Origin of the sequence: Streptomyces sp. NPDC057963 (genome assembly GCF_042887155.1) — a bacterium.
Taxonomy (GTDB): domain Bacteria; phylum Actinomycetota; class Actinomycetes; order Streptomycetales; family Streptomycetaceae; genus Streptomyces.
The window spans coordinates 628,521-686,191 of sequence record NZ_JBHVPX010000002.1; the positions used below are offsets into that span (position 1 = coordinate 628,521).

The following is a 57,671-nucleotide window of genomic DNA, read 5'->3' on the forward strand; positions in this document are numbered from 1 at the left end:
GCTGGTGACCAGGCGGGAGTCGGCGCAGGTGATGAAGAGCTGGGAGGGGCGCTGACCCTCGCGGGCCAGTCGGGCCAGTTCCTCGCGCACCAGTGGAGCGGTGTTGCGCTGGAACGAACTCAGGCCACTGAACAGGCGGTTGCCGCCGGTCCGGCGCCGGGTTGCGGCGGGCGGGTCGATCGGGTCGGGGGCATTGTGGACTCCAGGGCCAGGGCCAGGGCCGAGACTGGGGGCAGGGCCGACGCCAGGGACGGAGTCGGAACCGTGGGCGTTCTTGGCACCGGGGGCTGGGCTCGATCCGCCGTCCGGAGTGGCGTCCGAGGCGGCCGCGGCAGGTGTGTTGGGTGTGGTGGTCAGGTTCGGTGGATCTGACGGGGATGCCGGCGGCAGGGCCGACGGCGATGCTGAACCCGAACCCGACGTTGGTGCCGGTGCCGGTGCCGGTGCAGACATGGACATGGACACGGGCGTGAACGTGGACATCGGCGTGACCGTGGATGCGGATGCGGAAGGCAAGCCGCTCCGTGACCGGGTGGCGGTTCGTTCGCCGGCACGGTCGGACGACAGCTTGTCCACGGCCACCGCAGCGAGCAGCGACTCCAGACTGGCCACCAGCATCACCGTGAACACGGCGGTGGCCAGGGCGAGTACGGGGCCGTGCGGCATCTCCGGCAGTGCGTGCGAGCGCCAGGATGGCAGATCGACCCGGGCGATCCCGGGCGCGGCGAGCGCGGCCATGGCCGTCGCTGTCACCACTGCGGCGAGGGCGGCCGGAATCCGCCGTACCACCCGGCCGATTCGACCGGGAATTCGTGGCCAGAGGACCAGGACGGCGATGGTCAGTACGCCGATCAGCGGGGCGGCCGGGCTCACGCGCTCCAACTGGTCGGGAAGAGCGAGAGTGTTGGCTACCGCTGAGCTCTGGGGCGAGCCGCCGAGCACGATGTGCAGCTGGGCGAGTGCGATGGCCACGCCGATTCCGGCGAGGGTGCCGTGCACGATGGCCGGGCTGACGGCGAGGGCGCTGCGCGCCGCCCGCAGCGATCCCAGCAGGATTTGCAGCAGCCCGGCGCCGATGGTGATGGCACAGGTGGTACGCCAGCCGTAGACCTGGATCAACTCGGCTGTGACCACGGTCAGTCCGGCAGACGGACCGCTGACCTGGAGGGGTGTGCCGCCGAGCAGTCCGGCGACGATGCCGCCGACAGCGGCGGAGATGAGGCCGGCCTCCAACGGGGCGTCCATGGCGACGGCCAGGCCGAGCGACATGGGGACGGCCAGCAGGAAGACCGTGATCGATGCGGACAGGTCGGCGCCCGCGATGCGGAATCGTCCGCCGCGCGGCGGCGGACTGTGTGGTCGTTTGATTCCCGAGGCGCGGGGTGGGTGCGAACTGCGGGATGGGCGGTCGTGACGAGTAGGCGCACAGGCAGGCATTTTCCCGACTCCTCCGGGGCAGCGCGGTCGCGGAACGTGGGGGACACGGCTGTGGGTCACGGCGTGCAGCGGCGGGATTTCTCAACTCTCAGTAAATAGATCGTAATGGAGAGTAAAGATTTGTGTCCAAGCTTGAGGTCAAATAGCCCGGTCAATCACCCATTCAAGTGAATAGACAGCTTTTCAGGCGGCCTGTCGCGCTGATTCCGGCAGCGCTGCATGCGACCTTGGCCGCGCTGTGTTGGCACCTCGACGCGAAGTTACCTGCAAGGAAGAGGGTGGGCGGATGCTGGCTGCCACGATGAGGGCGACGACGAGGGGCGCCGCGAAGGCGGCCGCTGTCGGACGGATCGCCCTGGGCGTCGTGGTCGTTGTGCTGACCGCCGCGTTGGCCGGCTGCTCCTCCGGTCCGGAATCAAGGGCCGGAACCGCTGGCCCCGGCGCCGCGAAGCGGGACGCCGGGGCGGAGAGGCGCGCCCATCGGGCCGCACCCAAGAACGTGTTCCGGCTCATCGGCGATGGTTCCACGGCCTTCACCGGTAGCCAGCCGAGGCAACCTGTGGCGCGGCGTCTGACGCCCGGCCAGAAGCCCCCGCAGTTCGTGGTGTTCTCGTGGGACGGCGCCGGGGAGGACGGTCAGCGGCTGTTCTCGCACTTCCGTGAGGTGGGCATGAAGTACCACGCGAACATGACGTACTTCCTCAGCGGCGTGTACATGCTTCCGGAGGCCAAACGGGAGCTCTACGACCCACCGAAGCACAACGCCGGCAGCTCCGACATCGGCTTCAACGACACCGAGGGAATTCGGAACACCATCGCCCAGGTACGCGGCGCCTGGGAGGACGGGGACGAGATCGGCACCCACTTCAACGGCCACTTCTGCGGACCCGAGGGCGGCGTCGGCACCTGGTCCGTCGACCAGTGGAAGAGCGAGATCGGCCAGGCCAAGTCCTTTGTGAAGAGCTGGAAGACCAACGATCCCGGCCTCAAGGACGAGAAGCCCCTTCCCTTCGACTACGACACGGAGCTCATCGGCGGCCGCACCCCTTGTCTGGAGGGGCGGAAGAACATGGTCACCGCGGCGCGGACGATGGGCTTCCGCTACGACTCCAGCGGAGTCGACAACCAGGTCTGGCCGAAGAGGAAGGACGGCATCTGGGACCTTTCGATGCAACTCGTTCCGGTGCCCGGACGAGACTTCGAGACCCTCTCGATGGACTACAACTTCATGTTCAACCAGTCCGGTGCGACACAGGGCGACCCAGACCGACACGAGTACTGGGGCAATCAGATGCGCGACGGCCTGACCCAGGCCTTCGACCGCGCATACGGCGGAAACCGCGCCCCGCTGATCATCGGGAACCACTTCGAGTCCTGGAACGGCGGCACGTACATGCGCGCCGTCGAGCAGATCATCGCGACGGTCTGCACCAAGAAGGGCGTCCGGTGCGTGTCCTTCCGGCAACTGGCCGACTGGCTCGACGCGCAGGACCCCGCAACGCTGGCGAAGCTCGGCACGCTCGACGTCGGCCAGGCCCCGGCGAAGGGCTGGGCGGAGTTCCTCGGCGAAGCCGGGGGCGGTCGGGCGGAAGGGGAAAGGGAAGGGGAAGGGGAAACGGAAGCGGATCGGACATCGGGGACCGGCAGGGCTCACGCCGGGTCCGGCGCAGATCGGGCCGGTCGTCGGCCCGAAAGCGGCGCTCCGTGAGGGGTGCCTGATGAGCATGCCCGAAGGCCGCGCCCCGGCGGCTGTGCGCGGCCGCCGACTGCGTGGCCGCCGCGCTGCGCGTTTTCCGGCTGCGGACCGGTCGTGCCGCCGCGAGCTGACGCTTGAGGCGCAACGGCGCAACGGCGCAATGGCACCCCGGCGCCCCGGCGGAATGAGTGCATCCTCCAGCTGGGGCGCCGACCGGTCAGGCGGGTCGAGTCGACTCATCAGGCGGGCTCAGTCGGCTGACAAGACAGGCTGAGTGGCTGACCGGTCGGGCTTCGACGGCTGATCAGGCAGGCTGAGCGGCGCCGTCCTGCGCGTACCGCTCGTCGAGTACGAAGGCGGGATCGACCTGGGCAGCCAGGTCGGCACCCGTCTTCTCATTGCCCCAGCTCTCCGCATTCTTCAGGTGGAAGTGCACCATCTGCCGCGTGTAGCGCTCCCAGTCCCGCTGCTCGTACGAATCCTCTGCTGCGTTCTGCAGCGCCTGCAGAGCCATCCGGTTGTCCGCCTCCAACAGCTCGAAGCGGGCGGGCCGGCCCTTCTCCATCGCTCGTACCCAGTCGGAGTGCCCGACGGTGACCAGCAGGTCGTCGCCCACCTCGGCGTGCAGGAACTCCATGTCGTCCTCGGCCTGAACCTTGTTGCCGATGACCTTCAGCGCGACCCCGAAGTCCCGTGCGTAGTCCTTGTACTGCCGGTAGACCGAGACCCCCTTCCGGGTCGGCTCGGCGACCAGGAACGTCATGTCGAAGCGGGTGAACATCCCGGAAGCGAAGGAGTCCGAACCCGCTGTCATGTCGACGACGACATAGTCGTCGGGGCCGTCGACGAGATGATTGAGGCAGAGCTCGACCGCACCGACCTTGGAGTGGTAGCAGGCCACGCCCAGGTCGGACTCGGTGAACGGCCCGGTGGCCATCAGGCGGATCTCCCCGTCGTCGAGCCGGACCGTGCGGGCGCACGCGTCATAGACCGGGTTGTCCTCACGCACCCGCAGCAGCCGCGAGCCCTCGCCCGGCGGGGTTGTCTTGATCATTGTTTCGACGGAGGCGATACGGGGATTGCTGCCGCGCAGATACTCCTTGATCAGGGGCAGCTGGGCCCCCATGGCGGGCAGTGCCGCAGCCTCCTGGTCATCGAGGCCGAGTGCGGCCCCGAGGTGCTGGTTGATGTCGGCGTCCACCGCGACGACATGGGCTTCATTGGCGGCAAGGTGGCGGATGAAGAGCGAGGACAACGTGGTCTTGCCGCTGCCGCCCTTCCCTACGAAAGCGATCTTCATGTTCACCTAGGGTAGCGGGGCGATCGCGTTCTGCTGTTGTGTTTCGTGAAGAAGGCCACTCCAGGGTGGTATCGGAGCAGGGGGCGCGTAGCCTCGCTACTTATGAGTACGACTGCCTCTGATCCGCTCGCCGCCCTGGGCGCCCTGCCCGGAGTCGCCGATGCGGTGGACTCCGTACGCAAGGCCGTCGACCGGGTCTACGGTCACCGTGTCATGCGGCGCCGCAGCAACGAGGTCACCGCCGAAGCGGCACTGCGAGGCGCCCGCGGCTCGGCGGCCCTGTCCGGGGCCGATTGGAATCTGGAGGAGGTGCGCCGTCGCACCGACTTCAGCGGTGGTGGTGAGGCGCATGTGATCGGAGCGGCCCTGAGGCTGACTGCCGAAGCGGGCCAACTGCTCTCCATCTGGCGGCAGTCGCCCTTGCGCGTCCTGGCGCGACTGCATCTGGTCGCGGCCGGCGGCGCGGAACCCGAGGACGCTGTCGGCCGGCCTCGGCTGGCAGGTGAACCCGTGGACGAACCGCTGATCGAAGCACCGCTGCCGGACGCCGACGAGATGGCCGGGCGGCTGGAAGGGCTCTCCGCGTTGATCCTTTCGGGCAGTTCGGCGCCGGCGTTGGTGACTGCGGCGGTCGTGCACGGTGAACTGCTGGCCCTGCGGCCCTTCGGTTCGCACAACGGCCTCGTCGCCCGGACCGCCGAGCGGATCGTGCTGATCGGAAGCGGGCTCGACCCCAAATCGATCTGTCCCGCCGAGGTGGGCCATGCCGAGCAGGGGCGGGCGGCGTACGTCGCGGCGTTCGAGGGCTATCTGGCGGGGACGCCGGAGGGGATGGCGGCCTGGATCGCACACTGTGGGCGTGCCGTCGAGCTGGGCGTCAGGGAATCGACGGCGGTGTGCGAGGCGCTCCAGCGCGGTGCCGCGTAACGAGGTGACGGGGGCGGCTGCGCGGTGTCGGGCGCGAGGGCTGAAGATCCTCACCGCGTAACTTCAGGACCGTAACTCCGGCGCGGCAGTGCCACGGGACCGGAGGCGACTCCGGCGAGACTTCGCCGGAACAACTGCACGGCCGGATAAAAGGGTTGCGGCGGTACCGTTCTCGGTACCGCCGCTGGCATGTCTACCCAGTTACCATGCGTCCTCGGTATGTGCCCATCAGGGCGGGGACTTTGCCCGCGCCCTGGTGCGGCTGGCCCGTAATCGACGGGTCGACGTCGCGTGGGTGCTCGGTTTTCATGCTCGGTCCGTGGGGCCTTCTCTGCGTTTCAGGTAATCCTCTCGGATGTCCTTGGTCTCGCGGGCCGTTGAGTCCTTTGTACTCCAGAGCCGGGGTGAGCGGTAGTGCTGACCACACTTCTTTACTTTTAGGTTCAATTACGGGTGAGTTGGACAATTCGTTTCAGTCGGTGAATTGGGGCGATCGGTCACCTTGCCCGGTCCCGCTGATCGGTCCAGGAGATGGGCCTCGGGATCGTTGCCCCCGGCTTCGCGCGTCAGGCGGAGGATGTGGTGGTGCGGCGGCGGGAGGTGTACCAGACGAGCCCCGCGGTGACGGCAGCCGCGCCAACCGCCGCCGCCGCGACCAACGCGGGGCGCGGTGGCATCGAGAACGCGGGCAGCCGCTGCTTGAGCCGGACCGGTCGGTCGAAGACGAGAATCGGCCACTCGCGGAGAGTCGCCTCGCGCCGCAGAGCGCGGTCCGGATTCACGGCGTGCGGGTGTCCTACGGATTCCAGCATCGGTACATCGGTCGCCGAATCGCTGTAGGCGTAGCAGCGCGAGAGGTCGTACCCCTCCGACACCGCGAGTTCCTTGATCGCCTCGGCCTTCGTCGGTCCGTACGCGTAGTACTCCACTTCGCCGGTGAAGCAGCCGTCGTCGCCGACGACCATTCGGGTGGCCACGACCCGGTCGGCGCCGAGCAGCTCGCCGATCGGTTCGACGACCTCGGCTCCCGAGGTCGAGACGATCACCACATCGCGTCCGGCGGTGTGGTGCTCCTCGATGAGCGTCGCCGCTTCGTCATAGATGATCGGGTCGATCAGATCGTGCAGGGTCTCGGCGACGATTTCCTTCACGTGCCGGACGTTCCAACCCTTGCAGAGCGCGGAGAGATATTCCCGCATCCGCTCCATCTGGTCGTGATCTGCACCCCCGGCAAGGAACACGAACTGCGCGTACGCAGTGCGCAGTACAGCGCGGCGGTTGATCAGTCCGCCTTGGTAGAAGGACTTGCTGAAGGTCAGCGTCGAAGACTTCGCAATGACCGTCTTGTCCAGGTCAAAGAAGGCTGCTGTGCGCGGCAAGAAGCGGTTTTCCACAAGGCAGAGCATAGAGGCCCACCATTCGGCGTAAACTCCGGCGCGTGGGTTTGCCTGAGAAGGCTCTCGGGTACACCATGGAAGTCACGGATCGTTCGCGACCGTGCTAACCCGGTCCGGCTCCTCCCCCCCCGAGTCGGCCGTGGGGACGACCCCCGCTCTCCCCCCCGGCGGGGGTCGTCGCATGTCCAGACGCGTTTCTGCTGTGCGGAATCAAACACTCTGCCTCCATTTCGGCCGCGACGGCCCGTTTCTCGTACCGCCTCTCATCAGCTTGGCCCGCCACGGTGCGTAGCGGAAGGGCTGCTCTCCGGAACTCGCCGGTATGGGTGACCAAGTTATTCACAACAGTGGAGTTGTCCACAGTTTTTCAGCAAGATCCACACGATTTTCCGAAGCGCTGCACGGTGATTCCAGCCGCGAAGTCCGCGGGATGTGGAATCGCCGATCTCGGAACGCTCCGAGATCATCGCGAGCCGCGATGAACGTGCAGTGAGAAGGGGGCGGAGATCGTGGCTGAATCCAGCGCACGGGATCGTCTGCCGACCGCCGAAGTGCGGCGGGGTGGACCGCTGATCGTGACCGAGGATGTGGAACTTCTCGACGATCTGCTGCGGCTGTGCGCAGCCGCGGGAGCGGAACCGGAAGTTCATCACGCGCTGCCCGAACGCAGAGGCGGCTGGGAGCAGGCTCCGATGGTTCTCGTGGGGGACGATGCCGCCCAGCGATGCCGCGGGGCGGTGCGCAGGCGCGGTGTGATGCTCGTCGGCCGGGAACAGGACGCCCCGGACGTGTGGCGCCGCGCCGTGGAGATCGGGGCTGAATATGTGCTGAGGCTGCCCGATTCGGAAGGCTGGCTCGTCGACCAGATCGCCAATGCGGCGGAAGGTGTGGGACGGCCGGCGCTCACCGTCGGGGTGATCGGCGGACGGGGTGGCTCCGGTGCGTCCACTCTCGCCTGTGCCCTTGCGGTGACTGCGGCAAGGACCGGGCGGCGGACCATGCTGATCGACGGCGACCCACTCGGTGGGGGCATCGACGTGCTGCTCGGCGGTGAACGGGCGGAGGGGATGAGGTGGCCGGATTTCGCCCATTCCAAAGGGCGGGTCGGCGGAGGCGCGCTGGAGGAGTCACTGCCTGCACTGCACGGGTTGCGGGTGCTCAGCTGGGGTCGTGACGACTGGGTGGTGATCCCGCCGCAGGCCATGCAGGCTGTGCTGGCCGCCGCGCGCAGGCTCGGCGGGGTGGTGGTCGTCGATCTGCCGCGGCGGGTCGACGAGCCGGTCGCGGAGGCACTCGCGCAACTGGACCTCGGGCTGTTGGTGGTCCCCGGGGAGCTTCGGGCGGTGGCGGCGGCGAAACGGGTGGCTTCGACGGCCGGGATGGTCTTGGGCGACCTGCGGGTGGTGACCCGAAGCCCGTACGCGGCGGGCCTCGACGAGCGGTGGGTGGCGCAGGCGCTCGGACTGCCGCTGGCCGGTGAACTCCCGTTCGACGCCGGGTTGTCGGCGGCCCAGGACGGCGGGGCACCGCCCGGCGGATGCGCGCGCGGTCCACTGGCGAGATTCTGCACGGCCTTCTGGGAGCGGGCGCTCGCCTCGGAGGGCGTGGGGGGACAAGCGGCCGGGGGTGTGTCATGACCGAGACGCTGCTCGACGCCGTACGGCAGCGGCTGGCACAGAGCGGCGCTGCACCGACCCCGGCCGGGGTCGCGGCCGCGCTGCGTGCCCAGGGGCGGCTGCTCGGCGATGCCGAAGTGCTCGGCGCGGCCGATGAGTTGCGCGGCGAGCTGGTCGGGACCGGGGTGCTGGAACCGCTGCTCGCCGACTCTGCGGTGACGGACGTGCTGGTCTGTGCGCCGGACCGGGTGTGGGTGGACCGGGGCGGCGGGCTCGAACTCACCGGGGTGACGTTCCCGGATGCCGGCGCGGTGCGCAGGCTGGCGCAGCGACTGGCGGCCGTGGCGGGACGGCGATTGGACGACGCCCGGCCGTGGGTGGACGCGCGGCTGCCGGACGGCACCCGTATGCATGCCGTGCTGCCGCCGGTGTCCGTCGGTTCGACGTGCCTGTCGCTGCGGGTGGTCCGGCCCAAGGCCTTCTCGCTGGCGGAGCTGGTCGCGGCGGGGACCGTGCCACCGGGCGGTGACCGGGTGCTGCGGGCCCTGGTGGAGGCCCGGGTCTCGTATCTGATCAGTGGGGGGACGGGGGCCGGAAAGACGACCCTTCTGTCGAGTCTGCTGGGTGCGGTCGGGGAGCGTGAGCGAATCGTGCTCGCCGAGGACTCGGCAGAGCTGCGGCCGGACCATCCGCATGTGGTGCGCCTGGAGTCACGCCCCGCCAACCAGGAGGGGGCGGGGAGGGTGACCCTTCGGGACCTGGTGCGGCAGGCGCTGCGGATGCGGCCCGACCGGCTTGTGGTCGGGGAGGTGCGGGGCGCCGAGGTCACCGAACTGCTGGCCGCGCTGAACACCGGACACGAGGGCGGCTGCGGGACGGTCCACGCCAATGCTGCCGAGCATGTTCCGGCCCGTCTTGAGGCGCTTGGCACGGCGGCGGGACTGGACCGGACAGCACTTCACAGCCAGTTGGCGGCGGCGCTGTCGGTGGTGGTCCATCTCGTGAGGGACCGGGCCGGGCAGCGGCGGATCGCCGCGGTGCAGGTGCTGGAGCGGGATGCGGCAGGGCTGGTGGTGACCGTGCCGGCGCTGCGCTGGGGCGCCGGCGGATTCGTGCGGGAGCGGGGTTGGGAGCGGCTGCAATCACTGATCGGGGGTGCGCTGTGAGCGGCGGAGCGACGGCGGGGCTGTCGACGGGCGCGAGGTGCGCGGCGGTCCTGTGCGTCGCGGCGGCGGCCTGGTTGGTGGTGGCGCATGACCAGGGGCGGCGGAGAGCTCGGGTGCTGTTCGCCGACGGAGTGGTGGAGTCGCCGCTGCGTGCGCGCTGGGAGCGGAGTCGGGTGTGGTTCCAGAGGTGGCTGCGTGAGCGGAGGGAGTGGCTCTGTCTGCCGGTGGCGTTGGTCGTCGCCCTGCTGGGGGAGTCCGTGCTTCCGGTACTGGCCGGAGTGATCGCCGTGCCGCTGGTGCGGCGGTGGCTGCAGAAACGGGCCCTGGTGCGGGAGCGGGAACGCCGTGCCGACGGGGTGGTGGCGCTGTGCGGCGCCGTCGTGGGTGAGCTGCGCGCCGGGCGCGAGCCGGGGCAGGCGCTGCTCGTCGCTGTCCGCGGGAGCGGGGTGATGGGGGCGGCGGAGGCCGGTGTTTCCGCTGCGGCGCGGTTCGGTGGCGATGTGCCGGGGGCGCTCGGACACGCGGCGCGGGAACCGGGTCTGGACGGGCTGGCCGGGGTGGCGGCCTGCTGGCGGGTGGCGGTGGACGGCGGGGCCGGGCTCGCGGCGGGACTGGACCGCCTGGAGGGTGCGCTGCGGGACGAGCGACGCAGACGGGAGGAGTTGCGGGCCCAACTGGCGGGCGCCTGGTCGACGGTGGCAGTGCTGGCACTGCTGCCGGTGCTGGGCCTGGGGCTGGGGGCGGCGCTCGGATCCGATCCGCTGAGGGTGCTGCTGCACACACCCGCCGGACTGGTCTGTCTGCTGGCGGGCGGGTTGCTGGAGGCAGCCGGGCTCTGCTGGGCCGGACGGATCGTACGGGCGGGGGAGGCGGCGTGAACGGGGTCACCGGCGAAGTTGCCCACCGGGTGGTGGCGATGTGGGCGGTTCTGGGCACGGTCCTGTATCCGGCTCTTGCCTTGGCAGGGCGGCGGAGAAGGCGGTCGGTACGCCGGCGGGGTGCGGTGCTGCTGGCGATCGGCCCGCAGGAGCGTCGGCGCAGACCAGCGGTTTCCGGCGCCAGGGCGAAGGAGTGGATCGCGCCGCTGGGGGCTGTGGCGACGGGCGTGGTTCTGATCGGTGGCCTGCCGGGGTGCGTGGCCGGGCTGGTGGGGGCGTACGGCGTTCGTCGGTGGCAGCAGGCCCGGCGCGGTCGCGAATCCGGGGTCGGCGGTGCGGACGCCGCGGAGACGGCTGAGGCCGTACGCCAGCTCCCGCTGGCTGCCGATCTCCTGGCGGCCTGCATCTCGGCCGGAGCCGGGCCCCGGGAGGCGGCGGAGGCGGTGGGGGAGTCACTGGGCGGACCGGTTGGCCTGCGTCTGGCACGGACGGCGGCGGAGATCCGGCTCGGTGGTGAACCTGCGGTGGCCTGGGGGCGGTTCGGGGAGATACCGGGCGCCGGTGCGCTGTCCCGCTGCCTCGACCGGGCGGGATCGACCGGAGCCCCGGCGGCGGAGCCGGTGGCCCGGCTGGCCGAGGCAATGCGGGCGGAGCGGGCGAGCGCGTCCGTGGCGCGCGCCCAGCGGGCAGGCGTGCTGATCACCGCGCCGGTCGGGCTCTGCTTTCTGCCCGCATTCCTGGCGGTCGGAGTGGCGCCTGTGGTGATCGGGCTGGCGACCGGCCTGCTCGACGCCGGCTGAAAGAAAAGCACTGAGAAGGATCTACCCAGTATTAATTACGCATTTTGCGGGGGTTGAAATGGTGCAGCGAATCAGGGGCTGGGCGCGGAAAATGGTGCGCCGAGTCCGGTCGGACAACGGAATGACGACGTCCGAATATGCGGTGGGGACGATCGCGGCCTGCGCGTTCGCGGCGGTGCTCTACAAGGTGGTGACCAGCCAGCCGGTCATGTCCGCGCTGCAGTCACTGCTGAAGGACGCTCTCGATGCGAAATTCTAGGAGACGTTCAGGGGCGTGCGTCGGACACCGCTCCGAGACTGCGGGCGCGGGCGGGGATCGGGGCGCTGTGACGGCGGAAGCGGCCATGGCGATTCCGGTACTGGCGGTGTTCGCCCTGGCCTTGGTCTGGGCGCTGATGGCCGCCTCCGCCCAGATCCGGTGTGTGGACGCGGCCAGGGCCGGGGCGAGGGCGGCGGCCCGGTCGGAACCGCAGCCGCAGGCGCTGGAAGCCGCCCGTTCGGCGGCACCCGGCGGGGCCGACATCAGGATGGAGCGGACAGCGGGGTTGTGGAGGGTACGGGTGGCGGCACCGACGCCCGGGTTCGGCCCGTTGGCCCTGACGCTCCATGCGGAGGCGGCGGCACTGGCCGAGGACACGGTGGGGGTGACGGAATGACCGGGAGGGGAAGGGGAGCCGTGAGGGCTGTGACCGGGCGGCTCTCCCCGCGTGGGTACCGCGGCCCCGGTGGCGGCCGGAATCGCGGTCGCGGCCTGAGCCGGAACCATGGCCGGGATCGGAGCCGGAACCGTGGCCGGGGGCGGAGCCGGAACCACGCGCGGGGCCGGGGCAGGGATCCGGACCGGGGCCCGGCGGACCGGGACAGGGGGCTGGCGACGGTGTGGGTGGCGATGACCACGGCCACCTTGTGCGCGGTGTTCGCAGTCGTGCTGGCGCTCGGACAGGTGGTGGTCGTTCGGCACCGGGCCGGCGGCGCGGCGGACCTGGCGGCTCTGGCCGCAGCCGACCGAGCCCTGCAGGGGGCCCAGGAGGCGTGCGGGGCGGCCGGGGAGGTGGCCGCGGCACAGGGAGCCGTGGTGGTCCGGTGCACGGTGCGCGGAGAGGTCGCCGATGTGACGGCCCGGGTGCGTCTCGGGCCGTACGAACCGGCGGTCAGGTCCCGGGCAGGCCCTCCGGTGGCCGCTCCCGGCTCGCCGGAGTCGTCGCCTCCGACGATTCCGGAGAGCTCGGCTCCTCGGGATCAGGCGGAGCGGATCGGAGGAGTTCGCTGAGGAGACGCACGGCGCCGCGTTTGTGCAGCGGATCGTTGCCGTTGCCGCACTTGGGGGACTGGATGCAGGAGGGGCAGCCCGCCTCGCATTCGCAGGACGCGATGGCCTGGCGGGTCGCGGTCAGCCATGTGCGGGCGGTGTGGAAGGCCCGCTCGGCGAATCCGGCACCGCCCGGATGGCCGTCGTACACGAAGACCGTCGGCAGCAGGGTGTCCGGGTGCAGCGGCACGGAGACGCCACCGATGTCCCAGCGGTCGCAGGTGGCGAAGAGCGGGAGCATCCCGATCGACGCGTGCTCGGCGGCGTGCAGGGCGCCGCCCAGGATCTCCGGGTTGATGCGGGCGGCGTCGAGCTGGTCCTGCGTGACCGTCCACCACACGGCGCGCGTACGCAGAGTGCGGGGCGGCAGATCCAGCTTGGTCTCGCCGAGCACCTCGCCGGTGATCAGTTTGCGACGCAGGAAGGAGACGACCTGGTTGGTGACTTCCACGGAGCCGTAGCAGAGACGTCCGTCACCCCAGGGGATCTCGGTGTCGGTCTCCAGGACGGCGATGGCGGTGGTGTCGCGCGCGGTCGTCGAGTACGGCGGGTCGGCCTCCTCGACCAGGGCCACCGAGTCCTCCAGATCCAGCTTCCGGACCAGATAGGTACGGCCCTGGTGGAGATGGACGGCGCCTTCATGGACGGCGGTGTGGGAAGCGGCTTCGTCGACGGTGCCCAGCAGCCGGCCGGTGCCCTCCTCGACGATCTGGACCGGACGGCCGCCCTCGCCCCGGATATCGGTGAGATCGGCGGCACGCTCCCGGCGGGTCCAGTGCCAGCCGGACGCCCGCCTGCGCAGCAGCTTCGCGGCCTCCAGCTGGGGCAGCAGTTCGGCCACGGCCGGACCGAAGAGCTCCAGATCGGGTTCGGTGAGTGGCAGCTCCGCAGCGGCGGCGCACAGGTGCGGAGCAAGGACGTACGGGTTGTCCGGGTCGAGGACCGTCGACTCCACGGGCTGCTGGAACAGCGCTTCGGGATGGTGGACGAGGAAGGTGTCCAGCGGGTCGTCGCGGGCGACCAGGACGGCCAGGGCGCCCCGGCCGGAGCGCCCGGCGCGGCCCGCCTGCTGCCACAGCGACGCCCTGGTGCCGGGGTAGCCCGCGATGACGACGGCGTCCAGGCCGGACACGTCGACGCCGAGTTCGAGGGCGGTGGTGGCGGCCAGCCCGAGCAGTCGACCGGAGTGCAGGGCGCGCTCCAGGGCGCGGCGCTCCTCGGGGAGATAACCCCCGCGGTAGGCGGCGACCCGGGCAGGCAGGGCGCGGTCCACCTCGGCGAGGCGCTCCTTGGCGATGACGGAGATCAGCTCGGCGCCGCGCCGGGAGCGCACGAAGGCGACCGAGCGGACGCCCTGGACGGTCAGATCGGTGAGGAGGTCGGCGGTCTCGGCGGTGGCGGTGCGGCGGACGGGCGCGCCCTTCTCGCCGTGCAGCTCGGTCAGGGGCGGCTCCCACAGGGCGAAGACCAGTTCGCCGCGGGGCGAGGCGTCGTCGGCGACCTCTTGGACCGAGAGACCGGTGAGGCGGCCCGCCGCGACGGACGGCTCCGCCGCGGTGGCCGAGGCGAGGAGGAAGACCGGGTGCGCCCCGTATCGGGCGCAGAGGCGGCGCAGCCGGCGCACCACCTGGGCGACGTGGGAGCCGAAGACACCCCGGTAGGTGTGGCACTCGTCGATGACGACATAGCGCAGGGCGCGCAGGAAGGAGGACCAGCGGGGGTGGGACGGGAGTATCCCGCGGTGCAGCATGTCGGGGTTGGTCAGGACGTAGTTGGCGTACTGGCGTACCCATTCGCGTTCCTCGACGGGAGTGTCGCCGTCGTAGACCGCGGGTCTGACGGCGTTGCCGAGCGGTGCCGCGAGTTCCTTCACCGCACGCCTCTGATCGGCGGCCAGGGCCTTGGTGGGGGCTAGATACAGGGCGGTCGCGCCCCGGCCGTTCGGGGCCTCGGAGCCGTCGAGCAGGGCGGTGAGCACCGGGGCGAGGTAGGCGAGCGACTTGCCGGACGCCGTGCCCGTGGCGATGATCACGGATTCGCCGTCCAGGGCATGCTCGGCGGCGGCCGCCTGGTGCGCCCACGGGTGGTCGATTCCGGCCTTCTGGATCGCGGCGATCACTTCTGGCCGGATGCGATCGGGCCAGATGGCATGGGTGCCCGCACGCGGGGGCAAGTGCTCCGTATGAGTGATGCGCGCGGACCGGCCCGCCACTGCGGCGAGCCGGTCGAGGACCATGGCGGGAGAGGGGCGGGAGTCCCTGTTCTCGGCTGGTCGACTGGGGCGGTGATTCTTGGCCATCGGCACCGAGTGTGTCACTGGCGTGACGGACAATGGTCCCAAGGCGTCGTGCATGGCTGCTCGTAAGTGATTGAATGCCATCGCGGCTGGCGATCCGTCCCCCGGCTCCGCCGGGGAGACCGAGGGGCGACCGCTCGATAGCAAGGTGCTGGAGGATCCGTGGACCTGTCCTTGTCGACTCGCAATGTGTCCGGCCCTGGTGGCGACCGTACGGTCGTCGAGGTCGGTGGCGAGATTGATGTGTATACCGCGCCCAAGCTGCGCGAGCAGTTGGTCGAGTTGGTGAATGACGGCAGCTACCACCTGGTTGTCGACATGGAAGGCGTCGACTTCCTCGACTCCACCGGCCTCGGCGTGCTCGTGGGCGGCCTGAAGCGTGTCCGGGCCCACGAGGGCTCGCTGCGCCTGGTCTGCAACCAGGAGCGCATTCTGAAGATCTTCCGGATCACTGGTCTGACCAAGGTGTTCCCGATTCACACCACGGTCGACGAGGCTGTGGCGGCCACCGACTGACGGCTGGGCCACGGTCCGGCCAGTGGCCGGTGCGCCGGCGCAGGTGGGCCCGAGCGGCCGGTTGCCGTAGTCAGGCAGTCGGCCGGGCAGCTGGCGCCGGCAGTCGGGAAGCCGAACGGCCGACGCTCCGGTTGCCGGGCAGCTGGTCGGTGTCCGGTCGGTTGCCGGTGAGCGGCGTCCGGTGGGTCAGCGGGCAGCAGATTGTCCGCCGATCGTTCGTATGCCGGTCGGCGGCCTGCCGGTCGGCCGTCGCCCGTTCGGGCGCCCGGAAATGGCCCGTCCGCCCGTCGGGAGTCCGTCTTCCGGTCGGTGGACGGACGTCAGTGGGCCGGCTGCCCGGCAGTCGACGACCGGATCGGCCGGTCGGCGGGTTCGTCGGTTCCGGAAGAAGTTCGGAAGAAGTTCGGGAACAGTCCGGATGAAGGCCGAATGAAGGCCGGAGAAAACCGAAGAGCACCGGAATGAAGAGCCGGGGTGTCGGGCAGTGTGCCCGGGGCCCCGGGATGCACACCCGTACGTCTGAGGGGGATCGCATGGCCACCGTTGAACTCCGCTTCAGCGCCCAACCCGAACACGTCAGGACGGCCCGCCTCGTGGCAGCCGCCGTGGCGCGCCGGGCCGGGGTCGATGAAGCCGTGCTCGACGAGGTCAGACTCGCCGTCGGTGAAGCCTGCAGCCGCGCGGTCGGGCTGCACCGCAGTCATGGCATCGCCGCTCCCGTCTCGGTCGTCCTCATCGAGGAGGAGAAGTCCTTCTCCATCGAGGTCGGCGACGAGGTGCCCGGACCGGGTGCCGAACCCGAACCCGAACCCGGTGAAACCGCCGGAGCCTCCACGACACGCGGCGCCACGCCCGGGATGGGGCTCGATGGGCCGGGTTCCGAGGCCGACGCCGATGGTGAGGACGAGATGGGTCTCGCGGTCATCAGCGGCCTCGTCGACGATATGGAAGTCAGATCGGGAGCCAACGGTGGAGTGATCCGCATGAGCTGGCCGAAGACGCCCGTGACCGTGCTGCCCTGAGGCGACGCAGGCGTCACGAACGGCCCGTCGGTCCCGATTCCTTCGGTCCCCGACAACCCGTCCCCGACCCCACCCCGACCCGTCCGCGACTCGCCCCGACCAATTTCTTGATCCGTCTTTTGGGCCCTGCTGAGCAGGGCCTTTTTTCATTTCTGTGTGATCATTGATCTACGGAAAATGTGTCTGCCCCATTACTGTATTCGGGTCGATCCATGGTCGCGATCATTTATCGATGCACCCGTGAAGGTCAATTACATTTACCGCGCACTGTTTTGATCGGCTTCTGCTCCTTACAATCCGTCCACGTCTTGAGCGCTGAGCGTCAAGGAGGACGTATGGCGGAGTTCTTCAACACCCCACTGGCAGGACTGACGCAAGATTCCGCACTTTCCACACCTTCCGGCCGACCTGTATCTCTCGCGGCCGCGGTGCTCACCGATGACAATCGCGTCATCGTGGCCGCTGTCGCGGTCATTGCCGTCGCCGCGCTGGTCGTCGCCCGGTTGCTGGTGCGTCAGGTGCTGGCGGCCGGTGAGGGCACCGACCGCATGAAGGAGATCGCGGCCGCCGTCCAGGAAGGCGCGAACGCCTATCTGGCCCGGCAGTTGCGTACCGTCGGCATCTTTGCCGTCGTGGTGTTCTTCCTGCTTCTGCTGCTTCCGGCCGAGAACTGGTCGCAGCGCGCGGGCCGTTCTTTGTTCTTCCTGGTGGGAGCGATTTTCTCGGCGACCACCGGGTACATCGGGATGCGGCTCGCCGTACGCAGCAATGTGCGTGTGGCCGCCGCCGCGCGCGAAGCGACTCCGGCGGAAGGCGAGCCCGAAAAAGATCTCACCGCCGTTTCGCACAAGGCGATGAAGATCGCTTTTCGTACGGGTGGCGTGGTCGGCATGATCACCGTGGGGCTCGGTCTGTTCGGGGCCTCCTGTGTCGTCCTCGCCTACGCCGCCGACGCTCCGAAGGTGTTGGAGGGCTTCGGCCTCGGGGCCGCGCTGATCGCCATGTTCATGAGGGTCGGCGGCGGTATCTTCACCAAGGCCGCGGACGTCGGCGCCGACCTCGTCGGCAAGGTGGAGCAGGGCATCCCGGAGGACGACCCGCGCAACGCCGCCACCATCGCCGACAACGTGGGCGACAACGTCGGCGACTGCGCGGGCATGGCCGCCGACCTCTTCGAGTCGTACGCCGTGACGCTCGTTGCCGCGCTCATCCTCGGCACGGCTGCCTTCGGTAATGCCGGGCTGGCCTTCCCGCTGATCGTTCCGGCGATCGGCGTGGTCACCGCGATGATCGGGATCTTCGCGGTCGCCCCGAGGCGCGCCGACCGCAGTGGCATGACCGCCATCAACCGCGGTTTCTTCATCTCCGCGGTGATCTCGCTCGTCCTGGTGGCCGTGGGCGTCTTCGTCTTCCTGCCGTCCTCGTACGCGGATCTGGACGGTGTCACCGACAGCGCCATCACCTCGCACGGCGGCAACCCGCGGGTCTTCGCCCTGGTCGCCGTCGCCATCGGCATCGTGCTGGCGGCGCTCATCCAGCAGCTGACCGGCTACTTCACCGAGACCGGCCGACGCCCCGTCAGGGACATCGGCAAGTCCTCGCTGACCGGCCCGGCCACCGTCGTACTCGCCGGTATCTCCATCGGTCTGGAGTCCGCCGTCTACACGGCGCTGCTGATCGGTCTGGCCGTCTACGGGGCGTTCCTGCTCGGCGGGACGTCGATCATGCTGGCGCTCTTCGCGGTGGCCCTGGCGGGGACCGGGCTGCTCACCACGGTGGGCGTCATCGTCGCCATGGACACCTTCGGCCCGGTCTCCGACAACGCGCAGGGCATCGCGGAGATGTCCGGTGACGTCACCGGCGCCGGTGCTCAGGTCCTCACCGACCTGGACGCCGTTGGCAACACCACCAAGGCCATCACCAAGGGCATCGCCATCGCCACCGCCGTACTGGCGGCGTCGGCGCTCTTCGGCTCGTACCGCGACGCGATCGCCACCGCCGTCGGCGACGTGGGGGCCAGGGCCGGGGAGATGACACTCAGCCTGGACATCTCGCAGCCCAACAATCTGGTGGGCCTGATCCTCGGTGCCGCGGTCGTCTTCCTCTTCTCCGGGCTCGCGATCAACGCGGTCTCTCGGTCCGCCGGATCCGTGGTCTACGAGGTGCGACGGCAGTTCAGCGAGCACCCCGGGATCATGGACTACAGCGAGAAGCCGGAGTACGGGCGCGTCGTCGACATCTGCACCAAGGACGCTCTGCGCGAACTCGCCACGCCCGGCCTGCTCGCCGTTCTGGCGCCGATCGCCGTCGGGTTCACGCTCGGCGTCGGGGCACTCGGTTCGTATCTCGCGGGCGCCATCGGTACCGGCACGTTGATGGCGGTCTTCCTCGCCAACTCCGGTGGTGCGTGGGACAACGCCAAGAAGCTCGTCGAGGACGGCCATCACGGCGGCAAGGGCAGCGAGGCCCATGCCGCGACCGTCATCGGTGACACGGTCGGCGACCCGTTCAAGGACACGGCGGGACCGGCGATCAACCCCCTGCTCAAGGTGATGAACCTGGTCGCGCTGCTCATCGCCCCGGCGGTGGTGCAGTTCAGCTACGGACAGGACGCCAGCGCCGGTGTGCGGGCGGTGGTCGCGGTGCTCGCCATCGCCGTCATCATCGGAGCCGTCTACGTCTCCAAACGGCGCGGAGTCGCCGTGGGGGACGAGGAGGGGACGGGTGGCGGAGCCAGTGGCGGGGCCGGTGACGGTGGCAGGCCCGCCGAGTCGCCCGGTGAGGCGGCCGTTTCGTGAAGCGGTGACGGGAAGGGCCGGCAGTAGGCGGGAAAGACGGAAGGAGGGCGGTGGTACGTAGCCGCCCTCGTCCAACGACCGGGCGGGCGACGCACTCTGATGGGTCGTCCGCCCGGTGCTCCGCCCGGTCCTCCGCCCGGTCGTCCGCCGGGGATACGCCGGTGGTGCGGTGGTGCGTGGATGGGCTGATGCGCGATAGGGCTGCTGGTGCAGCCGTCCGTGTGGGTGCTCGTGCAGGTGTTCACCTGTGCGGAGGGTTGCGGGGAGCCGTGCGGGTGAGTTGTATCTCCCTCGTTTCCCTTGGTGCAAATGGCTGCAAAAGGGAACCCATCGGACGCCCGGCACCCGGATGGGCGGCGCCCGACGTGTAAGTTCCGGGGCCGAGAGCCTTGGAAGGGACCGATCCGGTGAACAAGAAGCTTGCGGCCGCGCTGTCCGGCGGTGCGGTACTGGTATTGACGCTGTCGGGCTGCAGCAGCGACGACAAGAGCGACAAGGTGAACGGCTGGGCCAAGAAGGTCTGTGACCAGGTCCAGCCCCAACTGCAGAAGATCGCGAACGCCAACGCCGCCATCCAGCAGCAGACCGCGGACAACAGCAAGCCCGCCGACGTCCAGAAGACCGACTCGGCCGCCTTCCAGCAAATCTCGCAGGCGTACAAGGCACTGGGCGCGGCTGTCGATTCGGCGGGCCCGCCGCCGGTCGACGGCGGCGAGACCACGCAGAAGGAGGCCGTGAAGGAGCTCAACACCTCCTCCGCGGCGTACGCGAACCTGCAGAAGAAGGTCGACGCCCTCGACACGAAGGACCAGGCGAAGTTCGCCGACGGTCTCAAGGGCATCGCGGACGAGCTGAACAAGATCAGCACCGGCGGTGACAAGGCGCTGAAGAAGCTCCAGTCCGGCGAGGTCGGCACCGCGATGGCGAAGCAGAAGGGCTGTCAGAAGCCGACGGCCTCGGTGGCACCGGGCACCACTTCTCCGAAGCCGGGTCCCTCGTCGCCGTCGGACTCGCCCAGCAAGAAGTCGTGACCGAACGGCTGCGGCGGTTGCAGCCGACGCGGCGGTTGTAGTCGGTGCGGTGGCTGCGGCGATCGCCACCGTGCGCGCGGCCCGGCGGCCCCGGTGGACGCCGGGCCGCTGCCGTTGTCAGTGGGAGCGGCCACAATGAGTGGGTGAGTACGACCAGTCTCCCCGCGCCCGACCGTTCACCCCGGCTCCGCGAAGCCCTGCTCGCCGCCGCCTTCACCGCCGATGGGCTCCTCGACCTGCTCGGCGCCCCCGCCTACGCCGCGCTCGCCCGCAGCGAGACGGTCCCGGCGCTGCGGGCCACCCGGGGCGACTCCCCGCTCGACACGCTGGTGCGGCTCTTCCTGCTCCAGCACCCCGTCCCGTACGAGCGGGCCCGCGCCGCGCTCCCTCTGGCCGAGTGCGTCGAGGACGGCTGGGTGACCCGCACCGCCGACGAGGTGCGGGCGACGGTCGACGTGCGTCCGTACAGCGGGCCCGAGGGGCAGGACTGGTACATCGTCTCGGACCTGGGCTGCGCGGTCGGCGGCGCGGGCGGCATCGGTTCCCGCGAGGAGGGTGTGGTCCTCGGCGTCGGCGGGGCGTCCACGACGCTCGCCGGGATCACCGTCCGCACGCCTGTCGCCTCCGCGCTCGACGTCGGTACGGGCTCCGGCATCCAGGCGCTGCACGCCTCGCAGCACGCCACCCGGGTCACGGCCACCGACCTCAACCCGCGAGCGCTGGACTTCACCCGGTTGACGCTCGCCCTGTCCGGCGTCCCCGCGGCCGATCTGCGCCAGGGCTCCCTGTACGAGCCGGTCGGTACGGAGACGTACGACCTGATCGTCTCCAACCCGCCGTTCGTCATCTCGCCCGGTGCCCGTCTCACCTACCGCGACGGCGGAATGGGCGGCGACGATCTGTGCCGGACCCTGGTGCAGCAGGCGGGCGACCGGTTGAACGAAGGCGGATACGCCCATTTCCTCGCCAACTGGCAGCACATCGAGGGCGAGGAGTGGCAGAGCCGGCTGAGTTCCTGGGTGCCGCGCGGCTGCGACGCCTGGATCGTGCAGCGCGAGGTCCAGGACGTCACGCAGTACGTGGAGCTGTGGCTGCGCGACAGCGGCGACCACCGCACGGACCCCGCCGAGTACGCCGCGCGGTACGACGCCTGGCTGGACGAGTTCGAGGCCCGTAAGACCAAGGGGGTCGGCTTCGGCTGGATCACCCTGCGGAAGTCCGGCGCGGCCGCCGCGGGCAATCCGTCCGTCGTGATCGAGGAGTGGCCGCACGCGGTGGAGCAGCCGCTCGGAACGGCCGTCCAGGCCCATTTCGACCGTCAGGACTACCTCCGCGAACAGGATGACGCGGCGCTCCTGGCCGGGCATTTCACCCTTGCCGCCGAGGTCGTGCAGGAACAGGTCGGGCTCCCGGGCGCGGAGGACCCCGAGCACGTGGTGCTCCGTCAGAACCGCGGGATGCGGAGGGCGACGAAGGTCGACGCCGTCGGCGCCGGCTTCGCGGGTGTGTGCGACGGGACGCTGCCCGCGGGCCGGATCCTGGACGCGATCGCCCAGTTGATGAACGAGGACCCGGTGCTGCTGCGCGACCGCACCCCGCAGGCGATCCGACTGCTGGTGGAGGAGGGATTCCTGGAGCCGGCGCCGCCGGTGGGGCCGGTGGGCTGATCGCGTCGCCGTGATCCCGGGCGGGGTGGCCGTCGCAGCCGTTGCCGCCCCGCTGCTGCGCCGCTGTTCTGCTGCCGCTTCCTCTGATGGCGTCCGCCCGCGGGCTGCGTTCCGGTTCGGGCGCGTCCCGCTGTGCGTTTGCGTACTGCTGTGCGTATGTGTGTACCGCTGTGTGTCATGTTCGCGTACCGCTGTACGTAACGACCGGGCTCTGTGCGTTCTGTACGTTCTGTACGTCGCGATCGGGCTCGGCATCGGGCTCGTCATCGGTGTCTCGACACCCACTGCCGCCGGGTCCGCCGTGAGGGCTGCGGATTCCGGTTGGCGCACCGGGACAGTTCTGCTCCTGGGCATCGGCCCCGCTCTGTTCCCTGGGCATCGGCCCCGCGCTTCCGGATGTGTGAATCCGGCCATTCACCCGGGGTTCGCGTCCACGACGCCCTGGGGTGGCAGCCTCCCCAGGACCGATCCGGACTGGACCCGGACTGGACCAGATCGGACTGGACCGGCACGGATCGGACCGGCACGGAACCCGGCCGGGCGGGTACAAGGGAGGCGTACGGGCATGGAGAGCGGACCTGCGGTCTTCGCCGGAACGGCGTTCGCGCTGTTCGGCGCCGCGCTGCTGCTGTGGACGGGGGCGCGCGTGCTGCACCGTGCGCCGGTGGCACACGGTGTGAGCCCCATCGCTTCCGCCACTCTCGCCACTGTGTTCGGCGTACTTTTTCTCGTCCTCGGTGTGTGGTGCTTCACCCGCATCTGATCCACCTCCCACCGGACCCGGCCGGACCGCGGGGCCCGGCGGCCACGTCGGAGAACACGCCCGGAGCGCCCGGCCGCCCACCCGCCGGAGGACCGACTCCGCAGCGCCGCCACAGCACCCGGAAACCCGCAGGCAGCGGCCGTGCGCATGGGGGAGCGGGTAGTCCGGGCGGCAGGAATGGCGGAAGTCGGGTTACCGTTCGAGTGGCCGTTGCGGGCTTTTGCCGTTTGACACGGGGGCGGGTTGTACCGTCACACTCCGCAGCGACAGCACCGTCGGCAGCGTCATCGCGCCGCACGGATGCCCACTGAGTGTCGACCGGAGAGAAGAGCGAAGTTGTCCCCGACCAGCGAGACCGCACAGGGCGGCCGCCGACTCGTCATCGTCGAGTCGCCTGCCAAGGCGAAGACGATCAAGGGCTACCTCGGCCCCGGATACGTCGTCGAGGCGAGCGTCGGGCACATCCGCGACCTGCCGAACGGCGCCGCAGAGGTCCCTGACGAGTACACCGGCGAGGTCCGCCGGCTCGGCGTCGACGTCGAGCATGACTTCCAGCCCGTCTATGTCGTCAACGCGGACAAGAAGGCGCAGGTCAGGAAGCTCAAGCAGCTGCTGGCCGAGTCCGACGAACTCTTCCTCGCCACCGATGAGGACCGCGAGGGCGAAGCCATCGCGTGGCACCTGCAGGAAGTCCTGAAGCCCAAGGTCCCGGTCCACCGGATGGTCTTCCACGAGATCACCAAGGACGCGATCCGGGCCGCCGTCGCCAACCCGCGCGAGCTCAATCAGCGCATGGTCGACGCCCAGGAGACCCGCCGTATCCTCGACCGCCTCTATGGCTACGAGGTCTCGCCGGTCCTGTGGAAGAAGGTCATGCCGCGCCTGTCGGCCGGCCGCGTCCAGTCCGTGGCGACCCGCCTCGTCGTCGAGCGGGAGCGCGAGCGCATGGCCTTCCGTTCCGCCGAGTACTGGGACCTGACCGGTACCTTCGCCACCGGCCGCACAGGTGACGCCTCCGACCCCTCGACCCTCGCCGCCCGCCTCAGCGCGGTCGACGGCCGCCGTATCGCCCAGGGCCGTGACTTCGGTCCGGACGGCCGGCTGAAGTCCGGCTCCGGCCAGGTGCTGCACCTGGACGAGGCGAACGCCCGCGCCCTGGCCGCCGCGCTCGCCGACGCCACGTTCGCCGTACGGTCCGTCGAGTCGAAGCCGTACCGACGCTCCCCGTACGCCCCCTTCCGGACGACGACCCTCCAGCAGGAGGCGAGCCGGAAGCTGGGCTTCGGCGCCAAGGCCACCATGCAGGTCGCGCAGAAGCTGTACGAGAACGGCTTCATCACCTACATGCGTACCGACTCCACGACCCTCTCGGACACCGCGGTCTCCGCGGCGCGGGCGCAGGTCACGCAGCTCTACGGCGCCGACTACCTGCCGGACAAGCCGCGCACGTACGCCGGGAAGGTCAAGAACGCGCAGGAGGCGCACGAGGCGATCCGCCCCTCCGGCGACCGCTTCCGCACCCCTGCCGAGACGGGCCTCACCGGCGACCAGTTCCGGCTCTACGAGCTGATCTGGAAGCGGACGGTCGCCTCCCAGATGAAGGACGCGGTCGGCAACTCCGTCACCGTCAAGATCGGCGGCCGGGCGAGCGACGGCCGCGACGCCGAGTTCTCCGCGTCCGGCAAGACGATCACCTTCCACGGCTTCATGAAGGCGTACGTCGAAGGCGCCGACGACCCGAACGCCGAGCTCGACGACCGCGAGCGGCGCCTCCCGCAGGTCGCCGAGGGCGACGCGCTGTCCGCCGAGGAGATCTCGGTCGACGGCCACGCCACCAAGCCGCCGGCCCGCTACACCGAGGCCTCGCTGGTCAAGGAGCTCGAAGAGCGCGAGATCGGCCGCCCGTCGACGTACGCCTCGATCATCGGCACGATCCTGGACCGCGGCTACGTCTTCAAGAAGGGCACGGCGCTCGTGCCGTCCTTCCTCTCCTTCGCCGTGGTCAACCTGCTGGAGAAGCACTTCGGCCGGCTCGTCGACTACGACTTCACCGCGAAGATGGAGGACGATCTCGACCGCATCGCGCGGGGCGAGGCCCAGGCCGTGCCGTGGCTGAAGCGCTTCTACTTCGGCGCGGGTGCGGGCGACACGGCGGGAGCGGGCGCGGCCTCCGACGCGGGCAACGGCGACGGCGACCACCTCGGCGGTCTGAAGGAGCTCGTCACCGACCTCGGCGCGATCGACGCGCGGGAGATCTCCTCGTTCCCGGTCGGCAACGACATCAAGCTCCGCGTCGGCCGGTACGGCCCGTACATCGAGCGCGGCGAGAAGGATTCCGAGGGCCACCAGCGCGCGGACGTGCCGGAGGACCTGGCGCCCGACGAGCTGTCCGTCGAGTACGCGGAGGAGCTGCTGGCCAAGCCGAGCGGCGACTTCGAGCTCGGTGCGGACCCGGTCACCGGGCACCAGATCATCGCCAAGGACGGCCGCTACGGCCCGTACGTCACCGAGGTACTGCCCGAGGGCACCCCGAAGACCGGCAAGAACGCGGTGAAGCCGCGGACCGCCTCGCTCTTCAAGACCATGTCCCTGGACACGGTGACGCTGGCCGACGCGCTCAAGCTGATGTCGCTGCCGCGTGTCGTCGGCGAGGACGCCGAGGGCGTCGAGATCACCGCGCAGAACGGCCGCTACGGCCCGTACCTGAAGAAGGGCACGGACTCGCGTTCGCTGACCTCCGAGGACCAGCTCTTCGACATCACCCTCGAAGAAGCCCTCGCGATCTATGCCCAGCCCAAGCAGCGCGGCCGCGCCGCCGCGAAGCCGCCGCTGAAGGAACTGGGCACCGACCCGGTCAGCGGGGCTCCGGTCGTGGTCAAGGACGGGCGCTTCGGCCCGTACGTCACCGACGGCGAGACCAACGCGACGCTGCGGACCGACGACAGTGTCGAGACCATCACGCCGGAGCGCGGCTACGAGCTGCTCGCGGAGAAGCGCGCCAAGGGGCCCGCCAAGAAGAAGACGGCGAAGAAGGCCCCGGCCAAGAAGGCGCCCGCGAAGAAGACGGCTGCCAAGAAGACGACGGCGACGGCCAAGAAGACCGCGGCGAAGAAGACCGCTGCGAAGAAGACGACCACCGCCACCGCGAAGAAGGCGGCGACCGCCAAGAAGACGACTGCGGCGGCCAGGACGGCCGGGGCGTCCGTGGAGGACTGACCCGACTGACCCGTACGACCGATCGCCGGAGGGGCTGGTTCTTCCAGCCCCTCCGGCGTTCGTGCACCCGGAGGCGGGCGCGCGAGGGGCGGGTGGGGCGCCTGCGGCGGGCCTGTTCCCCCACGCGCTCCTTCCCGGGCCGGGGCTCGCTCCTTCGCGAACCCGGGGCTCCGTCCGGACCTCGCTCCTCCGCGAACTCGGGGCTCCGCCCGGACCTCGCTCCCCCCGAACCCGGGCTCCGCCCGGACCTCGCTCGTCAAACGCCGGAGGGGCTGGGGCGCCCCGAGCGCCTGTATGTTCGGGCGGGGCCTCCAGGGACCCCTCCGCTCCGGATAGGCTGGGCGGATGACGCGAGCCGAGCAGCCAACGGTCGTGAGCCCCACCTCCGACACACTTGCCGCAGACTCACGCGAGCGCGCCGTACGAGCCCTGTTGCGTGTTCCCCCGCTGAAGCGGTTGTGGAGCGCCCAGCTCGTCGGCAGTATCGGCGATGCACTCGCCCTTCTCGTGCTGGTGCTGATGTCGCTGCAAGCGGCGGTCCTCGAGGGCTCATTCGGGGCCGGGTACCGAGGGGCGGCGTTTGCCGTCGCCGCGGTGTTCGGTGCCCGGATCCTTGCCACCCTGCTCTTCGGAGCCGTACTCCTGGGGCCGCTGACGACGCTCACCGCGCCCGGAGGGCCGCTGGACCGGCGGTGGCTGATGATCGGGACGGACGGGCTGCGGCTCGCGCTGCTGGTCGTCGCGCCCCTGTGGATCGACTGGATGCCGGACCAGGCACTCATGATGATCCTCATCACCGTCTTCGTCGTCGGCGCCGCCGAACGCCTGTGGACGGTCGCCAAGGACGGCGCCGCCCCCGCGCTGCTGCCCGCCCCGCCCCCCGAGGGCGCCGCGGTCCGCCCGCTGCCCGACCGCCTCGACGCACTGCGCCGGCTTTCCCTCCGTACCGACTTCGCCGCCATTCCGGCCGCCGCGGCCGTCCTGCTGATCGCCACGCTCGTCGGCAATCTGCTGGGCTCTGGGCTGGAGTGGTTCTCGCTCCACCAGGCGGCCCTCGGCTCGTACGTCGCGGCCGGGCTCTTCTCGGCCTCGATCTCCACCCTGTACTTCCTGGAACTGCCCGGTACGCAGACGCCCCGTCCGCGCTCCCCGCTGGAGGGCCTGCGACGGCCGTCGACCGCCGGTGGACCCGACAAGGGCCGCACCGGAGCCGTACCGCTGATCGTCGGCGCCTCGGCCGCCGTCGCCGGAGCCATCGCGGCCGCCGCCGCCGTCGCCGTACTGCACGCCGCCGAGCTGGGCGGCGGGCCCGCCACCTTCGCCCTGCTGATCCTCGGCCTGACCGGCGCCACGGGTGTCGGCATCCGTACCGCGGGGAAGGTGCTGCCCGAGCTGTCGCGGCGCCGGCTGCTCGCGCTGGCCATCGCCGTCACCGGCATCGCGCTCCTCGCCATGGGCCTCGTGCCGGACACGGCGACCGTGCTGATGATCGCGGTGCTCGCCGGATACGCGGCCGGTGTCGCCGCCGGCACCGGTCATGTCCTGGTCGACCAGGAGACCGAGGAGTTCCGCCGGGCCAGGACCGCGGAACACCTCCAGGCCGTCGTACGGGTCCTCGTCGCGCTCGGCGCGCTCGCGGGCCCGCTGCTGGCCGCCGCGATCGGCACCCACCGGCTGACCTCCGGCGACTTCGTCTTCGCCCACGGCGGAGCGGCCTTCGCCCTGATGCTGATCGGCGCGCTGCTGCTGCCCGTCGCCGTGATCGTCCTCGCGAAGACGGACGACCGCTCCGGCGTGCCGCTGCGCCGCGACCTGCGCGAGGCGCTGCGCGGCGGCGACCCGGCCGTCGCCCCCGCCGCGACCGGTTTCTTCCTCGCCCTGGAGGGCGGCGACGGCGCCGGCAAGTCCACCCAGGTCGAGGCGCTCGCCGAGTGGATCCGTGCCAAGGGCCACGAGGTCGTCGTCACCCGCGAGCCGGGCGCGACCCCGGTCGGCAAGCGGCTGCGCTCGATCCTGCTCGACGTGTCGTCGGCCGGTCTCTCCCACCGGGCGGAGGCACTGCTGTACGCGGCCGACCGCGCCGAGCACGTCGACTCGGTCGTACGTCCGGCGCTGGAACGCGGCGCGATCGTCATCTCCGACCGTTACATCGACTCGTCCGTCGCCTACCAGGGCGCGGGCCGTGATCTCTCCCCGACCGAGATCGCCCGGATCTCGCGGTGGGCGACGAGCGGACTCGTACCGCATCTGACGGTCCTGCTGGACGTCGACCCGGAGACCGCGCGGGAACGGTTCACCGAAGCGCCCGACCGGCTGGAGTCCGAGCCGCCCGAGTTCCACGCCCGGGTGCGGTCCGGCTTCCTGACACTGGCCGCGGCCGACCCGACCCGCTACCTCGTGGTGGACGCGGGCCAGGATCCGGAAGCGATCAACACGGTCGTACGCCACCGGCTCGACCAGCTCCTTCCGCTCTCCGAGGCCGAGATCAAGGCCCAGGAGGAGGCGCGCAAGGCCGCCGAGGAGGAGGCCAGGCGAAAGGCCGAGGAAGAGGCGGCCCGCAAGGCCGAGGAGGAGCGGTTGGAGCGCGAGCGGCAGGCACAGCTCGCCAAGCTCCGCGCCGAGGAGGAGGAGCGCAAGCGCCAAGAGCTGGAGGAGGCGCGTCGGCGCGAGGCCGAGCGCCAGGCCGAGGAGGCGCGGCAGCGTGCCGAGGAAGCCCGCCGTCTGGCCGAGGAGGAGCGGACCAGGCGAGAGGCCGAGGAAGCGGCTCACGAGGCCGAGCAGGCCCGGCTGCGCAGGCAGGCCGAGGAGGAGGCCCGGCTGCGCAAGGAGGCCGAGGCGCGGCGGCTGGAGAAGCAGCGCAAGGCCGAAGAGGCACTGCTGCGGGCCGAGGAGGCCCGTCGGCAGGCCGAGGCCGAGGCGGCTGCCGCGGCGGAGTCGGCCCGGACGGAGGCGGCAGCGGCAGCGTCCGTACCGGACAACGAGATCACGGTGCCGACTCCGATCGTCAACCCGAACGATGTGACGCAGCCGGTGCCGTCGCCGGTCACTCCGTCCACGCCCTCGTCTTCGTCCGCGTCTTCGTCCGCACCTTCGGACGAGGCCGAGACGGCGATGATTCCGAAGATCCACGACCGTTCGGACCGTTCGGGTCGGCCTGAACGCCCTGGCACGGCGGACGCCGCGGGTGCCGCGGACGAGACGGCGGTTCTTCCTCCGGTACGGGACGAGCGGGACGCATACGACGCACGGGCCGCCCGGGAGGCCAATCCGGCGGACCGGGTTCCGAGGGGCATCTTCCGCGACGAGCGGCCGACGGGCTCCGCCCGGGAGAGCGAGAACGAGCGCACGCGCGAGCTTCCGCAGATCGGTGACCCGCACGCGGGTGCTCCGCGGCAGGCTCAGGGCCACTGGAACGGTCAGGAAGACGAGGAACGGCAGGATCGCCGGAACCGGCGTCCTCGTCCCGACTGGGCCGAGGAGACTCCGCTGGACGATCTGCCGACGCTGGCGGACGAGCTGCTGGGCGATCACGACGGGGAGGGCTCGGACTCCTCGGGCCGGGGACGCCGCCCGCGCCGCTGATCCGCGGCGGGCTGCCGGGCGGCTCCGCCCGGCAGCCGGACCGCGGTGGCGCCCGCCCGCCGTCCCTTCGCGCCGCTGTCCGGCCGTCCCGCTGTCCAGCTGTTGTCCCGCTGTCCGGCCGGGATTGTCAGACCCGTCCCTCACAATGGGAAGCCGGATCGGGGAGCCCGGTCGGGGAAACCGGGGCCGGAAAGTGGGCCAGGAAAACCGGTTCCGGGAAATGGGTCCGGGGCCGGGGAAGCCGGACCGACAAGCAGCGACACCACAACCGCGTGACCGCAGGGCACGACAGCCGCGCGGCCGCACACCACCGGAAGGGCGGTGACCCGTGACCGTATGGGACGACCTCGTCGGCCAGGACCGCGTGCAGGAGCAGCTCGGCGCCGCCGCCCGGGACGCCGATGCGCTGGTCACCGCCCACTCCGCGGGGGAACCGGTGGCTCCGGGTTCGAAGATGACCCATGCCTGGCTGTTCACCGGGCCGCCGGGCTCCGGCTGTTCCACCGCCGCCCGCGCCTTCGCCGCCGCGCTCCAGTGCACCAGTCCGGACCGCGCCCTGGGCGGCGCACCGGGCTGCGGCTTCTGCGACGGCTGTCACACCAGCCTCATCGGCACCCACGCCGACGTCGAGGTGGTCCGTACGGACCTCCTCTCCATCGGCGTGAAGGAGACCCGCGAGCTGGTCCGCCGCGCCCAGCTCTCGCCGGCCGTCGGCCGCTGGCAGGTCATCGTCCTGGAGGACGCCGACCGGCTCACCGAAGGCGCGGGAAACGTCCTGCTGAAGGCCGTCGAGGAGCCCGCGCCGCGCACGGTGTGGCTGCTCTGCGCGCCCTCCCTCGAAGACGTGCTGCCCACCATCCGCTCCCGCTGCCGCCACCTCACCCTGCGCACACCCCCGGTCGACGCGGTGGCCGATGTCCTGATCCGGCGCGACGGCATCGATCCGGAGCGCGCCGCGTCCGCCGCCCGCGCCACCCAGGGCCACATCGGCAGGGCCCGGCGCCTCGCCACCGACGAGCGGGCCCGCTCCCGTCGCGCCGCCGTGCTCAAGCTTCCGCTGCGGGTCGAGGACATCGGGGGCTGCCTCAAAGCCGCCCAGGAGCTGATCGACACCGCCACCGAAGACGCCAAGCAGGTCTCGGAGGAGGTCGACACCAAGGAGACGGAAGAGATGAAGGCGGCGCTCGGTGCCGCCGCCGGGGGACGGATGCCGCGCGGCACGGCGGGGGTGATGAAGGAGCTGGAGGACAGGCAGAAGCGCCGCAAGACCCGTACCCAGCGCGACAGCCTCGATCTCGCGCTCACCGACCTGACCGGCTTCTACCGCGACGTCCTGGCGATCCAGCTGGGCTCGCGGATCGCCATCGCCAACGCGGACGCGGAGGACGCCCTCGACCGCATCGCCCGCTCCTCCACGCCCGAGCGCACCCTGCGCCGGATAGAGGCGGTGATCGCCTGCCGCCGGGCGCTGGACCGCAATGTGGCGCCGCTGCTCGCGGTGGAGGCGATGACGATGGCGCTGCGCGCGGGCTGACACCGGGCGTTGCCACGCGCGACGACATCGGCCATCAGGCACCGTGCATCACCGCCACCTCATCGCGCATCACTGCTACCTCACCGCTACCTCATCATTTGTCATCGTTCGTCGCTGCTTTCACCCGTACGAGCGGGAAATCGGGTGAGCCGTCGCGCGGCGACTACGCTCCGGGGATGGACACCAGGCGCCCGCTCCGCATCCTTGCCACCGCGCTCGGCACTGCCGGCCTCCTCGTCTCCGGCTGCAGCAGTGGCAGTTCCACGGGCGCCTCACCGTCCGCCGCCTCCGTCCCGTCCGCCGCCTCCGTCCCCGCCGCGCTCAAGCCGTACTACGCACAGCGGCTGGACTGGCGGGACTGCGGAGTCGAGGGATTCCAGTGCACGACGATGAAGGCGCCCCTGGACTACGGGAAGCCGGACGGAGGCGACATCAAGCTGGCCGTCTCCCGCGCGAAGGCCACCGGGCCCGGCAAACGGATCGGCTCCCTCCTGGTGAATCCGGGCGGCCCCGGCGGTTCGGCCGTCGGCTATCTCCAGAACTACGCCGCCGTCGGCTACCCCGCCCAGGTCCGGGCCCGCTACGACATGGTCGCCATCGACCCGCGCGGAGTGGACCGCAGCGAGCCCGTCGAGTGCCTCACCGGTCCGCAGATGGATGCCTACACGCAGGTCGACCAGACACCGGACGACGCCGGAGAGGTCGCCAGGCTGAGCGGCGCCTACAAGGAGTTCGCGAGCGGCTGCGAGCAGCACTCCGGGAAGGTACTGCCGCATGTCTCGACCGTGGAGACGGCACGCGACATGGACATGCTGCGAGCCCTGCTCGGTGACGAGAAACTGCACTACGTCGGGGCGTCTTACGGCACCTACCTCGGTGCGACGTATGCCGATCTCTTCCCCGCCAGGGTCGGCCGCCTGGTCCTGGACGGGGCGATGGACCCGTCGCTCTCCGCCGTCGAGGTGAACCGTGACCAGACCGCGGGTTTCGAGACCGCGTTCCAGTCCTTCGCCGCCGACTGCGTGAAGAAGGCGGACTGCCCGCTCGGCACCACCTCCACCGCCGATGCGGCCGCCCGCCTGAAGCAGCTCTTCGCCCGCCTCGACGCCAAACCGATCCCCACCGGCGACTCCCGCAAACTCACGGAATCCCTCGGCACCACGGGAGTCATCGCTGCCATGTACGACGAGTCGTCCTGGCCGCAGCTCCGCGTCGCCCTCGCCGGGGCCGGGAAGGGCGACGGCTCCGGCCTGCTCTCGCTGGCGGACAGCTACTACGAACGCGAACCGAACGGCACGTACGCGAATCTGATGTTCGCCAACGCCGCCGTGAACTGCCTGGACCTGCCGCCCGCCTTCGCCGACGCCGATGCCGCCGCCCAGGCGGTTCCCACTTTCGAGAAGGCGTCCCCGGTCTTCGGCAGGACCTTCACCTGGGCCGCCCTGAACTGCGCCCACTGGCCGGTCCGGCCCACCGGTACCCCCCACCGCATCGAGGCGAAGGGCGCGGACCCGATCGTCGTGGTCGGCACCACCCGCGACCCGGCGACCCCGTACAAGTGGGCCGAGTCCCTGGCCGGGCAGCTCTCCTCCGGCACTCTCCTCACCTACCGGGGCGACGGCCACACGGCCTACGGCCGCGGCAGCCACTGCATCGACACGGCGATCAACACCTACCTCCTGGACGGCACCCCGCCGAGCGACGGCAAGCAGTGCTCCTGATCCCGCCGGGCCGCCACTGACTCGCCGCTGACCGCTGCTGACCTGCCGCCGACCGCTGCTGACCTGCGAAGACGGACCGAATCCGGGCTGGTGCGGAGCACCCCCGGAAACTGTGTAGACTTGGCGACGCTGCTGATCGCACCATGGTGTGACAGGGCGTGCCGCCTTAGCTCAGTTGGCCAGAGCAACGCACTCGTAATGCGTAGGTCTCGGGTTCGAATCCCGAAGGCGGCTCTGTAGAAGCCTCAGGACTCACTCGCCGTGACCTGGGGCTTTTGCTTTTCCTCGGCTGAGTGTGGCCGCACTGCCGCCCGATTTTCTGCGCCTGTGTTGCGACGGCTCAGTGACGGGAGCCACGTTCACGGGACTGGCGGGGCGCCAGTCGAATGCGGGCGCATCCTCCCCGCCCGATTCGATGGCGGGGGCAGGCGGACGGGGTGGAGCAGTTGGTGCGGGGAGAGGTGGGGATCCGTATGGGGTGAGGATCAAAAACCAAATGGCATGCTGCGGGTGAGTGCGGTGCCCGGTTGTTAGCTTCGCTCCATCAGATCGACGTGGGACGAGGGGAGTTCCGGGCATGCAGTACAAGATGCTGGTGTTGACGGTGCTGGTTTTGGCATCAGTGATCGTTGGGTTGCTGGCCGGAATTCTGCAGTTCGCGGGGGGCGGCCGGATCGTGGGAGCGGTCCAGGGCGGGGCCATGGCGTTCGGTGTCTCACTGACGCTGGGGCTCGGCGTCGTCAGCTCGATGAGGCTGCTGTGAGGGGACGCGAGGGACCGGTTCATCCGCTCGTGTTCAGGCGTGTGTGGCGTGCCATCGACGAGCTGGGCGAACTCACCGCGCCGTCGGCCGCCTACCGGCTCGCACTGCAAGTGATCTTCCTGCGTGCTGCCTGGGAGCCACGGCTGCTGACCAGGTCGCCGTGGGATTTTCTGACCCGGGCGGCAGCCGAGGCGCGCGGGAACGGCCGCTTCGGTGCGACGGAGTCGGTGCTGAGCGAAGTCTGGGCTACGGCCGGCGTCGAGACGTTCGTCCAGTTGGGGACTCGTAGTTCCATCCGTACACCCGGGCTGTCCGGCGAAGCCGATCTCCGGCTGGCAGCCCTGATCACCGCGGTGGCCGAGGTCGAGAGTGTGGAAGGCATGTTCGACGCATGCCTCGACCGCTACTCGCATCAGTTGGGCCGAGGCGGGGATTACTACACACCGCGGAGCGTCGCCGGACTCATGGCGGGTCTGGCCGCCCCGCGCGCCGACGAGAGTGTCCTCGACCCTGCCTGCGGGTCGGGCGGGCTCCTCGTCGAAGCGGCGCGGTCGGTACGCGCTGAAGGCTCTCCGAACGATGTTCCGCGAGTGTACGGCCGTGACATCGACGCCGGGGCCCGTCAGGTGTCGGCGATGAACAGCGTCCTCAACTCGCTGCGCGGGGACTTCGGAACGAGCCCCACCAACAGCCTGCTGGCCGGGCCCACGGGCCTGTCGCCCGATGTCGTTCTCGCCAACCCCCCCTTCAACATGAAGAACTGGGGCTACGAGGAGTTGCGCGGAGGCATCCGCTGGACCTTCGGCATGCCCCCCAAGGGCAACGCGAACTTTGCCTGGATCCAGCACATTCTGAGTGAACTCTCCCCGCAGGGACGGGCTGTTGTCCTGTTGGCGGAAGGCGCGACGGCCAAAGGCATGGGTGGAGTGGAGCAGGAGATCCGCCGACGCATGGTGGAGGCCGATGTGCTCGGGGGTGTGGTCGCGCTGCCTGCGCGGCTGTTTCCGCACACCCGCGTGGCCGCAAGCCTGTGGCTCCTCAGCAAGGACAAGAACCAGCACCCCGGCTGGGGAAGGACATCGCGTCGCGGTGAGGTCCTCTTCGTGGATGCGAGGCGGCTGGGAAGGCGTACGGACGGGGCACAACGTCACCTCACGGTGGAAGACGTGACGCGGATCTGCCGAACGTTTTCGGCGTGGCGTGGCGACCGAACGATTTCGGCGTGGCGTGGCGACCGCATCGCGGATGGAGCGGTTGCCGGGGGAGGAACTGACACGCCGGTCGAGGAACCCGAGTGGTGCAGGACCGTGCTGCGTGACGAGATCGCGGAGTGCGACTACGACCTGACGCCCAGCCGCTATGTCCGCTCGCGGTCCGAGACCTCGGTGGGTGCCAGAGGCCCGGCCAGGGACCGGAACCGGAGAGAAGAAATGCGGAGAGAGCTCTATGACCGTTTCGACGAAGCCGCGCACATCAACCGTCGGCTCCGTGCCGTTCTGGGGGGACCATGAGAAACGAAGCGGCTCCTCAGCGTGACGACGCCCGGCTCTCGTCGTCGATCGGGTCCGTGTATCCGCTGGGTGACCTACCGGGCGTTGCCTCGGTGACGTATGGCGTGGTGAGCCCCGGACCGCATGAACCGGGGGGTGTGGCCCTCTTGCGGGCCGGCGACATCACTGGAGGGGCCGTGGACCGGAGCAACCCCATGAGGATCTCCGCGGAGGTGCACAAACGCCATATCAGGACTGCGCTCACGCCGGGCGATCTCGTGGTCGTTCTGGTGGGCCGGATCGGTGACGCCGCGGTGGTCGGCGAGGAACTGGCGGGGTGGAACGCCGCGCGGTCGGTCGGCATCATCACTTTCACCGACGAGGGCCGCGCCCACGGGATCGGAAGGTGGCTCCTCTGGTGGTTGAGGATGCCCGAGGCCCGGGACTGGTGCGCGGCGCATTCGGCAGGTTCCGCACACTCGACGCTCAGCATTTCCACCCTGCGGCAGTTGAACGTGCCGTTGCCGCCCCCGGAGCCCCGTAACCGGCTCTTGCGCACCATGAACCTGGTCGAGCAGCGGATCGCGATCAACGCAAGGATCGCCGGGTGCGCCGTCGAACTCGCGGACCTGCACTTCACGAGAAGCGAGCAGGGCGGCGGGGGCCTTTCCAAGCGTGCGGTGTCCGACGTGGGCGATGTGATCAACGGAGTCCTGAGGGAGAAGTCCCCCGAGACCGCGGGCACGGAGGGTGTCGCCTGGGCGGCGCCGAGCGAAGTGCTGCAGAGTCCGCTTCCCCACGTCGACCGGACCAGCCAGCGCACGTGGACGCATCCCGATGCGGTGTGCGCACCTGGCGTGCTCCTGATCGCCCCGAGGCCCGACGAGGTGAAGACCGTCGTGTCCAGCATTCCGGTGGTTCCCGGCCGGGGTCTTCTCGCGCTTCGTACCGCCGACGAGGCGGACAGGATGTGGATGTTGCACGCGCTCAGGTCCAGGAGCCATGAGTTGGTGTCGACGGCGCAGGGGGCCCAGGCGCGTGAGATGCGCCTGAAGGCATTCTCCCGTTGGAACGTGCCATGGCCGGATTCCGCTGTGCGGCGGTCCTTCGCCCGGGTTGCGGGGCCGCTTCACGAACGGGCCTGTGCGGCGGTTTCGGAGAACCGGGCCCTTGAGGCCCTGATCGCCGCCGAGTTGGCCGAGGTCCTGCACGCCCCGTCGATCGGTTCGGCTTTGAAGGGAACAGGGGATCCGGCACATGCCACATCGTAAGAAGGCAGCGGCCGAAGCGGCCGCCGATCTCCTGTGGAAGGCCACGGACGCGCTGCGCGGAGCTGTGGACGCGGCGCAGTACAAGGAATTCGTGCTCGCCCTGCTCTGCCTGCGCTATGTGTCCCTCGCCTTCGAACAGCGGCGGCGGCAGATCACCGGGAGCCCTGATCTCGCGAACGTCCCCGAGAACCATCGGCAGTTGATTCTCGACGACCCGTACGAGTACGCCTCGGAAGGCGTCTACTGGGTTCCGCCGGTCGCGCGCTGGGACGCGATCGCCGAGCGTCTGCGCGACCCGGAGTGCGATGCCGGTGAGGTTCTCGACGAGGCCGTGCAAGCCGTGATGCGAGAGAGCCGGGACCTGTCCGGTGCCTTTCCGACGGTCTTCGCCATGCCCGGCGTCGACCTGGATCGCCCTCTGAGGAGACTGTTCGCGCTGCTCGGCGACGACCGTGTCGCCGGAGCGGGGAGCCGTCCGCCGCGTGACGTCATGGGCGGGCTGTACGAGTACTTCGTCGCACGGTTCGCCCGTGCCGAAGGCAGACGCGGTGGCGAGTTCCACACCCCGGCGAGTGTGGCGCGGTTGTTGGTCGGGATGGTGGCGCCGCGCGAGGGGCGGATCCACGACCCTTGCTGCGGTACAGGTGGACTGCTGATCCAGGTCCGGAAGTTCATCGAGACACACGGCGGTCGTCCTGGCCGGGATCTCCGGATCTGGGGTCAGGAGTTGAACCAGCGCACGTGGCGGCTGGCGAAGATGAATTTCACTGCTCACGGAATGGACCCGACAGCCGTGGGCGACAGCTGGTCCGACACCTTGGCGGAGGATCGGCTGCCCGACCTCAAGGCCGACTACGTTGTGGCCAATCCGCCGTTCCACATGGGCGGGTGGGCGCGGACCGAGCTCGACCCGCGGTGGAGGTTCGGGGTTCCGCCGCAGTCCAATGCCAACTACGCCTGGCTGCAGCATGTCATTTCCAAGCTGGGTGAGCGCGGTTGTGGCGGCGTCGTGCTGTCGAACGGCTCGATGACCTCGAATCAGCTGGGCGAGGGCAGTATCAGGGCAGCGTTGGTGGAGAGTGATCTGGTCGCTTGCATGGTGGCCCTGCCGGCCCAGTTGTTCACGCACACGCAGATTCCGGCGTGCGTCTGGTTGCTGGCCAAGGACAAGTCGTCGCAGGGGGCGGAGAGGCTGGTCGACCGCCGCCGAGAAGTGCTGTTCATCGACGCGCGCAACCTGGGCACGCTGGTCGGCCGTGCGGAGCGCGTGCTGGCGGAGGACGACCTCGCTGCCGTCATCGGGACGTATCACGCCTGGCGCGGCACAGCGGATGCCGCGTCGTACCGGGACGTGGAGGGATTCTGCCGATCCGTCGGGCTGGAGGAGATCCGCGCACTGAACCACGTGCTCACCCCCGGGCGCTATGTGGGCACGTCGGAAGCCAAGGAGGGCGAGGGCGACAGGGAGCCCATTCAGGACCGGATCGACCGGACTACCCGGGACTTCTACAGTCTCCTGGACGAAGCGGACCGGCTGGAGGCGGACATACGCGAGCAGCTGCGCGGCGTCCACCGGAACCCGTGGACGCCGCCCGCCAACTCCTGAGTAAGCGGTGGCCAGAGGAATCGGTGCGGCGCGGTCCGTCCGGGACCCACGTGCAAGGAAGCCCTCAGGAGCCCCGCGGGCCGAGGTTGCCGTGTTTGCTGCCGCATTCCGGCGGCGGAGTTCTGCGTTTGACACGCCACGCCCCGGTGGGAGGGTTGAAGTGGCGTGGAGTGCGGCCCCTCGTGCGACCGGTGAACCCGCGTGCAATCAAATGAACCCATTCCCTTATGCGGTCAATGAATCTTCCTTGTGTGCATTCCGGTGAAAGGTTTTTCGGGACAAGGCCCGTAGGGGCCTGGGCGGGACCGGAATGAGAAATCCGGAATGAGGAGTCCGGGATGAGGAATGTGGAGGCAATCCCATGAAGGCACTGGTGTATGACGGGCCGCGGTCGGTGAGCGTCAAGGACGTGCCGGACGCGAGGATCGAGCGGCCGACGGACGTGCTGGTCAAGGTCACCTCGACGAACATCTGCGGATCGGATCTGCACATGTACGAGGGGCGCACCGACATGGAGACGGGGCGCGTCCTGGGGCACGAGAACATGGGTGAGGTGATCGAGGTCGGTGACGGCGTGGACCGGGTGAGAGTGGGCGATCTGGTCTGCCTGCCGTTCAACATCAGCTGCGGGTTCTGCCGCAACTGCGACAACGGACTGACGGCGTTCTGTCTGACCACGCCGACGGACCCGAGGATGGCCGGCGCCGCGTACGGCTTCGCGGGAATGGGCCCGTACAACGGGGGGCAGGCCGAGTATCTGCGGGTTCCGTACGGGGATTCCAACTGCCTGGTGCTGCCGGAAGAAGCGTGGGAGAAGCAGACCGACTACGTGATGCTGTCCGATGTCTTTCCGACCGGCTGGCACTGCACCGAGCTCGCGGGGGTGCGTCCGGGCGAGACCGTCGTCATCTTCGGTGCCGGGCCGGTCGGCCTGATGGCCGCGCTGTCGGCGAATCTCAAGAGTGCCGCCAAGGTGATGGTCGTCGACCGTCATCCGGACCGGCTGCGGCTGGCCGAGCAGATCGGCGCCATCGCGATCGACGACTCCAAGGGTTCGCCGATCGACCAGATCAACGACCACACCAACGGTCTGGGCGCGGACTGCGGGTGTGAGTGCGTGGGCTACCAGGCGCACGACGCCCAGGGGCACGAGCAGCCGAACCTGACGCTGAACAACCTGGTGCAGTCGGTGAAGTTCACCGGCACCATCGGTGTGGTCGGCGTCTTCGTACCGCAGGACCCCGGCAGCCCGGACCAGCTCTACAAGGATGAAGGAGAGATCGCCTTCGACTACGGCATGTACTGGTTCAAGGGCCAGTCGATGGGCACCGGCCAGGCCAACGTCAAGGCCTACAACCGGCAGCTGTGCAACCTGATCCAGCTGGGCAAGGCCAAGCCGTCCTGGATCGTCTCGCACGAGCTCCCGCTCGCGGAAGCGGCACAGGGCTACGAGCACTACGACAACCGCGACGACGGCTGGACCAAGGTCGTCCTGCACCCCGACGGCGCGACCTGAACGGTCTGAACTCCCCGTTCGGCCCGGCCGGTCTGATTGGTCTGTGCGGTCTGTGCGGTCTGTGCGGTCCGTGCGGTCCGTGCGGTCTGTGCGGTCCGTGCCATCTGGTCGGTCTGTGCGGTCCGTTTGGTCTGGTCGGCACCGTCCGGCGCGTCCGACCTCTCCACCCGAGAAGCGGAACCGGCCGCCCCGCCCCCTGACCGGGGGCGGGGCGGCCGCGTGTTGCCCGTGACGCGGTCGCGGCACCAGCCCATGGCGGCCGTCACCCTCGGAATCCGCCCGGCGGGAACCGTACGGCTCGGTCCCCGCCGCGATCCTGCCGGGGCTCGTGGCGGCGAAGGTGAGCGGCCGCACGCCGGTTACGGGCCTGGGCCGGGCTTGGGCCGGGTCGAGCGGGGCGGGGAGCGAGTGGGCGGGCGGGCCGGGGCGGGAGCGGTGGGCCGGGGGATCAGGCCGTCAGCTCGGTGATCAGTGACACCGCCCGGGGGACGAGGGCCACCTCGTGCGGGCTCATCGTCGGGTTGGTCGTGCGGTGCGAGGCGGCTTCGGCGAGGTGGCGGGTGGGGATGCCGCCGGAGGTGGAGAGGTGCGGTATCAGGGCGTCCAGCAGGGCGCGGGCGCCCGCCGACGCGGGGGACCGGGGATCGACCGCGACCTGGGCGAGGATCAGGGACGACATGGCCCGGTCCGCGGCCGGCGCGCCCTCCCCGGTGTTGCTCCAGTCGATCACCACCGGGCCCCGGGGCGTCAGCATCACGTTGTCCGGGTGCAGGTCGAGATGGAGGATCCGGTCCTCGGGGCGCGGGGAGAGCCGGGCCGGGACGGTGTGCAGTTCGGCGAGGAGACCGGCCAGCAGGGCGCCCGCCTCGGCCGCGGAGAGGTCGCCGGACAGCAGGGCCCGCAGCATCGTCGGGCCGGTCAGACGTTGCAGCACCAGGTCGTGGCGGGGCGTCGCGGCGTCGCGGGGGCCGAGGCGGGGGACCGGGTAGCCGTGGGCGCTGAGATAGCACATGACCGCCCACTCAGGGGTGGCGTCCATGCCGTCGCGGTAGCGGCGCAGCACCCACTTCTCGTCGAGCGCGTACACATCGGCGGACCGTCCGGTCCCCAGTAGCTCACCTGTTCGCATGGGCCGAACCTATGCGTACGGCCCCATAACGCGAAGTGAGGGGGAGAACGGGATCTCCTGAGGATGACGTGTACGCGGCTACCTTGGCGGCAAGTCCCCTGAAGTCAAGGAGAGTTCCGTGGAGAGATCCGCCCTCCGCAGACGTGCCCTGGCCGTGTGTGCCGCCACCGTGGCCGTCGGTGTCCTCGCGCTGGCCGGCCTGACCGGCAGCGCGTCCGCCGATCCCGCTCCCCGCCTCGCCACCCCCACCACCGCAGCCGCCGACCGGCTCTCGCCCGGTCTGCTGGCGGCCATGCGCCGCGATCTCGGACTGACCGCGGCCGAGGCGCGCGACAGGATCGGCCGCGAGTCCCGGGCGGCAGCCGTCGTCGCCGGGCTGAAGCGCTCCCTCGGCGCGGACTTCGCGGGGGCCCGGCTGAGCGGCGACGACGCCGCCCTGACCGTCGCCACCACCGATGCCGCGGACGCCGCCCGGATCGGGCGGGCGGGTGCGCGGGCCGTCGTCGTCGCGCACAACCTGGCCGAACTCGACGCCGCCAAAGCCGCGTTGGACCGGGTGGCGCTGCGCAAGGCCCCCAAGGGCATACCCGCCTGGTACGTCGACGTGGCCACCAACCGCGTGGTCGTGCAGGCCGCCCGCGCCGCGACGGCCGATGCCTTCCTCGCCGCTGCGGCAGTGCCGAGCGAGGTGGTGACGGTACGTCAATCCAGCGAAGAGCCCCGTACGTTCACGGACCTGAGGGGTGGTGACGCGTACTACATGAACGGCTCGGGGCGCTGCTCCATCGGCTTCCCCGTGAAGCGCGGCAGCAGCCAGTCCGGTTTCGTCAGCGCCGGTCACTGCGGAACGCCCGGGGTCAGTACCAGCGGCTACAACCAGCAGGCCCAGGGCTCCTTCCAGGGCTCCACCTTCCCCGGCCGCGACTACTCCTGGGTCGCCACGAACGCCAACTGGACGCCGCGTGCGCTGGTGAACGGGTACGGCAACGGCGATGTGACGGTCGCCGGATCCACCGAGGCGCTGGAGGGAGCGTCGGTCTGCCGCTCCGGTTCGACGACCGGCTGGCACTGCGGCACGGTCCAGCAGCGCAACACCAGCGTCACCTACCAGGAGGGCACCGTCTCCGGGGTCACCCGCACCAATGTGTGCGCCGAACCGGGCGACTCCGGTGGTTCGTTCATCTCCGGCAGCCAGGCGCAGGGCGTCACCTCCGGCGGCTCCGGCAACTGCTCCCAGGGCGGTACGACGTACTTCCAGCCGGTGAACCCGGCGCTCCAGGCGTACGGGCTCACCCTGGTCACCAACGGCACCCCGACCGACCCGACGGACCCCCCGACCGATCCGGGCGGCAGCTGGGCGGCCGGTACGACGTACGCGGCGGGCGATGTCGTGACGTACGGCTCGGCCGGCTACCGCTGCCTCCAGGGGCATCTGGCGCAACCCGGCTGGACGCCGCCGAACGCGCCCGCACTCTGGCAGCAGCTCTAGCAGCTCTAGCAGCTCTAGCAGCTCTAGCAGCTATGGCGGCTTTAGCGGCTCTGGCAGACACATCGGCTCCACCAGTCCGGCGCCGCGCGCAGCGGACCGCCGCCGTTACCGCGCCCGCCCGGCTCACGCTCCGGCCTCCCGGCCGGGCGGTGCGCACCACCGCTCCCCGCCCTCTCTGTGTCATGCACGTGCCCCTTCCCCCGTCCTGAGGAATCAGCCATGACTCCAGAAGCGACCGAAGGCTCCGGCGACGACCGCCGGATCAGCCGCAAGACCCTTCTCAAGGCCGCCCTCGTCGTCGGCGCCGTCCCGCTGCTCGCCGGTGGCGGGGTCGCACTGGCCCGCGACGCCGGTTCCGGTGGTCGGCCGCTGGCCCCTACCCCGAACTGCGACGACGGCGACGGCCCGACCCACGAGCAGATCGAGGGGCCCTACTTCAAGCCCAACTCCCCGCTCCGCACGAGCCTGGTGACCTCCGGCACCCCGGGCGTCCGGCTGACCGTCAGCGGCTATGTCTTCGGGCGGGCCTGCAAACCCGTCTCCGGAGTGCTCCTCGACTTCTGGCAGGCCGACACCAACGGCGCGTACGACATGAACGGATTCGCCTTCCGCGGCCACCAGTTCACCGATCAGTCGGGCGCCTTCAGTCTGACCACGATCGTCCCGGGGCTGTACCCGGGCCGTACGCGGCACATCCACGTCAAGGCCCAGGCGCCCGGCTCGGGCATCCTGACCACCCAGCTGTACTTCCCGGACGAGCCGCGCAACAACACGGACAGCATCTTCGACCCGGCGCTCCTGATGAACGTCCGGGACGTCGGGTCGGCGAAGGAAGGGACCTTCGACTTCGTCCTCGACATCGCCCAGGGCCCCACGGATCCGACCGATCCGCCCACCGATCCGCCCACCGAACCCGGAGGCAGCTGGGCGGCCGGAACGCTCTACAACGCGGGGGACCGCGTCACGTACGGCGGGGTCGCGTACCGCTGTCTGCAGGCGCACTCGGCCATGGCCGGCTGGGAACCGCCGAACGTCCCCGCACTGTGGGAACGCGGGTAGCCACGCAGCACGGCGCAGGCGCACCACCGATGCGCGGGTGTGCCCCGGGCGTGCCGCGGGTGTGCCCGGGGCGTTCCCCTCGCGGGGTGTGCGCCGCGCTCGGCCCGGGTCGGAGGACACCTCCGGTCCGGGCCCTTCCCCGTCGTGGCGCCGGGACGCGAGGGTCCGCCGTCCGAGGGGCGGTTGCCGGGCCGCGGAGTAGCCTGGATGTGTACGGCTCCCGGTGAGCCGGTTCTGTCGGCCTGCGCATCGAAGGGGGCCGGTACGGCATGGACACTCTGGTCACTGTCGTGGTCGTCCTCGCGATGATCGCGATCGCAGCGTTCGTCATTCATCTGCTCAATGCCCGCCACCGGCATCAGCATCTGCGTCCGGCGCACTATGACCACGGGCTGGCCGGGTTCGGGGAAGGGCCGGCACCGGGACAGCCCTCGCGGCCTGCTCCGGGACCCGGTGAGGGCAAACGACGCACAGGCGGAGAGGCCGGCTCCGGAGGCTGACCAGCGCGTGGCGGAGGCGGCTACTTCGCGTCCGAGTAGCGCTCCACCACCGCCGTCGTGAACGGGAAACGCACCGGTGTCTCACCGAAGGCGGTCCGCCCGGCCAGATCGGCGGCCGCCCGGATCGCCTCCACGACCGCCTCGGCCTCCTCCTGCGGGCAGTGCACGATCACCTCGTCGTGCTGGAAGAAGACCAGTTCGGCCCGGAGACCGGCGGAGTCGATCGCCTGGCGGAGGGCGGCCAGGAGCAGCAGCGCCCAGTCCGCGGCGCTGCCCTGCACCACGAAGTTACGGGTGAAGCGGCCCCGCGCCCGTGCGTCCGACGATGCGTAACCGGGGGTGAACTCGCCGTCGCCGGCGGTCTGTTCGGCGCTCTCCTGCGGGATGCCGGCCTCGTCGTCGTCCCGGCTCCCGGCGGCGGGCGGACTGGTCCGCCCCAGCCACGTCCGTACGAGGCGCCCCTCCTCGCCCGCCTTCGCCGCGTCGTCGACATAGGCCACGGCCAGGGGAAACCTCCGGCGCAGGGCGGCCAGGTTCTTCAGTCCGTCGCCCGAGGTCTGGCCGTAGACCGCGCCCAGCAGGGCGAGCTTGGCGTGCTCCCGGTCGCCCCGGAAGGCCCGGTCCGACAGGGCCGTGTAGAGATCGCCGTCATGGCCCGCCACCTCCATCAGCCCGCGGTCGCGGGAGATCGCGGCCAGGACCCTGGGTTCCATCTGGTCGGCGTCCGCGACGACGAGGCGCCAGCCCTCGTCGGCGACGACCGCCCGCCGTATCACCTTGGGGATCTGCAGGGCCCCTCCGCCGTTGGTCGTCCAGCGGCCGCTGACCGTGCCGCCGGGCTGGTACTCGGGGCGGAAGCGGCCGTCGCGCACCCAGTCCTGGAGCCAGCTCCAGCCGTGCGCCGTCCAGATCCGGTACAGCTTCTTGTACCGGATGAGGGGTTCCACCGCCGGATGGTCCAGCTCCTCCAGCTCCCAGCGGCGGGTGGACTTCACCTTGATGCCGGCCTGCGCGAAGGCCTTCACCACGTCGGCGGCGAGGTCGGGGCGGACCCGTCTGCCGAAGGCGGCCGACACCTGGTCGGTCAGCTCGGCCAGCCTCCGGGGCTCGCCGCCGCCCGCGTAGCGCTCGCCGAGCAGTTCCTGGAGCACCTCCCGGTGCACATCCGCTCGCCAGGGGAGCCCGGACCGGTTCATCTCGGCGGCGACCAGCATGCCGGCCGATTCGGCGGCCGTCAGCAGGTGCATCCGCCCGGGGTGTGTGGTGGCGTCGTGGCGCCGGAGCTGCTCGGCGTACACCTGGAGCAGGTCGTCGAAGGGCAGGTCCGTGCCCTTCGACGGCTCGAAGAGGGAGGACTGCGAGCCGGGCTCGGCGGAACGGGGCGGAGGGTCGGACGGCACGGGAGCGTTGCGCAGGCGGGCGTGGGCGGCGGCTGCGGAGCGGGGCTCGCCGAGACGGCCCTCGTGGGCGAGGAGGAGGGATTCGGCGACCTCGATGTCGTAACAACGGGCCACGGGGACGCCGGCGGCCAGCAGGCGCGGGTAGATCTCCGCGGTGGACCGCCAGACCCAGCGTGTGACGTCCGGGCGGGAGCGGACGGCTTCCACGAGGTCGGGCTCGGTCAGGACCGGGGCGGCGGGCAGGCCGGTGGAGTCCAGCGGGGCGAGGAGGGCACCGCCGGTCTCTGTGGTGGCCAGAGCCCAACGTTCGGTCATGCCGTCGAGTCTGGCATCCGCCACTGACAGCAGGCGGGACGGAAGGGGCGGGTCGCGGGAAAGGGCAGGTCACGGGAAGGGCGAGGGCGGCGGAGGAGGCGGAAGGGGCGGGTCATGGGGGGCGGGAGCGAAGGGGCGAGGGCGGAAGGGCCGGTTCATGGGAAGGGGCGAGGGCGGAAGAGGGAGGGGGAGGGGCACAGGAAGCGGAGAGCCATGGGAAGGGCGAGGGCGCGGGAAGGCGAGAGCCGTGGGAAGGGGCGGGCGGTGCGGGGTGGGTCGCTGCTCGGGATGGGCCTCTGCGCGGGGTGTCACGCCTGTCCTCCCGGCTCCTGTCCGCCCCTCCCTGCCCCTCCCTGCCCCTTCCCGTGACCGGGGAATGCCGACTGACCGGGGAATGCCGACCCGGACGCGCTGCGTTCTCGAACGCCGGACGGGCTGGAGGCCGGAGTGTCAGGACTCGGAGTTGGTCGTCCAGGTGCCGAGGGAGATCTCGGCGGTGATGCCGGGGCCGAAACCGGCCATCAGACCGCGGTGACCGTCGAGGGCCGATGCCTCGTCGAACATCCGGCCAAGGGCGTCGAGCACCACCGCACTGGCGATGTTGCCGTACTCGGTGAGCGTGGCCCGGCTGAAGCGGAACGCTTCGGGCGGCACGTCGAGGAAGCGGCTCAGGTCGTCCAGGATGCGCGGGCCGCCCGCGTGGATGATGTAGAAGTCCAGCTTGCTGGCGTTCCACTGGTAGTCCTCCGCGACGGCGTTCAGGGCCGGGGCGAGGGGCTCCATGGTTCCGGGCACCCGCTTGTCGAGCTGGAAGTGGAACCCGGTGGAGCGGACCGCGTAGGAGATCCAGTCCTCGGTGTCCGGGATGATGAACGAGCCGTTGCGCTCCAGACGGACCCCGGTGCCACCCTTGCCCCGGAGCACGACGGCGGCTATGCCGTCGCCGAACAGGCCGTTGGACAGCAGGGACCCGACACCCAGGTCGGTGGGCTGGTAGCAGAGCGAGCAGAATTCGCAGGCGACGACCAGCACGTTGGCGTCGGGGTATGCCGTGCAGAAGTCGTGGGCCCGGTTGACGGCCGCGCCGCCCGCCGCGCAGCCGAGTTGGGCGATCGGCAGCTGCCGCGTCTCCGGCCGGAAGCCCATCTTGCCGATGAGCCACGCGGTCGGCGGAGGCATCATGAAGCCGGTGCAGGAGACGTAGATGATCAAGTCGATCTGCTGCGGCTCCAGTTCGGCCTCGTCGAGTGCCCGGCGTACCACCGCCGGCACGCGGGCCTTGGTGTGCTTCTCGTACGTGATGCTGCGGGCGTCGAAGCCCGGATGTTGCAGCACCTTGTCGATCGGTTGGATCAGGTGCCGTTTCTGCACCCCGGTGTGTTCGATCAAGCGAAGGACCAGGTCGATCTGCGGATGGTCGCCGTGCAACCGTTGAGCCAGCTCAAGGGTTTCCTCGTTGGTGATGATGTACTCGGGAACCTCGATTGCCGGCTTGCAGAGAACCGCCATGGAACTCCTCCTAGCGGACTTGGTCCACACGGCCGGGCCCGGAACGGTCACGGGGTGTCCGCCGACGCGGGAGTGGCCACTGCGGCTCCGTGCGCGCGGTGCCGCGCGAGACCGGGCTCTGGTGGATTCCCGCGCCGGGATCGATACCCCTGGTACGGGCGCGGACGGGCCGACCGTCGAAAGACTGAGCTCTAGCCGTTCGTGGGCGGATGCTGATCCGCCACGGCTGGGTGGCCGTCGGGATCACGTTACGGCAGACGGATCAGGGCCGCATGTCGAGCAGTCGCGACGGCGTACGACAGGGCGCCCTGCCGCCCGGAGACGGTTCCGGGTTGCCGGGCGCCCTGTCGCGACGCATCATCGATGACTGGCACAGTCCGCACGGTCTGTCGCGCAGGGGTGCGTCGCCCCCGGGTCATCCGGTGGTGGGTGTCACCAGGTGACGGGCAGTTCGAGGGGATAGCGCCAGATCGACGTCTTGTTCCAACGCACGTCCTCGGCCGGCGTCGCCAGCTTCAGCGCGGGGAAGCGTTCCAGCAGGGTCCCGATGGCCACCTGGAGCTCCGTGGCGGCGAGCGGGGCGCCGAGACAGTGGTGGCCGCCCCAGCCGAATGTCATGTGGGACGGAGCCTCGCGCTCCAGATCCAGCTCGTCGGGCCGGTCGAACTTCCGGCTGTCGCGATTGGCCGTCAGATAGGAGACGTGCACGATGTCCCCCGCCCGGATCATCACGCCGCTCAGCTCCACGTCCTCGGTGGCGACCCGGGGGATGCCGACGCCCTTGCGGAAGGGGATGAAACGCAGCAGCTCCTCCATGGCCTGCGGGAGCATCTCGGGGCGCCCGCGGAGCATGGCGAGCTCGTCCGGCCTGGTGAGCAGCGTGTAGGAGATGTTGCCGATCTCATACGTGGTGGTGTCCTGGCCGGTGATGAGCAGGACCATGGCCATCACGGTCAGTTCCTGGTCGTTGAGGATCTCGTCCCCGTCGCGCGCCGTGGCCAGGGCGCTGATCAGGTCGTCGCCCGGGTTCGCGCGCCGCTCGGCCGTCAACGTCTGGAAGTAGGCGCGGAGGTCGGCCTTGGCCCGTACCGCGTTGTCCCGGTTCTCGACGGTGGTGTCCATCATGGTCCGGGCATGGGCGCGCAGTTGCGCGCGGTCGGCCTCGGGGATGTCGAGGACCTCGCAGATGGTGGTCAGGGGCAGCGGTGCCGCCAGATGCTCGAAGAGGTCGGCGGGTGCGCCATGCTCCTCCATGCGGTCCAGCAGCTCGTCCACGACATGCTGGGTACGCACCTTCATGCGCTCCATGTGACGTGGCGCGAAGCCCTTGGAGATCAGGCTGCGCAGCCGGCTGCTGCCCGGCGGGTCCATCACGTTGATCGCTTCGTCCTGAACGATCGGCTCGGGGGTCATGCGCGGGAAATTCCGGCCGATGATGGCGCTCCGGCTGAAGCGCCGGTCAGTGGTCACCGTGCGTACGTCGTCGTAGCCGGTGACGAGCCACGCATCACCGTCGCCGTGCGGCAGCCGGATGCGGGAGACGGGTTCTTCGGTCATCAAGTGCCTGAGTACCGGGTCGAATTCGAGGGCCTCGGCATAGTCGAACGGGCAGTGTCGTGCGCCGGTGGATGGTTCCATGCGGAGCTCCAGAGGGGGATCTGACGGGCGGTTCGAGGGGCGGTTCGAGGGGCGTGCGGGCCGGACGGGACATGGGTGCCCGGTCACCCGCGCGGGCACGCGCCGCTCCGGGCCGATTGGTCCATATGCAGAACGGATTCGAGGGCCGGGGTCGCTGGACCGGCGCAATCGGTCCGGCGGCCCCGTGCGGCGGATGCGGCGCCACTGCCGGGGCCGTCGCCGGTTGCGGTGGCTCAGTTCACCGGCGTCGAGCGGCACCGCACCGCCCTCGGCAGGAGCGCCGCCCCCACCGCGACCACCGTGCACACCCCGGCCGCGCCGCCCACCAGCGGCCACTGCACCGACACCGCCACCGGTGCGGACAGCGACGCGCCGCGTACCGGCCGGACCCTCAACTCCTCGCCCGTCACGACCAGATCGGCCCGGGTGTGCGCGCGTACCTCGGCCGCCTTCGCCGCTGACACCGTCGTCGCGGAGCCGGCCACCGAACCCGCCAGTGTCACGGTGATCAGCTCCGGAGAGGCCACCGCGGCCGTGCGCCGCAGCGCCGCCGACGCGTTTGCGGTCACCAGCATTCCGGTCGCCCCCGGCAGCCGGACCAGCCGGGCCGGCGGGCGTACCAGCAGCGGCGCGAGCCACCGCGAAGGCGAAGGTCGACGAAATGACGAAGACGGCGACGAAGGCGGTGATGCCGCCCGCCGTGCCGAGCAGGGCGTTCACGGTGACCAGCCCCCTCGGCGTCCCGCTCCGTCGCCGGGTCGGCGCGGCGGCGGTCGTCCCCGGTGAGGACCAGGGCGCGGTCGCCGACGACCCGGCGCACCTCGGTGACGGGCGCGTCCACACCCACGGTGTTCGGGCCGCCCCGCGCACCGTTCCTGTCGTCCCGCGTCACCGGGCCAAGGGCCCGGAGGTCGCGCAGAAGTTCGATATCCACAGGGTGTGGATGGGCGAGCCTGCGGCTGACCCGGCCTGTGGACGGTCCGCGCCGCACCTCCACGGTCAGGGTGTCGTCGCCCATCACCACCACCGGCGATCCGGCGAACCGCTGCGGCGCCCGGTCCGGGGCGCCGAAGGCCGAGGCGAGGCCGAGCCCCATGACCGCGATCAGTCCCACGCCCAGCGCGAGCGCGACGAAGGTGCCGACGAGCGTGGTCCAGCGGGTGCGCAGAGAGGCCAGAGCGACAATCAGCACGACGCCACCCCCGCGCTGCCCGCGCTGCCCGTGCTGCCCGTGCTGCCCGCACTGCCCGCGCTGCCTGCGGTTCCTGCGCTGCCCGCGCTACCTGCGCTACCTGCGCTGCCTGCGCCGTCCGTGCCGTCCGTGCCGTCCGTGCCGTCCGTGCCGGGTTCGACACCCGTCTCCGCGCTCGTCCGGCGGGTCCCGGAGGTTCCTCCGGCGGGTTCCCTGTGTGCTTCCGTACCCCTCGGGCACCCCTCAGGACGTCCGGTACGCCCCGTCGCCATCCAGGCCGCGATCCGCTCGGCCGACAGCCCGGTCAGATCGTCCGCCACCCGCCCGTCGACCAGGAAGACCACTCGGTCCGCATACGCCGCGGCCACCGGGTCGTGGGTGACCATGACGACCGTCTGCCCCTCTCGGTCCACCAACTCCCGCAGCATCACCAGCACCCCCCGGCTCGTCGCGGTGTCCAGCGCCCCGGTCGGCTCGTCGCCGAAGAGCACCGCGGGCCGGGTGATCAGGGCCCGTGCCAGGGCCACCCGCTGCTGCTGGCCGCCGGACATCTCGGCGGGACGGTGCCCCGCCCGATCGGCCAGGCCGACCCGGGTCAGGGACTCACGTACCGCGGTACGGGACGGGCGGCGGCCCGCGAGCCGCAGCGGCAGGGCGACATTCTGGGCGGCGGTCAGCGAGGGGACCAGGTTGAACGCCTGGAAGACGAAGCCGATCCGGTCCCGGCGCAGCAGCGTCAGCCGCCGTTCGCTCAGCCCGGTCAGCTCCACCCCGCCCACCTCGACGGTGCCCGACGTCGGCCGGTCGAGCCCGGCCGCGCAGTGCAGCAGCGTGGACTTGCCGGAGCCGGACGGCCCCATGACGGCGGTGAAGGTGCCGGCGCGGACGGTGCGGTCGATGCCGCCGAGGGCGTCGACCGCACCGTAGGCACGGCGCACGGAGCGAAGCCGTACGGCGTCGGCGGCACTCGTGCTTGTCGCGGACGCGGCAGGCGCGACGGTTACAGCCGCTACGGCCGGTACGGCGGACGCGGCGGGCCCGGTGGAGGCGTGCGGGGAAGTCATGCCCTCGATCGAATCGTTTCCGCGCCTCGCGATCACGCCCACCGGGGCCCGTCCTCGGGGTGGGGCCCGCCCTACCCCGCCGCACCGTCCTGCCTACCCTGACCTCATGGAACCGGTGATCGACCAGGCATTCGCGGCAGCCCTCTACTCGGACGGAGACACCGGTCTCGACACCGGAGCCTCCCTCCTGGCCGCCGACCCGGCGGCCGACGCGGAACTGGTCCGGCGCGGTGAGGAGTTCGTCCGCCGGGCCTGGGAGCGCGGCTGGCAGCCCGCCGATGTCGTACGGATCGTCCGTCGTGATCTCGACGAGACCGCGGTCGCCCTCGCCGCCGGGCTGATCGCCTCGGAGACTGGGCGGTACGAGTCGTTGCCGCCCCGCTGGCGGTCGCAGCTCGACGCGTTCCCCGCCGCGCCGCCCCGGAACCGGCCGGACCGGTTCTCCTACGCCTCCGCCCTCCTCGGCCTGTACCGGCTGCTGCTCCGGCTGCCCGCCATCGAACCGGTCGGACCGCCCCCCGGCGCGTCCCCGCACGGGCTCCACCTGCCGCCCGCGCACGACGAACCCCGGATGCTGACCCGGATCCGCGCCCTGCTCGCCAAGGCGGAGGCGACCGGCTTCCCCGAGGAGGCGGAGGCCCTCACCACCAAGGCGCAGGAGCTGATGGCCCGGCACTCCATCGACGAGGCCCTGCTCGCCGCCCGCACCCACAGCAAGGAGGCGCCGGGCGCCTGCCGGATCGGGGTCGATGCCCCGTACGAGACGGCGAAGGCGATCCTGCTCGACGCGGTCGCCTCCGCGAACCGCTGCCGTGCGGTGTGGAACAGCGACCTGGCCTTCTCCACGGTGGTCGGCTTCGAGGCGGACCTGGAGGCCGTGGAACTGCTGTACACCTCCCTGTTGGTCCAGGGCGCGGTGGCGATGACGAAGTCGGAGGCGGGCCAGCGGGCCGGCGGACGCAAGCGGACCAAGACATTCCGGCAGTCGTTCCTGATGGCGTACGCCCAGCGCCTGGGCAGCCGGCTCGCCGCCGACACCGCCCGCGTCACCGCGGCCGCCGAAGCCGAGACGGAATCCGCAGCCGGCACCGGAGCCGGGGCGGGCGCGACGGTGCCCCGCCTGCTGCCGGTCCTCGCCGCCCGCGACATGGCCGTCACGGACACCGCCGAGCGGATGTTCCCCGAGACCACGACCACGCGCGTCCGGGGCGCCACCGACCTCGACGGCTGGACCCACGGAACGGCCGCCGCGGACCGGGCGAGGATGGGCGGGACCGGACCGGAGATCCGTGGCGGGAGCGGAAATCACCAGAAATCCGAAGAGAACCCAGCATAGAACTCCGAAGAGAACCCCGAGAAGAATCCCGAAGAGAACTCCGAAGGGAACCCAGAAGGGAACCCAGAAGAGAACCCCGGGAACCTTCCACATTCCGACAACTCGGGCTTATCGGTAATTCCGGCTAGGCTCTGGGCATGAGCTGGCTCCGGGCGCTGAAGGAGACGGCCCGCTCGGGGCTGAGGATCGAGCGGAGGCGTCTCGAACCGCTCATCGCGATCCGCGGTGCGGCCGGGCTCGCCCTCGTCCTCGGGATCAGCCTCGTGCTCTTCGGGCCCGTCGTCGCCGCGAGCTCCGCGTTCGGCGCGTTCCAGGCGGCCATCGCCACGTTCCAGCGCAGTTGGCGCCCCCGGCCCGTCCTCGCCCTGGTCTCCGGTGCGAGTCTCGCCGTATCGACGTTCCTCGGCTATCTCACCGGCTCCCGCATGCCGCTGTTCCTGGCCCTGCTGGTGCTCTGGACGTTCCTCGCGGGCCTGGCCTGGGCGGCCGGACCGACGGGCGGCATCATCGCGTCGTCCAACGTGGCGATCATGCTGGTGACGGTCACCCTGCCCACCTCCGTCGCGAACTCGGCCGTGCACGCGGCGATGATCCTGTTCGGCGGTGTGGTGCAGGCGGCGCTGATCGTGCTGTTCCCGGTGCGCAGATGGGGGGCCCAGCGCGACGCCCTCGCCGACGCCCTGGCCGCGGAGGCCGACTACGCCCGGCGGCTGCGCCACGATCCGCTCGCCGCCTTCGACCCGGTGCCGCTGATGACAGCCCGCAGCGCGGCCGCCGTCACCCCGCGCCAGGCCCGCCGCCGGCCACCCGAACTGCGTGGCTCCCGCGGCGTCGCCGAGCGGATCAGGCCGGTGCTGGCCTCGCTCGCGGACCCGGCGATGGGCGTTCCGTCCGAAGGGCCGGAGCGGGACCGGGTACGCGAACTGCTCGCCGCCGCCGGATCAGTGCTCGACTCGGCGGCCCGCGCGATCCGCAACGGCGACCCGGTGAAGCTCTCCCCCGCCACCGTCGCCGTGCTGAGGACCCCCGACACCGGCACCCTCCTCACCGGCCCGCCCGGCCGCGCCGCCGAGCGGCTCGGCGCACTGCTCTCCGACGTCATCGAGACGGCCGAGGGCGAGGGGACGAAGGAGGAGCAGGCCGAGGCCGAGGCGGCCGCGGAGGCCATCAAGGGCGCCGAGGAGGGGACGCCCGCCGCCACGCACCGCCGCCGGCCCACCCTCCTGCGACTGGTCCCCGTCGTCGCCGGGGTCATGCGCGCCGAACTGCGCCCCGCTTCACCGATCCTGCGGCACGCCGTCCGGGTCTCCGTCGTCGCCGCCGTCGGCTATCTCATCGGCACCGCGCTGCCCTTCGGCCACGGCTACTGGGCGCCCATGGCGGCGGTGATGGTGATGCGGCCGGAGTTCTCCCAGACGTACGGGCGCTCCGTGGCCCGCTTCGGCGGCACGATCGTCGGCGTCTCGCTCGCCACCGCGATCGTCCAGACCACCCACCCCGGCGTGACCCTCGCCGCGATGCTCTCCGTGCTCTGTGCCCTGCTGATGTATCTGCTGATGCGCACGGGGTACGTGGTCGGCCAGGCGTGCGTCTCCGCGTACGTCGTCTTCCTGCTCGGCATGGCGGGCGACAACTGGTCGCAGACCGTTCTCGAACGAGTCGTCCTCACCCTCGTCGGCGGCCTCCTCGCGATGATCTCCTACGCGGCCTACCCGGCCTGGGAGACCCCGAGGCTTCGCGGCAGGCTCGGCGACTGGCTGAAGGCGGACGGGCGGTACGCGGCCGCAGTCGTCGACCAGTACGCCGATCCGGCCGAACGCGGCCACGACGACGTCCGTTCCGCCCTGCTCGAAACCCGTGAGGCCCGCGTCGCCTGGCAGGAGGCGCTGGCCACCGCCCAGCACGAACCGGTGCGCAACCGCGGTCTCTCCCGCGCCGCCGCCGACGACACCCAGCATGCCCTCGCCCAGTTCGGCCGGGTGGCGATGCTGCTGGAGGCCCACCTCCCGTGTGCCGCCGCCACCCCTGTACCGGCCGCCGCGCGCCTGGCCGAGGCGTTGCGCCGGGCCACCGAACAGGGTGCGAAGGAGGTGCGGGAGCGCCGCGTACCGGACTGGGCGGAGGCGCGCGAGGCCCTGGCGCAGTGGGACGCGCGCCGGCGGACGGACGAAGGGGAGGCGGACCCGTTCGTACGGCACGGGTCGGGCCTCCTCCTCGAAGCCCTGGAGGAGTTCTCCCGGGGGCTGGACGGCACGCCGAAACCAAAGCCGAAGCCGGACCCGGACCCGAAGCCGAAGCCGAAGCCGGACCCGAAGCCGGACCCGGACCCGAGACCGAGACCGGATCCGGACCTCGACCCGAAGCGGAATCCGAACCCGAACCCGAACCTGCCCTAGGTTCACGAGGGTTGAGATGACGGAGACGGCCTGGGTCGGCCGTCAGGGAGTCGGCAGGTCCGGCAGGTCCGGCAGACCCGACGGGATCGCCCCCGGCGCGGTCTTGGCCAGGGTGTCCTTCGTCCCGCTGTCCCAGGACACGACGGCGGTCTTGCCGTCGTTGGACTCGACGGACCCCGTGGTGCGCCGGGTGTCGCCGTCGGCGCACTTCAGCGTCAGCGTCACCTTGCCCGTATCGTTCACCGTGCCCGTGCAGGCCTGCTGCTCGGTGACGAGCACGGCCTTGCCGGACGCGACGGACAGGACCACCGCCTTGCCGTCGGTCTTGCCGGCCCAACCGCCTTCCAGTGCCGCGCCGTCGGCCCCCGAGTCGCCGCCGCCGCTGTCGCCGCCGCCGCTGTCGCCGCCGCCGTCGTGGGCCCGGCCGGTCTTCCCGGCGTCCGTGCCGTTGCCCGGGTCGCTCTTCTCGCTGTCACTGCTGCAGCCGGTCAGTGCGACGGCGGTGACGAGTCCGGCGACGGCGACGGCGCCGGTGCGTATGACTTTGCGCATGCGCAATTCCCCCTTGTCGACGAAAGACCGCGCCAAGCTACCAGCGCGCACGGACCCGGATGGGGCGGCCGACTCGGGGTAGGGGCAGTCGAATGGAGCCGGACAGACAACCCGTACGGCTATCCCTGCGTCCAATGCTGTAATCGCAAAGCTGTAATCACGGGAACACCCCGCGTGCACGTGCATCGGCGCATGCATCTGCTCATGCAGGGAAATTTGAACAGAGCTATGATCCGAGACAGTTGACACTTGCACCTTGCAACTCGGGGAGCGTCCTGTGCACCACGTGTACAACGGCATGGCGGCCACAGAGCTTCGCGGAGTCGTCTGGCAGAAGAGCAGACACAGCAACTCCCAGGGATCCTGCGTGGAGTTCGCGAAACTGCCCGACGGTGATGTGGCGATGCGGAATTCGCGCCACCCCGACGGGCCGGCCCTGGTCTATACGCCGGCCGAGATAGAGGCGTTGCTGCTCGGCGTGAAGGACGGGGAGTTCGACCACCTCATAGCGGGCGGCTGATCACATCCAGCGGGCCGGCCGGCGTCCAACCCGCCTGCCCGGCCTCACCGGCAGACGTCCGACCAGCCTCACGGCCAGTCATTCGCCCGGCCTCACCGGCCGGCACCGACCGGCGCCCGTCCGGCCTCGCAGGCCGGCATCCGCCCGGTCCCACCGCCCGGCGTCCGTCCGGTTCCGCCCACCGGCGCTGCCCGGTCCCGCCGCCCGTACCCGCCCGGCCCGCAGCTCGCCACCGGCCGCGCGGATCGCTCGAATCACGCGGGCCGCGCGGATCGCGCGGGTCACACAGACCACACAGGCCGCGCGGGCCGCGCGGGCCGCGCGGATCACGCGCTGTCGGACAGCCGGAACAGGGCCCAGACCACCTTGCCGCGCGGTGCCGCCGCGCCGTTCGCGCCCTCCGGCCCCAGCACGGGGGAGGGATGCCAGCCCCAGGAGTCGCTGAAGGACTCCACCAGGAAGAGGCCGCGGCCCGACTCCGCGGAGTCGGCGGCCTCGGAGGCGATGGGGCTCTCCTGGCTGGGGTCGCGCACGGCGCACACCAGGCGCGAGCTCCAACGCATCAAGTGCAGCCGTACGGGTGATTCCTGGAGTTCCGGCACCGCGTCCGCGGGCAGGGCGTGCCGCAGGGCGTTGGTGACGAGTTCGGAGACGACCAGTGCGACGTCGTCGAAGCGCTCTTCCAGCCCCCATCCGCTCAGGGTCGTCCTGGTGAACCGCCGTGCCCCGCCCACGGCTTCGTACTGGGCGGGAAGAGTGCAGGTGGCCGACCCGGAGACGGCTGAGGGATCGATGGGGGGAAGCCCCTGCCGTAACGGCTCGAGCATCGTCGATCCATTCGTCCCCATGCGAGGCACTCCCGGGATTCGCGGCTGTATCGGTACTGCGGGTTACAGCGGCACAACACGAACGAGCACGCAGGTGCGCGAGGACCATGGTTCCGAATGCGCAGGGCAGATGCAAGGGCAGATGCACGTGCACGCGCCGGACCTGTCCGAACCCGTGCCGGTTCTTGGTCATTTCTTCCAGCGGGTATTTTCGTAGCTTTACGGGAGCCTTCTCATTTCCGTAATCGAATGAGTACGGGCTGAAGCGTTTTGGTGGCAGAATCCGGCACTTGGGGTTCAGGGGGAGCCCCGGTGTCCAGGAAGCGATGGGGAGGGCCGGACCAGTGGCGGCAGGCGAGTCGAGTGGATCTGTGGTGCGACGCATCCTGCTGGGCTCGCAGCTCAGGCGGCTGCGCGACTCGCGCGGGATCACGCGTGAGGCGGCCGGCTACTCCATCCGGGCTTCCGAATCGAAGATCAGCCGCATGGAGTTGGGACGGGTGAGCTTCAAGGCCAGGGACGTCGAGGACCTGCTCACGCTCTACGGAGTCACGGACGAGGCGGAGCGCGACGCCCTGCTCGGTCTGGCCCGCGAGGCCAATGTGGCGGGTTGGTGGCACAGTTACGGAGATGTACTGCCCGGTTGGTTCCAGACGTACATCGGTCTGGAGGGAGCGGCATCGCTCATCCGGGTGTACGAAGTCCAGTTCATCCACGGCCTGTTGCAGACCGAGGCCTACGCGCACGCGGTCGTCACCCGGGGCATGGGCGACGCGCCCGCCGCCGAGATCGACCGCCGTGTGGCGCTGCGGCTGGAGCGCCAGAAGGCTCTCGTGTCCGAACGGGCACCCCGTTTCCACGCCGTGCTGGACGAGGCGGCGCTGCGCCGGCCCTACGGCGACCGTGAAGTCATGCGCGGACAACTGCGGCATCTGATCGAGATGTCGGAGCAGCCCAACATCACTCTTCAAGTGATGCCCTTCAGTTTTGGCGGGCATGCCGGAGAGAGCGGATCTTTTACGATGCTCCGATTCCCGGAATCGGATCTGTCGGACATTGTCTATTTGGAGCAGCTGACAAGTGCGCTCTATCTGGACAAGGCTGAAGAAGTCGCTCAGTACGAAAGGGCCATGACGCGGCTGCACGAGGACAGCCCCGGCCCCGAGGAGAGCCGTGATCTGCTCCGTGGTCTGCTCCAACTGACTTGATTCATCAGTACGATGACGGTTCGACGGGAGTCTGCACCTGAGTTAAGGGATCGCATGTCCTTCTTCTACGAGCTGGCCGACCAGTACATCGACGGTGAGTGGCGGACCGGAACCGGCTCGTGGGACATCATCGATTTCAATCCCTACAACGGGGAGAAACTCGCCGCGATCACCATCGCGACCGCGCAGGAGGTCGATCTGGCCTATCGCGCCGCCGAA

At 70.5% G+C, this 57,671-nt stretch carries 44 protein-coding genes, 1 tRNA gene and 1 pseudogene (2 of these 46 cut by a window edge); 33 read left to right on the top strand and 13 right to left on the bottom strand.

The genetic code is table 11. The features are described from left to right. Positions 1 to 1,437 carry the 5' portion of a carbonic anhydrase gene (locus tag ACFVT1_RS06640; protein ID WP_389793124.1) on the bottom strand. Its footprint begins 744 nt before the window's first position, so only the first 1,437 of its 2,181 coding nucleotides appear in the window; it begins with the start codon at positions 1,435 to 1,437; its stop codon lies off the left edge, out of view. A gap of 286 nt (positions 1,438 to 1,723) precedes the next feature. On the opposite strand from ACFVT1_RS06640, the gene ACFVT1_RS06645 reads away from it, so the two are divergent. Then, positions 1,724 to 3,145, top strand: a complete 1,422-nt coding sequence (locus tag ACFVT1_RS06645) for a hypothetical protein (protein WP_389793126.1) — start codon at positions 1,724 to 1,726, stop codon at positions 3,143 to 3,145. Positions 3,146 to 3,437: 292 nt separating this feature from the next. On the opposite strand, the gene ACFVT1_RS06650 is transcribed toward ACFVT1_RS06645, so the two are convergent. Then, complete coding sequence (locus ACFVT1_RS06650; RefSeq protein WP_389793128.1) at positions 3,438 to 4,433, bottom strand: ATP-binding protein; 996 nt, start codon at positions 4,431 to 4,433, stop codon at positions 3,438 to 3,440. Between the two features lie 102 nt (positions 4,434 to 4,535). Between ACFVT1_RS06650 and ACFVT1_RS06655 the strand changes: the two genes are divergently transcribed. Then, positions 4,536 to 5,360, top strand: a complete 825-nt coding sequence (locus ACFVT1_RS06655) for an oxidoreductase (RefSeq protein ID WP_389793130.1) — start codon at positions 4,536 to 4,538, stop codon at positions 5,358 to 5,360. A gap of 566 nt (positions 5,361 to 5,926) precedes the next feature. Here the strand turns inward: ACFVT1_RS06655 and ACFVT1_RS06660 are convergent. Then, positions 5,927 to 6,766, bottom strand: coding sequence for an HAD family hydrolase (locus tag ACFVT1_RS06660; protein ID WP_389793131.1), 840 nt, complete (start codon positions 6,764 to 6,766; stop codon positions 5,927 to 5,929). 566 nt (positions 6,767 to 7,332) lie between these two features. Between ACFVT1_RS06660 and ssd the strand changes: the two genes are divergently transcribed. The 7 genes from ssd (at position 7,333) to ACFVT1_RS06695 (ending at position 12,487) form a co-directional block, all read left to right on the top strand. Next, complete coding sequence (gene ssd / locus ACFVT1_RS06665; protein ID WP_389793368.1) at positions 7,333 to 8,394, top strand: septum site-determining protein Ssd; 1,062 nt, start codon at positions 7,333 to 7,335, stop codon at positions 8,392 to 8,394. Further along, positions 8,391 to 9,539 carry a TadA family conjugal transfer-associated ATPase gene (locus tag ACFVT1_RS06670; protein ID WP_389793133.1) on the top strand — a complete coding sequence of 383 codons (1,149 nt, stop codon included), beginning with the start codon at positions 8,391 to 8,393 and terminating at the stop codon, positions 9,537 to 9,539. Before ssd ends, ACFVT1_RS06670 begins: the two co-directional genes overlap by 4 nt. Beyond that, the gene (locus ACFVT1_RS06675) at positions 9,500 to 10,417 is read left to right on the top strand and encodes a type II secretion system F family protein (RefSeq protein ID WP_389793136.1); all 918 of its coding nucleotides are present in this window, start codon (positions 9,500 to 9,502) and stop codon (positions 10,415 to 10,417) included. Before ACFVT1_RS06670 ends, ACFVT1_RS06675 begins: the two co-directional genes overlap by 40 nt. Beyond that, positions 10,414 to 11,217: a type II secretion system F family protein gene (locus tag ACFVT1_RS06680; RefSeq protein WP_389793138.1), complete on the top strand. Its 804-nt coding sequence runs from the start codon at positions 10,414 to 10,416 to the stop codon at positions 11,215 to 11,217. Before ACFVT1_RS06675 ends, ACFVT1_RS06680 begins: the two co-directional genes overlap by 4 nt. 58 nt (positions 11,218 to 11,275) lie before the next feature. Then, a complete protein-coding gene (locus ACFVT1_RS06685) occupies positions 11,276 to 11,476 on the top strand; it encodes a DUF4244 domain-containing protein (protein WP_362193390.1) in 201 nt (66 codons plus the stop codon). A gap of 67 nt (positions 11,477 to 11,543) precedes the next feature. Continuing rightward, on the top strand, positions 11,544 to 11,873 hold the full coding sequence (locus ACFVT1_RS06690; RefSeq protein ID WP_389793140.1) for a TadE family type IV pilus minor pilin: 330 nt from the start codon (positions 11,544 to 11,546) through the stop codon (positions 11,871 to 11,873). Then, positions 11,870 to 12,487 carry an Rv3654c family TadE-like protein gene (locus ACFVT1_RS06695; RefSeq protein ID WP_389793142.1) on the top strand — a complete coding sequence of 206 codons (618 nt, stop codon included), beginning with the start codon at positions 11,870 to 11,872 and terminating at the stop codon, positions 12,485 to 12,487. Before ACFVT1_RS06690 ends, ACFVT1_RS06695 begins: the two co-directional genes overlap by 4 nt. Here the strand turns inward: ACFVT1_RS06695 and ACFVT1_RS06700 are convergent. Beyond that, positions 12,369 to 14,906: a DEAD/DEAH box helicase gene (locus tag ACFVT1_RS06700; protein ID WP_389793143.1), complete on the bottom strand. Its 2,538-nt coding sequence runs from the start codon at positions 14,904 to 14,906 to the stop codon at positions 12,369 to 12,371. The genes ACFVT1_RS06695 and ACFVT1_RS06700 overlap by 119 nt on opposite strands. A gap of 78 nt (positions 14,907 to 14,984) precedes the next feature. On the opposite strand from ACFVT1_RS06700, the gene ACFVT1_RS06705 reads away from it, so the two are divergent. From ACFVT1_RS06705 to ACFVT1_RS06780, 16 genes are all read left to right on the top strand, one after another. Further along, a complete protein-coding gene (locus ACFVT1_RS06705) occupies positions 14,985 to 15,338 on the top strand; it encodes an STAS domain-containing protein (protein WP_003967428.1) in 354 nt (117 codons plus the stop codon). Positions 15,339 to 15,871: 533 nt separating this feature from the next. Beyond that, a complete protein-coding gene (locus tag ACFVT1_RS06710) occupies positions 15,872 to 16,360 on the top strand; it encodes an ATP-binding protein (protein ID WP_389793145.1) in 489 nt (162 codons plus the stop codon). Positions 16,361 to 16,695: 335 nt separating this feature from the next. Beyond that, positions 16,696 to 19,158: a sodium-translocating pyrophosphatase gene (locus ACFVT1_RS06715; protein WP_389793147.1), complete on the top strand. Its 2,463-nt coding sequence runs from the start codon at positions 16,696 to 16,698 to the stop codon at positions 19,156 to 19,158. Between the two features lie 407 nt (positions 19,159 to 19,565). Then, positions 19,566 to 20,189: a small secreted protein gene (locus ACFVT1_RS06720; protein ID WP_389793149.1), complete on the top strand. Its 624-nt coding sequence runs from the start codon at positions 19,566 to 19,568 to the stop codon at positions 20,187 to 20,189. Between the two features lie 143 nt (positions 20,190 to 20,332). Continuing rightward, positions 20,333 to 21,856, top strand: coding sequence for a methyltransferase (locus ACFVT1_RS06725; RefSeq protein WP_389793152.1), 1,524 nt, complete (start codon positions 20,333 to 20,335; stop codon positions 21,854 to 21,856). A 565-nt stretch (positions 21,857 to 22,421) separates the two neighbouring features. Then, positions 22,422 to 22,619 (top strand): hypothetical protein, encoded by a 198-nt coding sequence (locus ACFVT1_RS06730; RefSeq protein ID WP_389793154.1) that lies wholly within the window; start codon positions 22,422 to 22,424, stop codon positions 22,617 to 22,619. A 336-nt stretch (positions 22,620 to 22,955) separates the two neighbouring features. Beyond that, positions 22,956 to 25,835, top strand: coding sequence for a type I DNA topoisomerase (gene topA / locus ACFVT1_RS06735; RefSeq protein WP_389793156.1), 2,880 nt, complete (start codon positions 22,956 to 22,958; stop codon positions 25,833 to 25,835). Positions 25,836 to 26,180: 345 nt separating this feature from the next. After that, positions 26,181 to 29,417, top strand: coding sequence for a dTMP kinase (gene tmk / locus ACFVT1_RS06740; RefSeq protein ID WP_389793158.1), 3,237 nt, complete (start codon positions 26,181 to 26,183; stop codon positions 29,415 to 29,417). A gap of 328 nt (positions 29,418 to 29,745) precedes the next feature. Further along, entirely contained in the window at positions 29,746 to 30,951 is a 1,206-nt protein-coding gene (locus tag ACFVT1_RS06745; protein ID WP_389793160.1) for a DNA polymerase III subunit delta', read from the top strand. 176 nt (positions 30,952 to 31,127) lie between these two features. Next, positions 31,128 to 32,672: an alpha/beta hydrolase gene (locus tag ACFVT1_RS06750; RefSeq protein WP_389793162.1), complete on the top strand. Its 1,545-nt coding sequence runs from the start codon at positions 31,128 to 31,130 to the stop codon at positions 32,670 to 32,672. 160 nt (positions 32,673 to 32,832) lie between these two features. Next, positions 32,833 to 32,906: transfer RNA gene (locus ACFVT1_RS06755), tRNA-Thr, on the top strand. A 343-nt stretch (positions 32,907 to 33,249) separates the two neighbouring features. Continuing rightward, positions 33,250 to 33,435 carry a hypothetical protein gene (locus tag ACFVT1_RS06760; protein WP_362193423.1) on the top strand — a complete coding sequence of 62 codons (186 nt, stop codon included), beginning with the start codon at positions 33,250 to 33,252 and terminating at the stop codon, positions 33,433 to 33,435. A 110-nt stretch (positions 33,436 to 33,545) separates the two neighbouring features. Further along, the gene (locus ACFVT1_RS06765) at positions 33,546 to 34,946 is read left to right on the top strand and encodes an N-6 DNA methylase (protein WP_389793165.1); all 1,401 of its coding nucleotides are present in this window, start codon (positions 33,546 to 33,548) and stop codon (positions 34,944 to 34,946) included. Positions 34,947 to 35,140: 194 nt separating this feature from the next. Continuing rightward, on the top strand, positions 35,141 to 36,196 hold the full coding sequence (locus ACFVT1_RS06770; RefSeq protein WP_389793167.1) for a hypothetical protein: 1,056 nt from the start codon (positions 35,141 to 35,143) through the stop codon (positions 36,194 to 36,196). Next, a complete protein-coding gene (locus ACFVT1_RS06775; RefSeq protein ID WP_389793170.1) occupies positions 36,183 to 37,802 on the top strand; it encodes an N-6 DNA methylase in 1,620 nt (539 codons plus the stop codon). The genes ACFVT1_RS06770 and ACFVT1_RS06775 overlap by 14 nt, the downstream gene beginning before the upstream one ends. Before the next feature lie 361 nt (positions 37,803 to 38,163). After that, a complete protein-coding gene (locus ACFVT1_RS06780; protein ID WP_389793171.1) occupies positions 38,164 to 39,318 on the top strand; it encodes a glutathione-independent formaldehyde dehydrogenase in 1,155 nt (384 codons plus the stop codon). 448 nt (positions 39,319 to 39,766) lie between these two features. On the opposite strand, the gene ACFVT1_RS06785 is transcribed toward ACFVT1_RS06780, so the two are convergent. Next, positions 39,767 to 40,447, bottom strand: a complete 681-nt coding sequence (locus ACFVT1_RS06785) for a phosphotransferase (RefSeq protein WP_389793173.1) — start codon at positions 40,445 to 40,447, stop codon at positions 39,767 to 39,769. Positions 40,448 to 40,565: 118 nt separating this feature from the next. Between ACFVT1_RS06785 and ACFVT1_RS06790 the strand changes: the two genes are divergently transcribed. The 3 genes from ACFVT1_RS06790 (at position 40,566) to ACFVT1_RS06800 (ending at position 43,495) form a co-directional block, all read left to right on the top strand. Further along, complete coding sequence (locus ACFVT1_RS06790) at positions 40,566 to 41,936, top strand: alpha-lytic protease prodomain-containing protein (RefSeq protein WP_389793175.1); 1,371 nt, start codon at positions 40,566 to 40,568, stop codon at positions 41,934 to 41,936. Positions 41,937 to 42,155: 219 nt separating this feature from the next. Further along, positions 42,156 to 42,995 (top strand): carbohydrate-binding protein, encoded by an 840-nt coding sequence (locus ACFVT1_RS06795; RefSeq protein ID WP_389793177.1) that lies wholly within the window; start codon positions 42,156 to 42,158, stop codon positions 42,993 to 42,995. Positions 42,996 to 43,264: 269 nt separating this feature from the next. Then, complete coding sequence (locus ACFVT1_RS06800; protein ID WP_389793179.1) at positions 43,265 to 43,495, top strand: hypothetical protein; 231 nt, start codon at positions 43,265 to 43,267, stop codon at positions 43,493 to 43,495. A gap of 20 nt (positions 43,496 to 43,515) precedes the next feature. On the opposite strand, the gene ACFVT1_RS06805 is transcribed toward ACFVT1_RS06800, so the two are convergent. The 6 genes and pseudogenes from ACFVT1_RS06805 to ACFVT1_RS06830 form a co-directional block, all read right to left on the bottom strand. Continuing rightward, positions 43,516 to 45,210 carry a bifunctional 3'-5' exonuclease/DNA polymerase gene (locus tag ACFVT1_RS06805; protein WP_389793181.1) on the bottom strand — a complete coding sequence of 565 codons (1,695 nt, stop codon included), beginning with the start codon at positions 45,208 to 45,210 and terminating at the stop codon, positions 43,516 to 43,518. 450 nt (positions 45,211 to 45,660) lie between these two features. Then, the gene (locus ACFVT1_RS06810; protein ID WP_389793183.1) at positions 45,661 to 46,719 is read right to left on the bottom strand and encodes a type III polyketide synthase; all 1,059 of its coding nucleotides are present in this window, start codon (positions 46,717 to 46,719) and stop codon (positions 45,661 to 45,663) included. A gap of 432 nt (positions 46,720 to 47,151) precedes the next feature. Next, on the bottom strand, positions 47,152 to 48,357 hold the full coding sequence (locus ACFVT1_RS06815) for a cytochrome P450 (protein WP_389793185.1): 1,206 nt from the start codon (positions 48,355 to 48,357) through the stop codon (positions 47,152 to 47,154). 233 nt (positions 48,358 to 48,590) lie between these two features. Beyond that, positions 48,591 to 48,926, bottom strand: coding sequence for a hypothetical protein (locus ACFVT1_RS06820; protein ID WP_389793187.1), 336 nt, complete (start codon positions 48,924 to 48,926; stop codon positions 48,591 to 48,593). After that, positions 48,923 to 49,549 (bottom strand): hypothetical protein, encoded by a 627-nt coding sequence (locus ACFVT1_RS06825; RefSeq protein ID WP_389793189.1) that lies wholly within the window; start codon positions 49,547 to 49,549, stop codon positions 48,923 to 48,925. The genes ACFVT1_RS06820 and ACFVT1_RS06825 overlap by 4 nt, the downstream gene beginning before the upstream one ends. Positions 49,550 to 49,773: 224 nt before the next feature. After that, a pseudogene (locus ACFVT1_RS06830) lies at positions 49,774 to 50,487 on the bottom strand (ABC transporter ATP-binding protein); the annotation flags it as partial. 232 nt (positions 50,488 to 50,719) lie between these two features. Between ACFVT1_RS06830 and ACFVT1_RS06835 the strand changes: the two are divergent. Both ACFVT1_RS06835 and ACFVT1_RS06840 read left to right on the top strand, forming a co-directional pair. Continuing rightward, on the top strand, positions 50,720 to 51,949 hold the full coding sequence (locus tag ACFVT1_RS06835; protein WP_389793191.1) for a DUF2786 domain-containing protein: 1,230 nt from the start codon (positions 50,720 to 50,722) through the stop codon (positions 51,947 to 51,949). Positions 51,950 to 52,086: 137 nt separating this feature from the next. Next, a complete protein-coding gene (locus tag ACFVT1_RS06840) occupies positions 52,087 to 54,345 on the top strand; it encodes an FUSC family protein (protein WP_389793193.1) in 2,259 nt (752 codons plus the stop codon). 42 nt (positions 54,346 to 54,387) lie between these two features. Here the strand turns inward: ACFVT1_RS06840 and ACFVT1_RS06845 are convergent, their stop codons facing one another. Next, positions 54,388 to 54,897: a hypothetical protein gene (locus ACFVT1_RS06845; protein ID WP_389793195.1), complete on the bottom strand. Its 510-nt coding sequence runs from the start codon at positions 54,895 to 54,897 to the stop codon at positions 54,388 to 54,390. A 277-nt stretch (positions 54,898 to 55,174) separates the two neighbouring features. Between ACFVT1_RS06845 and ACFVT1_RS06850 the strand changes: the two genes are divergently transcribed. Continuing rightward, positions 55,175 to 55,417, top strand: coding sequence for a DUF397 domain-containing protein (locus ACFVT1_RS06850; RefSeq protein ID WP_037690973.1), 243 nt, complete (start codon positions 55,175 to 55,177; stop codon positions 55,415 to 55,417). Between the two features lie 326 nt (positions 55,418 to 55,743). Here the strand turns inward: ACFVT1_RS06850 and ACFVT1_RS06855 are convergent, their stop codons facing one another. Continuing rightward, positions 55,744 to 56,244, bottom strand: a complete 501-nt coding sequence (locus ACFVT1_RS06855) for an ATP-binding protein (RefSeq protein WP_389793197.1) — start codon at positions 56,242 to 56,244, stop codon at positions 55,744 to 55,746. A gap of 326 nt (positions 56,245 to 56,570) precedes the next feature. Between ACFVT1_RS06855 and ACFVT1_RS06860 the strand changes: the two genes are divergently transcribed. Beyond that, positions 56,571 to 57,452, top strand: a complete 882-nt coding sequence (locus tag ACFVT1_RS06860) for a helix-turn-helix transcriptional regulator (protein WP_362193767.1) — start codon at positions 56,571 to 56,573, stop codon at positions 57,450 to 57,452. A gap of 54 nt (positions 57,453 to 57,506) precedes the next feature. Beyond that, a protein-coding gene (locus ACFVT1_RS06865) for an aldehyde dehydrogenase family protein (protein WP_389793199.1) crosses the window boundary here: on the top strand, positions 57,507 to 57,671 show its beginning. 1,293 nt of this gene lie beyond the right edge of the window; only the first 165 of its 1,458 coding nucleotides appear in the window; the start codon lies at positions 57,507 to 57,509; the stop codon falls past the right edge of the window.

Bases quoted from the DNA above. Each gene is read 5' to 3' on its own strand.
- ACFVT1_RS06815 (WP_389793185.1), bottom strand. From the start codon at position 48,357: ATGGAACCATCCACCGGCGCACGACACTGCCCGTTCGACTATGCCGAG.
- ACFVT1_RS06785 (WP_389793173.1), bottom strand. From the start codon at position 40,447: ATGCGAACAGGTGAGCTACTGGGGACCGGACGGTCCGCCGATGTGTAC.
- ACFVT1_RS06655 (WP_389793130.1), top strand. From the start codon at position 4,536: ATGAGTACGACTGCCTCTGATCCGCTCGCCGCCCTGGGCGCCCTGCCC.
- ACFVT1_RS06750 (WP_389793162.1), top strand. From the start codon at position 31,128: ATGGACACCAGGCGCCCGCTCCGCATCCTTGCCACCGCGCTCGGCACT.
- tmk (WP_389793158.1), top strand. From the start codon at position 26,181: ATGACGCGAGCCGAGCAGCCAACGGTCGTGAGCCCCACCTCCGACACA.
- ACFVT1_RS06700 (WP_389793143.1), bottom strand. From the start codon at position 14,906: ATGGCATTCAATCACTTACGAGCAGCCATGCACGACGCCTTGGGACCA.
- ACFVT1_RS06645 (WP_389793126.1), top strand. From the start codon at position 1,724: ATGCTGGCTGCCACGATGAGGGCGACGACGAGGGGCGCCGCGAAGGCG.
- ACFVT1_RS06855 (WP_389793197.1), bottom strand. From the start codon at position 56,244: ATGCTCGAGCCGTTACGGCAGGGGCTTCCCCCCATCGATCCCTCAGCC.
- ACFVT1_RS06770 (WP_389793167.1), top strand. From the start codon at position 35,141: ATGAGGATCTCCGCGGAGGTGCACAAACGCCATATCAGGACTGCGCTC.
- ACFVT1_RS06760 (WP_362193423.1), top strand. From the start codon at position 33,250: ATGCAGTACAAGATGCTGGTGTTGACGGTGCTGGTTTTGGCATCAGTG.
- ACFVT1_RS06805 (WP_389793181.1), bottom strand. From the start codon at position 45,210: ATGACCGAACGTTGGGCTCTGGCCACCACAGAGACCGGCGGTGCCCTC.
- ACFVT1_RS06695 (WP_389793142.1), top strand. From the start codon at position 11,870: ATGACCGGGAGGGGAAGGGGAGCCGTGAGGGCTGTGACCGGGCGGCTC.
- ACFVT1_RS06835 (WP_389793191.1), top strand. From the start codon at position 50,720: ATGGAACCGGTGATCGACCAGGCATTCGCGGCAGCCCTCTACTCGGAC.
- ACFVT1_RS06845 (WP_389793195.1), bottom strand. From the start codon at position 54,897: ATGCGCAAAGTCATACGCACCGGCGCCGTCGCCGTCGCCGGACTCGTC.
- ACFVT1_RS06730 (WP_389793154.1), top strand. From the start codon at position 22,422: ATGGAGAGCGGACCTGCGGTCTTCGCCGGAACGGCGTTCGCGCTGTTC.
- ACFVT1_RS06685 (WP_362193390.1), top strand. From the start codon at position 11,276: ATGGTGCAGCGAATCAGGGGCTGGGCGCGGAAAATGGTGCGCCGAGTC.
- ACFVT1_RS06710 (WP_389793145.1), top strand. From the start codon at position 15,872: ATGGCCACCGTTGAACTCCGCTTCAGCGCCCAACCCGAACACGTCAGG.
- ACFVT1_RS06780 (WP_389793171.1), top strand. From the start codon at position 38,164: ATGAAGGCACTGGTGTATGACGGGCCGCGGTCGGTGAGCGTCAAGGAC.
- ACFVT1_RS06860 (WP_362193767.1), top strand. From the start codon at position 56,571: ATGGGGAGGGCCGGACCAGTGGCGGCAGGCGAGTCGAGTGGATCTGTG.
- ACFVT1_RS06660 (WP_389793131.1), bottom strand. From the start codon at position 6,766: ATGCTCTGCCTTGTGGAAAACCGCTTCTTGCCGCGCACAGCAGCCTTC.
- ACFVT1_RS06650 (WP_389793128.1), bottom strand. From the start codon at position 4,433: ATGAAGATCGCTTTCGTAGGGAAGGGCGGCAGCGGCAAGACCACGTTG.
- ACFVT1_RS06715 (WP_389793147.1), top strand. From the start codon at position 16,696: ATGGCGGAGTTCTTCAACACCCCACTGGCAGGACTGACGCAAGATTCC.
- ACFVT1_RS06670 (WP_389793133.1), top strand. From the start codon at position 8,391: ATGACCGAGACGCTGCTCGACGCCGTACGGCAGCGGCTGGCACAGAGC.
- ACFVT1_RS06840 (WP_389793193.1), top strand. From the start codon at position 52,087: ATGAGCTGGCTCCGGGCGCTGAAGGAGACGGCCCGCTCGGGGCTGAGG.
- ACFVT1_RS06795 (WP_389793177.1), top strand. From the start codon at position 42,156: ATGACTCCAGAAGCGACCGAAGGCTCCGGCGACGACCGCCGGATCAGC.
- ACFVT1_RS06810 (WP_389793183.1), bottom strand. From the start codon at position 46,719: ATGGCGGTTCTCTGCAAGCCGGCAATCGAGGTTCCCGAGTACATCATC.
- ACFVT1_RS06800 (WP_389793179.1), top strand. From the start codon at position 43,265: ATGGACACTCTGGTCACTGTCGTGGTCGTCCTCGCGATGATCGCGATC.
- ACFVT1_RS06775 (WP_389793170.1), top strand. From the start codon at position 36,183: ATGCCACATCGTAAGAAGGCAGCGGCCGAAGCGGCCGCCGATCTCCTG.